The sequence below is a fragment of the Blautia caccae genome (assembly GCF_040095955.1).
Taxonomy (GTDB): domain Bacteria; phylum Bacillota; class Clostridia; order Lachnospirales; family Lachnospiraceae; genus Blautia; species Blautia celeris.
Map to the genome: position 1 here is coordinate 1 of NZ_JBBMFP010000020.1, position 57671 is coordinate 57671.

The 57671-nt window shown below is 46.0% G+C and carries 44 protein-coding genes and 3 pseudogenes (1 of these 47 running past the window's edge); 45 read left to right on the forward strand and 2 right to left on the reverse strand.

Annotated features, from left to right (window positions below):
• Positions 1-108 precede the first annotated feature (108 nt).
• Positions 109-744, reverse strand: coding sequence for a lactate utilization protein (locus WMO65_RS18995; RefSeq protein ID WP_148393694.1), 636 nt, complete (start codon positions 742-744; stop codon positions 109-111).
• A gap of 155 nt (positions 745-899) precedes the next feature.
• On the opposite strand from WMO65_RS18995, the gene WMO65_RS19000 reads away from it, so the two are divergent.
• The 42 genes and pseudogenes from WMO65_RS19000 to WMO65_RS19205 all read left to right on the forward strand — a co-directional run bounded on the left by WMO65_RS19000 (position 900) and on the right by WMO65_RS19205 (position 49152).
• Positions 900-1775, forward strand: coding sequence for a DegV family protein (locus WMO65_RS19000; RefSeq protein ID WP_033139704.1), 876 nt, complete (start codon positions 900-902; stop codon positions 1773-1775).
• Positions 1776-1784: 9 nt separating this feature from the next.
• Positions 1785-3551, forward strand: a complete 1767-nt coding sequence (argS, locus tag WMO65_RS19005) for an arginine--tRNA ligase (RefSeq protein ID WP_054353742.1) — start codon at positions 1785-1787, stop codon at positions 3549-3551.
• A gap of 130 nt (positions 3552-3681) precedes the next feature.
• Entirely contained in the window at positions 3682-5259 is a 1578-nt protein-coding gene (locus tag WMO65_RS19010; protein WP_187370688.1) for a protein kinase domain-containing protein, read from the forward strand.
• Positions 5256-6584, forward strand: a complete 1329-nt coding sequence (locus tag WMO65_RS19015) for a hypothetical protein (RefSeq protein WP_148393692.1) — start codon at positions 5256-5258, stop codon at positions 6582-6584. Before WMO65_RS19010 ends, WMO65_RS19015 begins: the two co-directional genes overlap by 4 nt.
• Positions 6585-6608: 24 nt before the next feature.
• Positions 6609-8561 (forward strand): fructose-bisphosphatase class III, encoded by a 1953-nt coding sequence (locus WMO65_RS19020; protein WP_033139701.1) that lies wholly within the window; start codon positions 6609-6611, stop codon positions 8559-8561.
• Between the two features lie 15 nt (positions 8562-8576).
• A complete protein-coding gene (locus WMO65_RS19025) occupies positions 8577-9404 on the forward strand; it encodes an alpha/beta hydrolase (protein ID WP_033139700.1) in 828 nt (275 codons plus the stop codon).
• A 196-nt stretch (positions 9405-9600) separates the two neighbouring features.
• The gene (gene rpsB / locus WMO65_RS19030; RefSeq protein WP_033139699.1) at positions 9601-10341 is read left to right on the forward strand and encodes a 30S ribosomal protein S2; all 741 of its coding nucleotides are present in this window, start codon (positions 9601-9603) and stop codon (positions 10339-10341) included.
• Between the two features lie 73 nt (positions 10342-10414).
• Positions 10415-11347 (forward strand): translation elongation factor Ts, encoded by a 933-nt coding sequence (gene tsf / locus WMO65_RS19035; RefSeq protein ID WP_033139698.1) that lies wholly within the window; start codon positions 10415-10417, stop codon positions 11345-11347.
• 298 nt (positions 11348-11645) lie between these two features.
• Positions 11646-12116: a DUF6075 family protein gene (locus tag WMO65_RS19040; protein ID WP_303003598.1), complete on the forward strand. Its 471-nt coding sequence runs from the start codon at positions 11646-11648 to the stop codon at positions 12114-12116.
• A gap of 167 nt (positions 12117-12283) precedes the next feature.
• Positions 12284-13060 (forward strand): ParA family protein, encoded by a 777-nt coding sequence (locus tag WMO65_RS19045; protein ID WP_303003641.1) that lies wholly within the window; start codon positions 12284-12286, stop codon positions 13058-13060.
• Entirely contained in the window at positions 13053-13931 is an 879-nt protein-coding gene (locus tag WMO65_RS19050) for a ParB/RepB/Spo0J family partition protein (protein WP_303003601.1), read from the forward strand. Before WMO65_RS19045 ends, WMO65_RS19050 begins: the two co-directional genes overlap by 8 nt.
• Before the next feature lie 22 nt (positions 13932-13953).
• Positions 13954-15036, forward strand: a complete 1083-nt coding sequence (locus WMO65_RS19055) for a DUF6017 domain-containing protein (protein WP_303003603.1) — start codon at positions 13954-13956, stop codon at positions 15034-15036.
• Positions 15033-15368, forward strand: a complete 336-nt coding sequence (locus WMO65_RS19060; RefSeq protein WP_303003604.1) for a DUF6050 family protein — start codon at positions 15033-15035, stop codon at positions 15366-15368. The genes WMO65_RS19055 and WMO65_RS19060 overlap by 4 nt, the downstream gene beginning before the upstream one ends.
• A gap of 29 nt (positions 15369-15397) precedes the next feature.
• The gene (locus tag WMO65_RS19065) at positions 15398-15688 is read left to right on the forward strand and encodes a DUF6809 family protein (RefSeq protein WP_303003605.1); all 291 of its coding nucleotides are present in this window, start codon (positions 15398-15400) and stop codon (positions 15686-15688) included.
• A 68-nt stretch (positions 15689-15756) separates the two neighbouring features.
• A complete protein-coding gene (locus WMO65_RS19070) occupies positions 15757-15951 on the forward strand; it encodes a hypothetical protein (protein WP_349064594.1) in 195 nt (64 codons plus the stop codon).
• A gap of 2 nt (positions 15952-15953) precedes the next feature.
• Entirely contained in the window at positions 15954-16250 is a 297-nt protein-coding gene (locus tag WMO65_RS19075) for a helix-turn-helix domain-containing protein (RefSeq protein WP_303003607.1), read from the forward strand.
• On the forward strand, positions 16247-17050 hold the full coding sequence (locus WMO65_RS19080; RefSeq protein WP_349064595.1) for a hypothetical protein: 804 nt from the start codon (positions 16247-16249) through the stop codon (positions 17048-17050). The genes WMO65_RS19075 and WMO65_RS19080 overlap by 4 nt, the downstream gene beginning before the upstream one ends.
• A gap of 30 nt (positions 17051-17080) precedes the next feature.
• A complete protein-coding gene (locus WMO65_RS19085; RefSeq protein ID WP_435380254.1) occupies positions 17081-17479 on the forward strand; it encodes a hypothetical protein in 399 nt (132 codons plus the stop codon).
• On the forward strand, positions 17476-17802 hold the full coding sequence (locus WMO65_RS19090) for a hypothetical protein (RefSeq protein ID WP_303003612.1): 327 nt from the start codon (positions 17476-17478) through the stop codon (positions 17800-17802). Before WMO65_RS19085 ends, WMO65_RS19090 begins: the two co-directional genes overlap by 4 nt.
• Complete coding sequence (locus WMO65_RS19095; protein WP_349064596.1) at positions 17768-18202, forward strand: pyridoxamine 5'-phosphate oxidase family protein; 435 nt, start codon at positions 17768-17770, stop codon at positions 18200-18202. The genes WMO65_RS19090 and WMO65_RS19095 overlap by 35 nt, the downstream gene beginning before the upstream one ends.
• A gap of 202 nt (positions 18203-18404) precedes the next feature.
• Positions 18405-18890 carry a PcfB family protein gene (locus tag WMO65_RS19100; RefSeq protein WP_303003614.1) on the forward strand — a complete coding sequence of 162 codons (486 nt, stop codon included), beginning with the start codon at positions 18405-18407 and terminating at the stop codon, positions 18888-18890.
• Between the two features lie 116 nt (positions 18891-19006).
• Positions 19007-19861, forward strand: a pseudogene (locus tag WMO65_RS19105) (type IV secretory system conjugative DNA transfer family protein); the annotation flags it as partial.
• 705 nt (positions 19862-20566) lie between these two features.
• Positions 20567-22474 (forward strand): group II intron reverse transcriptase/maturase, encoded by a 1908-nt coding sequence (ltrA, locus tag WMO65_RS19110; RefSeq protein WP_033139269.1) that lies wholly within the window; start codon positions 20567-20569, stop codon positions 22472-22474.
• Positions 22475-22583: 109 nt separating this feature from the next.
• Entirely contained in the window at positions 22584-23633 is a 1050-nt protein-coding gene (locus WMO65_RS19115; protein ID WP_330697970.1) for a VirD4-like conjugal transfer protein, CD1115 family, read from the forward strand.
• 229 nt (positions 23634-23862) lie between these two features.
• The gene (locus WMO65_RS19120) at positions 23863-24078 is read left to right on the forward strand and encodes a Maff2 family mobile element protein (RefSeq protein ID WP_303003636.1); all 216 of its coding nucleotides are present in this window, start codon (positions 23863-23865) and stop codon (positions 24076-24078) included.
• A gap of 3 nt (positions 24079-24081) precedes the next feature.
• Positions 24082-24756, forward strand: a complete 675-nt coding sequence (locus WMO65_RS19125; protein ID WP_494337601.1) for a VirB6/TrbL-like conjugal transfer protein, CD1112 family — start codon at positions 24082-24084, stop codon at positions 24754-24756.
• A gap of 575 nt (positions 24757-25331) precedes the next feature.
• Complete coding sequence (locus WMO65_RS19130) at positions 25332-27164, forward strand: reverse transcriptase domain-containing protein (RefSeq protein WP_349064597.1); 1833 nt, start codon at positions 25332-25334, stop codon at positions 27162-27164.
• Between the two features lie 102 nt (positions 27165-27266).
• Positions 27267-27542 (forward strand): annotated as a pseudogene (locus WMO65_RS19135) (VirB6/TrbL-like conjugal transfer protein, CD1112 family); the annotation flags it as partial.
• Positions 27543-27577: 35 nt separating this feature from the next.
• A complete protein-coding gene (locus tag WMO65_RS19140) occupies positions 27578-28006 on the forward strand; it encodes a PrgI family protein (protein ID WP_349064598.1) in 429 nt (142 codons plus the stop codon).
• Positions 27966-30851: pseudogene (locus WMO65_RS19145) on the forward strand (VirB4-like conjugal transfer ATPase, CD1110 family); the annotation flags it as partial. The gene WMO65_RS19140 and the pseudogene WMO65_RS19145, both read left to right, overlap by 41 nt.
• 50 nt (positions 30852-30901) lie before the next feature.
• Positions 30902-31693 (forward strand): DNA-methyltransferase, encoded by a 792-nt coding sequence (locus tag WMO65_RS19150; RefSeq protein WP_349064599.1) that lies wholly within the window; start codon positions 30902-30904, stop codon positions 31691-31693.
• Between the two features lies 1 nt (position 31694).
• Complete coding sequence (locus WMO65_RS19155) at positions 31695-34499, forward strand: C40 family peptidase (RefSeq protein ID WP_349064600.1); 2805 nt, start codon at positions 31695-31697, stop codon at positions 34497-34499.
• Positions 34500-34561: 62 nt separating this feature from the next.
• On the forward strand, positions 34562-35314 hold the full coding sequence (locus WMO65_RS19160; protein ID WP_349064601.1) for a DNA adenine methylase: 753 nt from the start codon (positions 34562-34564) through the stop codon (positions 35312-35314).
• A 41-nt stretch (positions 35315-35355) separates the two neighbouring features.
• On the forward strand, positions 35356-35601 hold the full coding sequence (locus WMO65_RS19165) for a DUF4315 family protein (protein WP_349064602.1): 246 nt from the start codon (positions 35356-35358) through the stop codon (positions 35599-35601).
• On the forward strand, positions 35585-37036 hold the full coding sequence (locus WMO65_RS19170) for a CD1107 family mobile element protein (RefSeq protein WP_349064603.1): 1452 nt from the start codon (positions 35585-35587) through the stop codon (positions 37034-37036). Before WMO65_RS19165 ends, WMO65_RS19170 begins: the two co-directional genes overlap by 17 nt.
• 98 nt (positions 37037-37134) lie before the next feature.
• Complete coding sequence (locus WMO65_RS19175; protein WP_349064604.1) at positions 37135-39231, forward strand: DNA topoisomerase 3; 2097 nt, start codon at positions 37135-37137, stop codon at positions 39229-39231.
• A gap of 13 nt (positions 39232-39244) precedes the next feature.
• Complete coding sequence (locus WMO65_RS19180) at positions 39245-45637, forward strand: SpaA isopeptide-forming pilin-related protein (protein WP_349064605.1); 6393 nt, start codon at positions 39245-39247, stop codon at positions 45635-45637.
• Positions 45638-45704: 67 nt separating this feature from the next.
• On the forward strand, positions 45705-45836 hold the full coding sequence (locus WMO65_RS19185) for a hypothetical protein (RefSeq protein ID WP_349064606.1): 132 nt from the start codon (positions 45705-45707) through the stop codon (positions 45834-45836).
• Positions 45817-46920, forward strand: a complete 1104-nt coding sequence (locus WMO65_RS19190) for a DUF5688 family protein (protein ID WP_349064607.1) — start codon at positions 45817-45819, stop codon at positions 46918-46920. Before WMO65_RS19185 ends, WMO65_RS19190 begins: the two co-directional genes overlap by 20 nt.
• A 77-nt stretch (positions 46921-46997) precedes the next feature.
• On the forward strand, positions 46998-47996 hold the full coding sequence (locus WMO65_RS19195) for a radical SAM protein (RefSeq protein WP_349064608.1): 999 nt from the start codon (positions 46998-47000) through the stop codon (positions 47994-47996).
• Entirely contained in the window at positions 47993-48496 is a 504-nt protein-coding gene (locus WMO65_RS19200) for a helix-turn-helix domain-containing protein (protein WP_349064609.1), read from the forward strand. Before WMO65_RS19195 ends, WMO65_RS19200 begins: the two co-directional genes overlap by 4 nt.
• A gap of 77 nt (positions 48497-48573) precedes the next feature.
• Positions 48574-49152 carry a YdeI/OmpD-associated family protein gene (locus tag WMO65_RS19205; protein ID WP_349064610.1) on the forward strand — a complete coding sequence of 193 codons (579 nt, stop codon included), beginning with the start codon at positions 48574-48576 and terminating at the stop codon, positions 49150-49152.
• 72 nt (positions 49153-49224) lie between these two features.
• Here WMO65_RS19205 and WMO65_RS19210 read toward each other — a convergent pair whose 3' ends face one another.
• Positions 49225-49551: a helix-turn-helix domain-containing protein gene (locus WMO65_RS19210; RefSeq protein ID WP_349064611.1), complete on the reverse strand. Its 327-nt coding sequence runs from the start codon at positions 49549-49551 to the stop codon at positions 49225-49227.
• 125 nt (positions 49552-49676) lie between these two features.
• Between WMO65_RS19210 and WMO65_RS19215 the strand changes: the two genes are divergently transcribed.
• The 3 genes from WMO65_RS19215 to WMO65_RS26665 form a co-directional block, all read left to right on the forward strand.
• Complete coding sequence (locus tag WMO65_RS19215) at positions 49677-50501, forward strand: hypothetical protein (RefSeq protein WP_349064612.1); 825 nt, start codon at positions 49677-49679, stop codon at positions 50499-50501.
• A gap of 181 nt (positions 50502-50682) precedes the next feature.
• Positions 50683-50784 (forward strand): putative holin-like toxin, encoded by a 102-nt coding sequence (locus WMO65_RS19220; protein WP_349064613.1) that lies wholly within the window; start codon positions 50683-50685, stop codon positions 50782-50784.
• 205 nt (positions 50785-50989) lie between these two features.
• Positions 50990-57671, forward strand: partial view of a helicase-like domain-containing protein gene (locus WMO65_RS26665; protein ID WP_435380255.1) — the 5' portion only. It continues 1232 nt past the right edge of the window; 6682 of the gene's 7914 nt are visible here — the first part of the coding sequence; its start codon is at positions 50990-50992; its stop codon lies off the right edge, out of view.

The following is a 57671-nucleotide window of genomic DNA, read 5'->3' on the forward strand; positions in this document are numbered from 1 at the left end:
CACACAAATCTGTGTGATCGTTCATCTGCATTTCATTTTAGATATTTAACCTGTCTACTTGACAGGGGGCATATCATTTCCTGTATCCAGGGAGCTGCCGTTTTTTTCTCAGAAACCGTAAGATTCACCGATTAGGATCACTGTGATCCTGTCTTTTACACGTGAGCGTCTTGTGATCACCGTCTGACAGCAGATGCAATCAGGACTCTGGCAGTCTTGGCAGACGCCTGTTTTGGAGCAGGGGGTATTGGCCCCGACGCGGATACTGTTGGGGGGAGCTGCTATGTTGCGGACCCTGCGGATACCGTCCTCCTCTGTGACAGACACTTTGTTCATGCCGGCCACCACCAGTACATGCTGCGGACCTGTGATCAGACAGGCAACACGGTTTCCCATGCCGTCCACATTGATCAGTTCCCCGTCCAGGGTAATGGCATTGGTGCCGGTGAGAAAATAATCTGCAGTGACGATCCTGCCATAGAGGGCCCTGGATTCCTCAGGTGTTTTGGCTTCCTTTCGGTCAAGCAGTATGTAGTCACCCTGCTTTAAGGTGTCCATAATTCCTGTCTCCACCAGTGTTTCCGAGCCACCCCAGGTCACTGTGGCATGGGCAGGGATCAGGCTTTGAATGAGCTTTCTTGCTTCTTCGGCATTTTCACAGTAATATCCCTTCATGTTCCTTTTTTCCAGATTTGACAGGATAGTTTTGGCTGTGTTTGCATAAGATTCTGTTTGAAATGACATGATTTTCCTCCTTATCAGTATTTTTTCTGAAATCTATTATAGCATGCAGTGATTTTTTCGTCAAAATTTTCCCGGGGGAGACATTGTATTTAACTCCGGTCTATGATATTATTAAAAATAGTAACCCAAAATGGGGAAAAGGAGTCAAAGAAGCAATGGAAAAAAAGAAGATTGCAGTTGTGACGGACAGTAACAGCGGCATTACCCAGCAGTGTGCCGGGGAGCTGGGGATTACGGTTCTTCCAATGCCTTTTTATATTAATGAACAGCTTTTCCTGGAGGGAATCACACTCACCCAGGAGGATTTTTATGAACGCCTGGCCCAGGATGCGGATATTTCCACATCTCAGCCATCCCCTGCCGATGTGCTGGAGACCTGGGAGCGGTTGCTTGCAGACCACGATGAGATTGTGCATATTCCCATGTCAAGCGGTCTCAGCAACTCCTGTCAGACAGCATTTGTACTGGCCAGAGAATATAAGGGGCGTGTACAGGTGGTGGACAACCAGAGAATTTCCGTCACGCAGAGACAATCTGTACTGGATGCAGTTGAGCTGGCAAAAGCCGGTAAAAACGCGGTGGAGATCAAAGAAATCCTGGAAGCCGAAAAAGGGGAATCCAGTATCTATATCACTCTGGAGACACTGAAATATCTGAAAAAAGGCGGCAGGATCACACCTGCGGCGGCTGCACTCGGCACTGTGCTGAATCTGAAACCGGTCCTGCAGATTCAGGGAGAGAAGCTGGATGCCTTTTCAAAAGCCAGAGGAAAGAAACAGGCAAAGCGTGTGATGGTCAAAGCCATGGAGGAGGACCTGAAGAACCGTTTTAAAGATAACAGGAAAAAGGGCCTCATGTGCCTGGAGGCGGCTTACACCGGCAATGAGGAGGAGGCACTGGAGTGGAAGGCAGAGCTTGAGAAGCATTTCGATATGGAAGTGCATATGGACCCTCTGTCCCTGAGTGTTGCCTGTCACATTGGACAGGGTGCCCTTGCGGTGGCAGTTTCTAAAAAAGTAGAAGTGGAGTAGTGAACAGTTATGAAGAAAATCATCGAATGCATGGAAGCAGTCATCAAAGACGCATTCACAGCTTCCGGATATGACGAAAAATTTGCCCGGGTGAATGTATCCAACCGCCCGGATCTGTGCGAGTATCAGTGCAACGGAGCGATGGCGGCAGCCAAGACATACAAAAAAGCACCTATCATGATTGCAAACGATGTGGTTGAAAAAATAAAAGAGAGTGATATGTTCAGCCAGGCAGACGCTGTGAATCCGGGATTTATCAATCTGAAGCTGAATCCTGAATTTCTGGCATCCTATCTGAACGATATGCAGGCAGATGCTGATCTCTCCGTTGAGAAAGCAGAGTCACCAAAGACGATCATCATCGACTACGGCGGACCAAATGTGGCAAAACCGCTTCATGTGGGACATCTCCGTTCCGCCATTATCGGTGAGAGCTTAAAACGAATGGGACGTTTCCTTGGGCACAAAGTAATAGGCGATGTGCATCTGGGCGACTGGGGCCTGCAGATGGGTCTGATCATCACAGAGCTAAAAAAACGTTCTCCGGAACTGGTATATTTTGATGCATCCTATGAAGGGGAGTATCCGGCGGAAGCGCCGTTTACCGTCAGCGAGCTGGAGGAGATATACCCCACAGCCAGCGGAAAATCAAAGGAAGATGAGGACTACAGAAATGAAGCTCTGGAGGCTACTCTGGAACTTCAGCAGGGCAGAAGAGGATACCGCGCACTCTGGAGACACATCATGGAAGTGTCTGTAGCGGACCTGAAAAAGAACTATGAGAAGCTGCATGTGGATTTTGACCTCTGGAAGGGTGAAGCGGATGCAGATCCCTATATTCCGGATATGGTGGCATATTTGAAGGACAATGGGTATGCATATCTGGACCAGGGCGCTCTTGTTGTGGATGTAAAAGAGGAAAGTGATGCAAAGGAGATTCCTCCCTGTATGATCCTCAAATCCGACGGAGCTTCCCTTTACAATACCACAGACCTGGCTACCATTGTACAGCGTATGGAGGATTACCATCCGGATGAGATGATCTATGTGGTGGACAAGCGCCAGGAACTGCATTTTATCCAGGTGTTCCGCTGTGCCAAGAAGGCAAAACTCACGGAGGAGAACACCGGACTTGCATTTGTCGGCTTCGGAACCATGAACGGTAAGGACGGTAAGCCCTTTAAGACAAGAGAGGGCGGCGTTATGCGTCTGGAACGCCTCATCAATGAGATCAATGAGGAAATGTACAAGAAAATCGTTGAGAACCGCAGTGTAAAAGGCGATGATGCGAAAAAGACCGCTGAGATGGTGGGACTTTCCGCAATCAAATACGGGGATCTGTCCAATCAGGCTTCCAAAGATTACGTGTTTGACGTAGAGCGTTTCACATCCTTTGAGGGCAATACAGGGCCTTATATCCTGTATACAATTGTGCGTATCAAATCCATTCTGGAGCGCTACCGCGAAGAGGGCGGTAATCCGGAAAAGGGCACAATACTGCAGGCGGCAAATGCCAGCGAGAAGGCATTGATGCTGGAACTCTCCAGATTCAATTCCGTGATTGCCCCTGCCTTTGAGGAAAAAGCTCCGCATAAGATCTGTTCTTATATCTATGATCTGGCAAATGCGTTCAACAGTTTTTATCATGAAACTAAGATTCTCAGTGAGGAGAACGAAGCACAGAAGACTTCCTGGATTCGTCTGCTGGTTCTGGCAAGAGATGTACTGGAGACATGCATCGATCTGCTGGGATTTGAAGCACCTGAGAGAATGTGATCTAATATAAAAAGACGGGCTGCCGTATGCGGCAGTCCGTCTGAAAATATCTGAAATTTCGGCATTTCTGCCTGACATTCCATTTTCATTTTACAATATATAAGAATTACATAAAGAGGTGATGCTGTTCGTGTATGGAGAAAAGCGTCTTCTTGGAGAACGCTACCGTCTGGATAAAATTCTGGGAAAAGGCGGACAGGGGAAGGTGTATCTGGCCTTTGACATAAAGCTGGAAAAATACTGGGCTGTCAAAAGGATTCCCGCTGGCAGCAGCAGAGAAGCTGAGATCATGCGGTACCTGGAACATCCGGCGCTGCCCAGAATCGTTGATACACTAAGGACAGATGGATACTGTTATCTTGTCATGGACTATCTGGAAGGATTCACTTTGGAGGAGATAAAGAAAAGCGGAAAAAAGATACCCTGGAGCAAACGGATCCGATGGGCCATACAGCTCTGCAGTCTGCTGGAATACCTCCATGGTCCGGCAAAAGGGATTATCTACCAGGATATGAAACCTTCCAATCTGCTGGTACACATTTCAGGGGATATACGGATTCTTGATTTCGGCATTGCGTCCCTGGCCAATAAGAGCGGCAGCGGGTACGGAACACCCGGTTTTGCCGCACCGGAACAGTTTTCCGGTAGTGCAGAGGAACGAACGGACATCTATGGATTGGGAGCTGTCCTGCGTTACATGGAACAGAAGGATGAACACAGATCCAAGATATATAAAAAGTGGAGACACATTGCAGACAAATGTATGGAAACCTCTCCGGGAAAACGCTACAGGAACATCCGTGCGGTCAAGAGAGAACTGCAGAATCTGGAAGAGTGGATGCACACCAGGCAGCGTGTTTACGCAGGTTCCGTTTTTCTGGCAGTGGGTTTTCTGCTCCTTTTAGGCGCGCAGGTCAGGCGGCAGGAGCTGCTGCTTGATGCGGGAAGGCTGCTGGGCTTTCGCAAAGACATCGGTCTTGCGGATACAGCGGATTACAGGGAGGCACGCCGGTATTTCCTGAAAGAACAGGAAGGGACAGAAAAAGGAGAGCTGTACCGAAAAATCCTGGATGCCATAGAAGAGGCGCCGTCAAAAAGAAACTGGGTAGAAGCCGGAGCTGCCATAGAAACATTGGAAAAAAGCGCAGGCACCTCCTGGGAGAAGGCGGGCGAACAGATATTTCTGGCAAATATTGTACAGGCATATGAAAGCGAGCTGGGATTCTCCAATCAGGAAAGCGCGGAAAAGGCACAGGGTCTTCTTTTGCAGGCGGAAAAGAATGTAAAGGAAAACAGCCGGGAGACATATGCACCGGTATACCGTGTAGAAATTTACTATCAGCTCGCCGTGATTTACGGAAAACTGGATAATCCGGTAAAAAGCATCCGGTATTATGAACTGCTTCTGGAAGAAAAAATCCCTGTAAACCTGGAACAGGAAGCACGTCTGTCAATTGCAGCCATGTACCGACAGATGCAGGAGTATATGGAAGCGGAAAAATTCTATGAACGTTATCTGAGCGATTTTCCCCAGGATGCAGAAGCCTACTGCGCCTATGCCCTTATGGAAGCAGCAGAACGGGAAAACCAGAAAAAGGCAGAGAGTCTGCTTTCTCTCATGGAAAAAAGAGGAGCAAAAAAGGATGGGTTTAACAGCGAAAAAATCAAAAATAAAATCAAGGCTTTGGAAACGGAGGAAACAGAATGAATCGTAAAAGGATGTTCTTTATAGTGACAGTGATATTTTTATGTTTAGGCAGTGCGGTTCCGGTATTTGCTTCAGCCGAGGAAGATTTTGGAAATACGGACAAGACTCTGCCGGAAATGACACAGATCATAGAACTGCAGAAGGGAGAAGCGCTTTTTTTGCCCGGCAATGGCATGGTACAGATAGCAGATGAGCGCATTGCCTGCGCGGGAAGAAACGGAAATATAGAGGCCCTTGAAGAAGGGGAAACAGAAGTGGTGGTTCGGTATAAGATCAGGGTGAAAAAGACTGATTCAAAAGAAAATACAGACGAAATGAAATCTGATAAAAACGGAAAGGATACTGCGGATTTAGAGAAAACACAGACAGGTGATACATACACAGATAAAGATGCAGAAGAAATTCAAGGAGGTACAGCAGATGAGAAGCAGAACACAGAAGACGGTATAAAAGATATGGAGGAAACCGAAAATAGTAACGGACATGAGGAGGCAGGGAGAATTGAAACCGCCCGGCAGCCTTCAGAGGAGGCAGAAAAAAACGAATCTGCCCGACAGCCTTCAAAAGAGAAAGAGGACGATACTCCTACGGCTATGACAGAAATCGAAATCCCCGACCGCGTGTATCCTGTTATCGCCCTTGTGAATCTGAAAAATCTTTCATCCAGCAACACGCAGGTATCGCCATGTATCACAGTACAGGATGAGAATCTGGACAAGGACAGTGTAAAAATCCGTCTTACCGGGAAACGTACAGGTGAGAGAACGATTTCCTTCCGGAAAGAGGAGAACCGGAATTGTCTGACCCTGACCCTGGACCCGGTGACAGAGGATGATGAGTATGTGCTTATCTGCGAGGCATGTGACCTGTACGGCAACCGGACAGAACAGCACTTTCTCTTTTCCGTCAATCAATCAGGTACAAGCTTTGTATACGACAGGGAGGAGATTGCCCACAACGGCGGCTTTACACCGGAAATAACCCTGGACAATGTGGACGCCGTCCGGATTGTTTCCTGTTCGGTGAACGGGGAACCGGTTCTCTATGAGTGGAAGGAAGGAAAACTAAGAATCCCAAGTAAATACCTGAAAAACGGTAAAAACAGAATAACCCTGTCTGTTAAGGATACAGCAGGAAACATAAGTGATATGGAACCATGGGATTTTACCATGCCTGCCAATGAAAATGCCGAAACGGACACAGAGCCCGTACCGGAGGCTGTAAAAATGCAGAAAGAAAATCCGGCCGGAATTATTTTTTTACTGATTGGCAGTGTTCTTGTTTTCTGGGAGAGGAAAATGTGTTACAATGGCAACATAAATTAATCTATAAATATTGGGGGAGACCAAATGGAAAAACTGGAACAAAAGTATCTGGAACGCCTTTCCGAACTATATCCGACGATCGCCAAGGCGTCCACGGAGATCATCAACCTGCAGTCGATTCTCAACCTTCCCAAGGGAACAGAACATTTCCTGACAGATATCCACGGGGAATATGAGGCATTTTCCCATGTGCTGAAAAATGGTTCCGGTTCTGTGAGACGAAAGATCAACGAAGTATTCGGCCATACACTCAATGAGCAGGACAAGCGTTTTCTGGCAACACTGATCTATTATCCGAAGGAAAAGATGGAGCTGATCAAAAAGACGGAGGAAAACATGGAGGACTGGTACAAGATCACCTTATACCGTCTGATCGAGGTGTGTAAACGTGTTGCATCCAAATACACCCGATCCAAAGTTCGTAAAGCCCTGCCGCCTGATTTTGCATATGTTATCGAGGAGCTTATCACCGAGAAACCGGAGCTCAATGACAAAGAGGCTTACTATGAGCAGATTATTGAGACCATTATAGCCATAGGCAGGGCGGAAGTGTTTATCATCGCTCTTTCGGAGCTGATCCAGCGTCTGGTTGTGGACCATCTGCATATTCTGGGAGATATTTATGACAGGGGGCCGGGGCCGCACCATATCATGGAGAAGCTGGAGGAATACCACTCTCTGGATATCCAGTGGGGCAACCATGACATTGTCTGGATGGGTGCGGCAGCAGGCCAGCGTTCCTGTATTGCCAATGTGATCCGTATCTGTGCCCGCTATGCGAATCTGGACCTTCTGGAAGACGGATATGGCATTAATCTGCTGCCATTGGCTACCTTTGCCCTGACGTATTATCAGGATGACCCCTGTGAGTGCTTTAAAATAAAAGGGGGAAATACCCTCAATCCGGCAGAGACTGTGCTGAACATGAAGATGCACAAGGCCATTTCCGTTATCCAGTTCAAACTGGAAGGGCAGCTTTTGATCAGGAGAAAAGAATTTCATATGGCAGACCGGGCGCTTCTGGATGATATTAATTATGAGGAGGGGACCATCCGTTTATACGGAAAAGAATACAACCTTCTGGATCATGTCTTCCCGACCGTGGACCCGGAAAATCCCTATGAGCTTTCAAAAGAGGAGGAGGAGGTTATGGAACGCCTCGTCTCCGCCTTTGCCAACTGTGAGAAGCTCCAGCGCCATATGCAGCTTCTTTTGAAGAAGGGAAGTTTGTACAAGGTATATAACAACAACCTGCTTTATCACGGCTGTGTCCCTCTGAATGAGGACGGCAGCTTTAAAGAGGTTGAAGTGTACGGTAGGACTTATAAAGGAAGAGAGCTCTATGACGTGCTGGAAGCCTATGTGCGGAAAGCTTTCTTTGCTCTGGACAAGGAGGAAAAACAGCGCGGCAGGGATATTCTGTGGTTTATCTGGAGCAGTCCCTCGTCTCCGCTGTTCGGCAAGGATAAGATGGCTACCTTTGAGCGGTATTTCCTTGCCGAGAAGGAAACCCATGTGGAGAATAAGAATCCTTACTACAGACTTTTGGAGGATGAAAGCGTAGTGGATAATATTTTCCGGGAGTTCGGAATCGAAGGGGACTGCTGCCATATTATAAACGGTCATGTCCCGGTACACCATACCTCAGGGGAAAGTCCCATCAAATGCGGCGGCAAAGTGCTGGTCATTGACGGTGGATTTTCAAAAGCATATCAGAAGGAGACCGGGATTGCGGGATATACGTTGATTTATAATTCCTGGGGAATGATCCTGGCAGCCCATGAACCATTTACCTCTGCAGAGGATGCCATCACAAGGGAGAGCGATATTCTCTCTGACAGTATTTTAGTAAAACGCACCTCTCTTAGGAAAACAGTGGGGGATACGGATAACGGACATCACCTGCAGGAGAGCATTGATGAGCTGAGACAACTTCTGAAGGCCTACAGAAACGGCCAGATTATTGAGAAGGAATAAAAGGAGAGCAGAAACATGATACATGAAAATATTCCGATTCAAATGTCAGGGTCTTCCAAAGAGACACATTTGACAACTTATATTTTGGATGCGTATGAGGAGCTGCCGGAAGATTTAACGCGGCCTCTGATACTGATCTGTCCCGGAGGCGCATACCGTTTTACGGCTGACAGAGAGGCGGAGATGGTGGCTCTGCAGTTTAACAGCATGGGATATCACGCGGCAGTTCTGCGCTATTCCTGTGCTCCCAGTGTATTTCCCGCAGCCCTGACCGAGGTGGCCCGCTCTGTGCAGATGATACATGAGAAGGCGGAGGCGTGGCATGTGGATACGGAAAATATCTTTGTTATGGGATTTTCAGCGGGAGGCCATCTGGCAGCCAGCTACGGTGTTTTCTGGAACAGGGATTTTCTTTCTGAGGCTGTGGGATGCAGCAGGGAGATTTTAAAAGTAAAAGGTCTGATTCTCTGCTATCCGGTGATCACATCCAGGGAGGATTACGGGCATCTGGAAAGCATCCATAATCTGCTGGGCAGTGATTATGAAGAGAAAAAAGCGGAGATGGCACTGGAAACCCAGGTAGATGTCCATGTGCCCCAGGCTTTTCTCTGGCATACCTTTGAGGACCAGAGCGTGCCGTTTCAGAACTCCCTGTTATTTGTGGAGGCAATGGGAAAAGCGGGCGTTCCGGCTGAATACCATCTCTATCCCAAGGGCAGTCATGGCCTCTCCCTGGCAAATGAGACACTGATGCGTGCAGACGGCACCGGTGTACAGAAAGAGTGCCAGAGTTGGATGCCGCTGCTTAACATTTGGCTTAAGAATGCCTGCAAAAGAAAATAAGTAGTATAAACCTTGTAAAAACAGGAAAAAATCTTAAAAACAGCTTGCAACATACACCTCAGCTATGCTATAATACCAACGTTGCAAAATAACCACGTCTATGAATACCAAAGGACGGTGCCTGCGGACAAGCGTCCGACAGTGTCCCTGCGGAGAGGAAATAGACGGAAGAAAACAACCAAAAAGGAGAAAAAACATGAGCGTTATTTCAATGAAACAGTTACTGGAAGCAGGTGTTCATTTCGGACATCAGACCAGAAGATGGAACCCTAAAATGGCTCCCTACATCTACACAGAGAGAAACGGCATCTACATCATCGACCTGCAGAAATCTGTAGGAATGGTTGACGATGCTTACAAAGCAGTTGCAGACATCGCAGCTGACGGCGGCACAATCCTGTTCGTAGGAACTAAAAAACAGGCTCAGGATGCTATCAAAGTGGAAGCAGAGCGCTGCGGAATGTTCTATGTAAACGAAAGATGGTTAGGCGGAATGCTGACAAACTTCAAGACCATCCAGAGCAGAATCGCAAGACTGAAAGAAATCGAAGCTATGGAAGCTGACGGAACTTTCGACGTACTGCCGAAAAAAGAAGTTATCGAGCTGAAAAAAGAGCAGGCCAAATTAGAGAAGAACCTGGGCGGTATCAAAGAAATGAAGAAACTCCCGGATGCCATCTTCATTGTAGATCCGAAAAAAGAAAGAATCTGCGTTCAGGAAGCACATACATTAGGTATTCCGTTAATCGGTATCTGTGATACAAACTGTGATCCGGAAGAACTGGATTATGTTATCCCGGGCAATGATGATGCCATCAGAGCCGTAAAATTAATCGTTTCCAAAATGGCAGATGCTGTCATTGAAGCTAACCAGGGTGTTGCTGAAGACAGCGAAATCTTCGAGGAAGCAGCAGAAGAGGAAGCAACAGAGGAATAATTCAAAGCGCCTTGGCTGTACTGCCAAGGCGGTTCTTTAGAAAAAACCAATAGAATTCAGGAGGAATATCACGATGGCTATTACAGCAGGAATGGTAAAAGAATTAAGAGAGATGACCGGCGCCGGCATGATGGACTGTAAGAAAGCTCTTGCAGCAACAGAAGGCGATATGGATAAAGCAGTTGAATTCCTGAGAGAAAAAGGACTTGCTACTGCACAGAAAAAAGCAAGCCGTGTTGCAGCAGAAGGTCTGTGCAAAACTCTGGTATCTGCTGACGAGAAGAAAGCAGTTGTTGTAGAGGTTAACGCAGAGACAGACTTCGTTGCTAAAAACGAAAAATTCCAGGGCTATGTTGCACAGGTTGCAGAGCAGGCTATGGATACAGAAGCAGCCGATGTGGAAGCTTTCTTAGCTGAAGCATGGAAATTCGATACAACAAAAACCGTTCAGGAAGCTCTGGCAGGCCAGATTGCTGTTATCGGTGAGAACATGAACATCAGAAGATTTACAAAGGTATCCGAAGAAAACGGATTTGTTGCATCCTACACACACATGGGCGGCAAAATCGGTGTTCTGGTTGATGTTGAGACAGATGTCATCAACGATGCTGTAAAAGAAATGGCTAAAAACATTGCCATGCAGGCAGCAGCTCTGAAACCTGTATACACAAACAGAAGTGAAGTGTCTCAGGAATACATTGAGCATGAGAAAGAAATCCTGACAGCAGCAGCTAAGAACGAGAAACCGGACGCTAACGACAAGATCATCAGCGGTATGGTTATGGGCCGTATCAACAAAGAGCTGAAAGAAATCTGTCTGTTAGACCAGGTTTATGTAAAAGCAGAAGACGGAAAACAGACCGTTGCCAAATACGTTGAGGAAGTTGCAAAAGCTAACAACGCTAAGATTACAGTAAAAGGCTTCGTTCGTTTCGAGACCGGAGAAGGTATTGAGAAGAAAGAAGAGAATTTTGCTGAGGAAGTTGCTAAGCAGATGGGCAACTAAGCGAATTTTTCAATTAAATTAAGGTTAAAATTATAGAGGCTTCGAAAGCCTTATAAACACAAGCATTTTCCAGTGGTTATAAGGTTTTCGGGGCCTTTTTCTTATGAAAAAGAAAAAGCGGAAATACCGTCAGGCACCGCTGAAAATCGTCTAAAATCACTTCAAATTGAGTATTACTCAAAGAGTATGTTGAGTAAAATGAGTATTCACAATCTTCGGCGAAGTTTACTCAAATTATCCAGGATTCTTAAAATTACCCAACTTCAAATCAATAATAAATTTATAGGAGGTCATGATTATGACGAATACAGCGTTAGGTGCAAAAAAAGAAAAGGTTACTCACACAATTACTTTTAAAAACAAGGAACACGAAAAATTCTACTTTGAGTATCTGTCTAAGTGCAGATACCAGGATGCATATCACAAGGCATTGGTTTATTGCTTGGGAATTGACAGAGACACGAGAAACAATGTGGACAGAATTTACGATTTTAAAACGGGCCTGGTGAAAACAGAGTGCCTGTGTGAAGGATGGCAGACAAGCGGCAGCGTCAGAATTGTAAGGATGGCGTTTAATCTGTATTGCAATGGGACTCCAAGCGTGGGGGACTACAAGGATGCCGCTGACCAGTTATCTGAGTGTAGAGAATACACGGTGGAAGAGTTGTTTTGCTGCGGATATGCAAGATATTTTTGGGAAGCAGTAAAAATCCGGTATCCGGAATACTGTTTCTATCAGGATTGGGAGGATTTGTATGCTGAAAATTAGGCTTCAAGGAACAACAAATGATATTAAATGGTTCAGAAAAATCCTGGAAAGGGATAAACGAATCAAAGTATTACAGTTTTCCGAGCCTTTTGCCAATAAAGGAACAAAAAAATATTTTCGTGTATATGCAGAAGTAGAAAAGAACAGACAGTAGGAGGATAAAAGTGATGTGTAGAGTAATCGCAGTGGCAAACCAAAAAGGAGGCTGTGGAAAAACGGCCACGAGTATCAATTTAGGCGTTGGTCTGGTAAAGCTGGGCCAGCGGGTGTTAGCAATAGACCTAGATCCCCAGGGGCATTTGACCCTGGGTTTGGGATTCCCTAAAAATCTCCGTGTGACTCTAAAGAACATGATGGAAAATATTATCATGGGGATTGAGTTCGATCCCAGGGAGGCAGTTCTCCACCATGCGGAGGGACTTGACGTGGTTCCTTCCAATAAGCTGCTGACAGGGATGGATATGTCACTAATCTCCGTGGAAGAGAGGGAAATGGTGTTAAAAGAATACCTGGATTTACTGCGGGATGAGTATGATTATATTTTGATTGACTGTATGCCGTCTTTAGGAATGCTCACCATCAATGCCATGACTGCGGCGGACAGTGTTCTGATTCCCATGCAGCCCCAGTTTTATGCGGCAGACGGACTGACAGAGCTTTTAAAGGTCATTAAAGGGATCAAACAGCGGTTTAATCCAGAGCTTGCCATAGAGGGGATTTTGTTTACCATGGATGCCAGCCGGTATAATAACGCAAAGCGGAATAAACAGGCGGTCAGAAGTGCATATGGGGAGCAGATGCACATTTTTGAGAACAGTATCCCACGTTCGGAGGCAATCGCCGAGATTGCTTCTGAGGGTGTCAGTATCTTTGCTTACGATAAACGGGGTAAAGGGGCAGCTAGTTATGGGAAACTGGCGGAGGAGGTGCTGCATCGTGCGTAAACCAATGAAAGAGATTCAGCTCACTTCTTATGATGAATTACTGGGGATTGACGAAACCGTTGATTCCCGGATGGACAAGGTGATAGAAGTACCGCTGACAGATTTATATTCATTCCAGAACCACCCCTTTAAAGTGCTGGATGATGAAAAGATGGAAGAAACAGCAGAGAGTATCCGCAATTATGGTGTTTTAAATCCTGGTCTGGTAAGACCCAGGGTTGAGGGCGGATATGAACTGGTGGCAGGACATCGGAGGAAACGGGGCTGTGAATTAGCAGGGAAAAACACCATGCCGGTCCTGGTGCGCAATTATACGGACGATGAAGCCGTGGTCATTATGGTCGATTCCAACATTCAGAGGGAACATATTCTGCCCAGTGAAAAAGCGTTTGCCTATAAGATGAAAATGGAGGCATTAAAGCATCAGGGTAAAAGCACAGACGGTACGGATACGGCGGAACTGGTGGGAAAAGAGGCAGGAGACAGCGGAAGAAAGGTACAGAGATATATCCGCCTGACTAAACTTTTGCCGGAACTGCTGGAGCTGGTGGATGCTGGAAAAATAAAGATCTTGCCGGCGGTCAGCCTTTCCTATCTGCCGGATGAAGAACAGCTTTGGGTACTAAACTGTATCACAGAAAAAAGTGTAACAGTCAGTGGAACGATGGCAGATGCATTAAAAAAGCACAGTGCGGAAGGAAAACTGACAGAACTGGCGGTGGAGCTGATCCTGCATGAGGATAAAAAAGACATGGAAAAGGTCACGCTGCCAAGAACAAAAATCAACCAGTATTTTCCGAAAGAGTACAGCCGGCAACAGATCGAGCAGGTCATCTTTGAACTGCTGGAAGGCTGGAAGAAACGTCATTAAGAAGGGAAGGAGGTAAAGCAAAATGGCAAAGAAACAACTAGAATTTGATTATTTTCACGACTATGAATCGGAGCAGTTTGCTTTTTACCGTATCCCGAAAGTGCTGTTCACGGATGATTATTTCCGAAATCTGTCCAGTGACGCAAAGGTGCTTTATGGGCTGATGTTAGACCGGATGGCGTTGTCCATCCGGAACCGCTGGGTAGACGATGAAGGGAAAGTGTATATTATCTTCACTGTGGAGCAGGTCATACAGTATATGAACTGCGGCAGGGATAAAGGCATGAAAATAATGGCGGAACTGGACTGCAAAAAGGGGATCGGTTTAATTGAACGGGTAAAGCAGGGCTTTGGAAAGCCGGATCTTATTTATGTAAAGAGCTTTATGATAAAAAGAGAATCGGAGCCGGAAAAAGAAGTCGCAGAACCGCAGGAAAATATACCGGAATCCCAGGGGGATTTTGTGGAAAACATAGAGGTCGGAGATACCGACTTCACGTGGTCGGAAAAACCGACTTCATGGGGGCGGGAAAGCCGACTTCACGTGGTCGGAAAAACCGACTTATCGGAGTCGGAAAAGCCGACTTATCGAGGTCGGGAAAACCGAAGTCCAGAGGTCGGAAAAACCGACCCTAATAATACTGATATTAATAATACTGATTTTAGTGATACCAATCTTATCAATCTATCCGGGGGAGAGCCTCAGGGGAAAACAGATAAGATAGATGGACTGACGGTCATACAGGCATATACAGAGATTGTGAAAAGCAATATCGACTACGAGATTTTGTGCCGGGATTACTGTCCAAGGGATAAAGACTATATCGACGAGATCGTGGAACTGCTTGTGGAAACCATCAGTGTGAAACGGGAGTCTCTGGTGATCAACGGTGCAGAATATCCTTATGAGTTTGTGAAAAGTAAGCTGCTGAAAATTGATTCGGCCCATGTACAGTATGTCCTGGAACGTATGCATGAAACAACCACAAAGATCCACAATGTCAGGGCTTATTTGTTGGTCTGCCTGTTTAACGCCCCGTCTACCATCAACAGCTATTACCGGGCGGAAGTCAACCACGATCTGTATGGAGGTGGCAATCTATGAGGAAAAGGGAATTTTTAACAAAGGCGGTTCTGCCTGTTGGGACGATACTCCTGCTTGCGGTTATCTTCCGGCCTTTCTGCATGGTACAGGGAAAACTGGACTGGCGGCTTCTTATACTTCTCATGGGGATACCATTTGGGGTACATAAAATGTGCTTGTGGCTGGTTCCCAGTGGAATGGGAATCAGCGGAACCGTCGGCATGGTGGCATTTAATCTGCTGATCGGAGGTGTTATTGGAAGTATGGTTATGGTCTGGCATCTTTTAGTGGCGGCATTCACTTTGGCAAGAGGAATCGTGTCAGGAGCCTTGTGGCTGCTGGGCGCACGCTAAGAGAGAAGCAAAAGGAGTGGAGGAGGAGCATGGCAAAAAAGGTATTGGAACATTTTTATCATGAAGGGCTGATGCCCAGGGAAATGTGCTGCCCCAGGCGGCAGGAATATAGGGATGCCTTAGAATTATGTGAAACGGCGGAGAGGGAGTTGAAAGAACACCTCACCCCAGAATTTGCAGGACTTTTGGAAGATTATAAAGCAAATCTGATAAGGATATCCGCTTTAGAAAATGAAACACACTTTGTCCAGGGGATGGCGCTGGGAATCCGGATGACCTCGGAGGCATTTATCCTGGAGGAAGAAAAAACAGAAGAATGATTTTGGGAAGAGCAGCCGAAGAACCGGTTGCTTTTTCTATTTGTTTCCATACGGGAGGGATAAAACAGATGGAACTTTTGATGTTGGGGCTGCTTATTATTATCGGCCTTGTGATGCTGCTCCTTTTATCTGGCAGCTTGCTGGCAGTGAAATATCTGGATGAAGAAATGAACGGTTCCAGACATGGCGGGAACTTCCCGACAACTTGTCGGGAGGCTGGCAGGAGAAAACTCAAACAAAGATTAGGAAAGGATGGAAGATAGAAATGGAATTGGCAGAACAGCTCAGGTATTTTCGGAGCCGGAGTGGATGCACCCAGGAAGAGCTTGCAGAGCGTACCGGAATCCATGCGAACACGCTGCGCAAATATGAGGCAGGGCAGAGAAAACCAAAGATCGGGCAGCTAAAACGGATAGCGGATGGCCTGGGGATCAGTGTGATCGAGTTTCTTGACATAGAGATAGAAAATGAGGCAGATCTGGTTGCGGTGCTGAAAAAGGTAAGCCCATTTTTTAAGTGGGATGCAATGGCCGGAGTGCTTGAGGGAAAGGAGCGGCAATGATCCTGATTTCAATTTTTATATTACAGGTGGTGTGTCTGCTGTTTTTTTATCCCCTTTTGGTAGTGGGCAAGCAGGCAGATGAGGAGATGCGGCTGCTATTTGAACAGAAAATGCAGGCAGAACAGAAAAACGAGGAGGGACCCGGTATGGAATCACAAAGAGATGTACGAAGAATGATCGAGAAAGAAATTGAAAAGGGGAGTGTGCCAGTACGGTTTGCAGGCATGGGATTTACGGATGACACTTACCATCTGGTGGAAAGCCAGGCAAAAATGAATCAGCTTCTGGATTATTTTTTTCGTAACGGAGAGTTTTCAGCCCTGGCGGATAAACAGGTGAAAAGTAATGTGTATATGGATGGAGCAGGGAGAAAGCCAGAGTTCCGTCCGGCAAAATCGGATAGGGACAGAAAGCTCCTGGAAGAGGCTGCAAAGCGGTGGATCAAGAAAAAACATCCAAGGTTTGACGGGGATGTATACGTGGAAAATGTACGCTGTTTTTTAGAATTTCCAGAGGAAGAAAAAGAAAAGCGGAAATGTGTGGTAAGCGGAGAAGAAACGACGGCACTGATCTTCCGGAAAAAGCACTTGATGGGACTGTATCTGCAGTGCCTAATGCACCGGAAAGAGGTCATGCAGGAGGTTCCCCGGTTGGATGGATTTTCTGAAGTATGTAACCGGATTTACCAACTGCAGGATGTGGAGGTATTGTTTCAGTGTCTGTTGTTTGACCAGATGGAATGGGAAGGCGGGAAACTGTATGGCCATTTTAGCACGGTGTATCTGCTGAAAGAATCCTGACTGAGAGCAAAAATAAGGGTGACATCGTATTTGGAAAGAGGTAAAATAAAGTATCAGAAGTTGGAGGAAGTGGAGGTGAATCAAAAGGAACTGGCTGGTTTGGTGCATGATTCCATGTACCAGCAGTGGGAGAAACGTGGATATGCAGCGCCTGTAGATACACTGATGGACTGTAATGTTTTATCTCAAAAAGACTATGAGGACTGGCGGTTTGGAAAGATACCGTATCTGGAGAAATGCTGCACTGCTAATTTGGGGAAACTTTCCTTTATCCTGCATGAAATGCGGGTATATGCAAAGAAGTGTGGTTGGAAACCATCCTTTTGTTACTATAAGCAGTGGGGTGTGAAGAAGAAAAGCGGGCAGGGGCATAAGCAGACAGTACCGCTGCGGTTTAGCAAAACCGGGAAGGAAGAGATTGAAAAATGATATGCGACGCATTTCGTGGATGGAGAAAAGATACAAGAACTGAAAATTTGAATTTGAAAGTGAGGGATATTTATATGTTTAGATGCTCAAAATGCAAAAAATGGTTAAAAGGTATTACAACAGAAACAGATGTGGTTTGTAATGGTATAACATATCACGCAACTAATGTTCCAGCAAAAATATGTCCTGAATGTGGAGAAATAACTATACACGAAATAATACAAGAAAGAATAGTTCAATATGCTACTCAAAGAAATAAAATAAGTATTGATTATGCAGAATGTGAAAATGAAGAGTCTGTTGCTTCTCAATCTATTCTATAAATTCCAGTCTGAATTTATGGAGGAAAAAGCAGTGAGCAGGGAATATGAATTTATAAAAGAATGCGGCAGCTTTTTTGTTGTAACGTTGAATGGTGATTTTCCGGCCTGCAGACCTTTTGGTGCAATTATGGAAGCTGGGGATAAGCTATATATATCAACTCATGACGGAAACGATGCCCATAAGCAATTAAGAGGCAATGGAAATATGCAAATTGTAGCGAAAAAGGAAGGCACAAGAGAATGGCTCCGTATTACTGGAATTGCGAAGGAGTGCCAGGATATTTCTCTGAAACAAAGGTTTATGGATGAATGCCCGGTTTTAGTATCCCATTATAGTTCTGCGGATTCGGAACATTTTTTGATGTTTCAAATTACGATAACTAAGACAGAGTTCAAATAAAAAACAACAATACATACCGTTTAAAGCAGCCGATTGGTTCAAATGTTAAAAACTTGAATCAGTCGGTTTTTTTATTTTTAGAAAGAACTTCCCGACAAGCTGTTGGGAAGTGGGAGGGAACAGCCTATGAAGAAAAGATATGTGTATCATCTGCTGATACCGCCGTAAATATCATCAGCAGACAGAAAGGAGGTTATGCACATTGGAAGAAGAAGTAACCCAAAAAACGATTGCTTTATCTGTGAAAGCAACTAAAGTCACGGCAGATGTTCTGCGCGGAATGCTGCGGAAATATCTGGCGCAGCAGAAGCATACAGGCAGGAACCCGTACAAAAGAGGAAAGCAGACGTACAGCCAGTTAAAAAAGCAGGGTGTAGGGTTAAGCCACATTGATATTACGGACGACAATATCAAATCTTTTGAACGGGTGGCAAAGAAGTACAAGATTGACTTTGCCATGGAAAAGGAGAATGCCAGGAAATCACCGCCCACATATTATGTGTTCTTCAAAGCACCGGATGAGGACACCATGAATCTGGCCTTTAAAAAATATGTTGGAAAGCAGATGAAGAAAAAAGATAAGCCCTCCATTATGGAGAAGTTGAAACATTTCAAAGATGTGGTGGCAAAGGGCATGAACCGGGAGCGCTCCAGAGAACATCAAAAGGATCGGGGGCAGAGCTTATGATGAGAAAAGGAGCAGAGCAGGCAAAAAGAAAAACAGTAAAGAAGAAAGCCCACCCAATGAGGGCATCCCCGGTGAAAAAGGCGGGCTTGCAAAAGACGTTTCTGCCGCCAGACAGTATTCCTGGAAAGATAGCGGCGGACGTAAAGCAGTTCTTCCAGGATAAACTTTCCGCTCTGCAGCGCACAGACAAGAAAAAGCTGCTTCTCCTGAACTTCCCATATGTCTTATTTGCCTATTTTTTCAATAAGATATGCTGGCTATATCGGGTAAGCGTGGGGGAAAGCGCCTGGGACAAGTTTATGGCAACTCTGAATTACTTTGAGCGGGCCTTTGAAAGTCCCCTGCCCAGTTTCCATTACCGGGATTTGTGCTATGGCATTTTGGGAGGGCTTGCAGTCAGGCTGATTGTTTATTACCGGGTAAAAAATGCAAAGAAATACCGGCAGGGTGTGGAGTATGGTTCCGCCAGATGGGGAACAGAAAAAGATATACAGCCTTACGTTGATCCGGTGTTTGAAAACAACATTCTGCTGACAGAAACGGAACGGCTTATGATGTCCGGCAGACCAAAGGAGCCAAAGTATGCCAGAAATAAAAATATTCTGGTGATTGGTGGTTCCGGTTCCGGCAAGACCCGGTTTTTTGTAAAACCGAATATTATGCAGATGCATTCCAGCTATGTGGTCACTGATCCGAAAGGTACGGTACTCATTGAGGTTGGGAAACTGTTGGCAAAAGGGCCGCCGGTCACAGATGAGTACGGAAAATTAGTGCGGGATAAAGAGGGAAAGGTGGTTCATGAACCTTATAAAATCAAGGTATTAAACACCATCAATTTCAAAAAGTCCATGCACTATAACCCCTTTGTGTATATCCGCAGCGAGAAAGATATTCTCAAGCTGGTGACAACGATCATCGCAAATACCAAAGGGGAAGGCCAGCAATCCGGTGAAGATTTCTGGGTGAGTGCGACTTGTTCGTAGGCGGTAAAAAGCCTGCGCATAGGTTTGATTTAATTTAATTTAATAATCAGTCTATGAACTGATAATTCGATAGGTAGAATGATGGGGTAACGCCCTGAAATGCCTACCCTTGGCGGACTAGCGTTAACTGTAAAGGTTAGGGTTAGAAGCTCCGTGACAAAGGCTGAGAGCAACCGTAGAAGTTGGTAAAACTTCCGAAAGCGCCCCAGAGGTGGGGTGTGTTGCCTATAAGCCGAGGGTCTATAAAATATCTATGGTTAGAATGCTTGTCATGGCGGACAGGCTGACGAATCTGCGAATGTACGGTTCTAAAAGAAGACCATGCAGAAATGCATGGGTGCGTTAAAGCGCAGCCAGTGTGGTTAAGTAGAAATTGACCCTACGAACAACCATGTTGTGTTACAGGCACATCCAAGCTGGCAGGACTATAGCAAGAAGCCTAAGGATATATATGTACAGATAGAATTATCGGAACAAGGAAAGGTATCGGGTCCCAACTGAGGGATTTTCTGACGAAGAATAATAAGCAGATTAACTGATGCTGAAAGGTTGAGGTCGAACCGTTGATAACTCTTGTAATGAGAGTAGGAGGAATGGTCTCTAGTCGGTTGTAAAACACAGGCATTATTCAGTCCTTAGATAAGGATTTCGAGTAAGACCAAAAGGGTCACTTTCGATAGGAGGTGATGCCTTATGCCAAAGAAAAGTAAAACATTATGTGTAGACGACCTGCGACATGCTGAATATTACGGAATGCAGGAAATTTTTGATGAATTATATCAAAAGAGTCAAAATGGCGAGGTATTTAATAATCTCTTGGATTTGATACTGAGCAAAGACAACATTCTGCTTGCATATCGAAATATTAAAGCAAACAAAGGAAGTTACACGGCAGGAACAGACAACAAAAACATTACAGACATCGGAGGTAGGACTCCCGATGAGGTGATTCAAAAAGTAAGATTTATTGTCACAGGAAGTGAACACGGATACAGACCCAAACCTGTAAGACGTAAAGACATTCCAAAACCAAACGGAAAAACACGTCCGTTAGGAATTCCCTGCATATGGGACAGGCTGATTCAGCAATGTATCAAACAGATATTAGAGCCTATATGTGAAGCAAAGTTCAGTAACAATAGCTATGGCTTTCGCCCTAACCGTTCGGTAGAACATGCCATGAACAGAACGTACACCATGCTGCAAATGATGAATCTTCATTATGTAATAGAGTTTGACATCAAAGGCTTCTTTGATAATGTCAATCACAGTAAACTCATACGGCAGATATGGGCTTTGGGAATACACGATAAGTCGCTGATTTATATAATTAAAAGAATTCTGACAGCACCGATAAGAATGCCAGACAATTCAACAGTCATACCTGATAAAGGTACTCCTCAGGGCGGAATTATTTCTCCGCTATTAGCTAATATCGTACTAAATGAGTTGGACTGGTGGGTGTCAAGCCAATGGGAAGAAAATCCTATTGCCGTAAGCAGAGGGCGAGAAAGAATTATCGGTAAAACAAAAGTATTTGACAAAAGCCACGGATACAGGCTGATGAAAAATACAGATATGAAAGAAATGCATATCATCAGGTATGCGGATGATTTTAGAATCTTTTGCCGAACTAAAGAGGACGCTGTTAGAACAAAAGAAGCGGTAGCAAAATGGATTGAAGACAGGTTGAGACTTGAAGTGTCTCCCGAAAAAACACGGATTGTCAACACTCGAAAGAGATGGTCTGAGTTTCTGGGATTCAAGATAAGGGTTAGATTAAAACATCATAAATATGTGGTGCAATCAGCTATCTGTGACAAAAAGGTTGAGATTGAAAGAGAAAAATTGGTAGAGCAGGCAAAGAATATCGCCAAACCAAGAGAGAAAAGGAGCTGTCTGGCTGAAATCCAGTTGTTCAACTCTATGGTACTTGGAATACAGAATTATTATCAGCTTGCAACTTGCATCAGTTTAGATTGCAGGGATTTCCACAGAAGAATCATGACAGTCTTAACCAACAGGCTTAATACAGAAACAGGATGTATGCTTCTGCGTGAAGGTGGGACAGCTACCGAAGCAGAAAAAGAAAGGTTTGGGAATTCCAAGATGATACGATATGTAGCTGGAATTGACCAAATGATTTATCCGATAGCATACATTAAAAACAAAATACCAATGGCGAAAAGGTCGGCGGTATGTAGCTACACTGCTGACGGAAGAGCAATAATTCACTCCAATCTGCAACTGAACCCATTTGTTCTGAAAGGATTGAGAGAAGACACGTCCAATCGTCATAGTACAGAATACCATGACTGCAAACTTTCATTGTTTTCTGCGCAAAAAGGGAAATGTGCTATCAGTGGGGACGAGTTCACAAATGCGACAGATATAGTTGCATGGTTGAAAACTCCTAAGTATATGGGAGGATTTGAAAGATATAAGAATATGACTCTAATCCATAAGAGATACCTGATTCTATTAGAAAAACTGCCACAGGCAGAATTAAAAGCCTATTTGAAATCACTTAATGTTACCAAAAAGATGCTTGGAAAAATAAACAGCTTGCGAGAGCGGGCTGGTCTGTTAGCAATAATATAAAATCACTTTTATTTGGAGACTGTTTAAATGTCTGAATAAAAACAATCGATGGGGCGCCGGATGCGGTGAAATATCGCATGTCCGGTGCTAGTCGGGGGAAAAGCCGGAGATAACTTTAAAGGCTTACCTATCGAAACAAGCTGAAAAGCTGTATTATTGTGCGCTGATTGGCTACATCTGGTATGAAGGAAGAGAGGAAGAAAAGAACTTTAACACGCTTCTGGCACTGATCAACGCATCGGAGGCCAGAGAAGATGATGAAAATTTTAAGAATCCGGTAGACTTGATGTTTGAGGAATTGGAAGAAAAGAATCCGGAGCATTTTGCAGTCAGACAGTACAAAAAATATAAACTGGCTGCCGGAAAGACAGCAAAATCAATCCTGATTAGCTGTGGTGCCAGGTTAGCACCATTTGATATTGCGGAACTGCGGGAGCTTATGAGTTATGACGAATTGGAGCTGGATTTACTGGGAGACCGCAAGACGGCTTTGTTTGTCATTATCTCCGATACGGATGATACGTTCAACTTTATCGTATCTATTATGTACACCCAGCTATTTAACTTGCTGTGTGACCGTGCGGATGATGTGTATGACGGAAGGCTGCCGATTCATGTACGCTGCTTACTCGATGAGTTTGCGAATATCGGACAGATTCCCAAATTTGAAAAACTCATCGCCACTATCCGGAGCAGGGAGATCTCTGCCTCGATCATTCTGCAGTCTAAGAGTCAGTTAAAGGCCATTTATAAAGATAACGCCGACACTATTGAGGGGAACTGTGATTCCACTCTTTTTTTAGGTGGAAAAGAAAAGACCACCTTAAAAGAAATGGCGGAAATTTTAGGAAAGGAGACCATAGACCTTTACAATACCTCAGATACCAGAGGTTCCCAGCGTTCTTACGGATTGAACTACCAGAAAACAGGAAAGGAGCTGATGAGCCAGGATGAGATTGCGGTCATGGATGGCGGGAAGTGCATCATGCAGCTTCGTGGTGTCAGACCATTCTTTTCGGATAAGTTTGATATCTGCAAGCACAAGAATTATAAGTACCTGTCAGACTATGACAAAAGGAACCGCTTTGATATTGAAGAATATCTGAATACGGAGCTTGTATTAAAACCGGACGATCCGGTGGAAGTTTATGAAGTGTAACTGATAAACGGACAACTTCCCGACAAGTTGTCGCAAAGTAAAGGGAGAGAATCATGGATGAATTGGAAAGAAAGGCAGCCGATACCCCATCGTCGAAAATGAAAGTATCAGCTGCGTCTGTCGGATTTTCCAAAAGAAAAATCCTGCTTTTATCCTAACACAAAAGGCGGGATTTTCACAGCGTTTTTCTTCCCTTTCTCTGAAAAAGAAAGGATAAGGGTATACACAAATGAGTTTTTTTACAACAGCGATTACAACATTAAAAACATTGGTCTGCGCTATTGGAGCCGGACTTGCGGCCTGGGGTGTGATTAACCTTTTAGAAGGATATGGGAATGATAACCCTGGCGCAAAATCACAAGGGATCAAGCAACTTATGGCCGGCGGCGGTATCGTGCTGATTGGAATGAATCTCATTCCGCAGCTTTCCACGCTGTTCTCATAAGCCATGGGCAGTATCATTGATAAAATCACAGAGTTCATAAAGGAATTGCTGACCGGGTGGATTACTTCTAACCTGGACACCATGTTTACAGACGTAAATGAAAAAGTAGGTACCATTGCCACAGAAGTAAGCAGGACACCCCAAAGTTGGAACAGTGGCATTTTTTCGATGATTAAGGAATTATCTGATAATGTCATTGTCCCCATAGCGGGGATGATCATCACGTTTGTATTGTGTTATGAGTTGATTTCCATGATCATGGAAAAAAACAACATGCACGACACAGACACGTTCATGTTCTTCAAATATATCTTTAAGATGTGGGTGGCCGTGTATCTGGTCACCCATACCTTTGATATTGCCATGGCGGTGTTTGATGTGGCAAACCATGTGGTCACGGGAGCTGGAGGTATTATCAGCGGTTCGGCTTCGATAGATGTGGCAGATGCGCTAAAGACCATTCTGGAAAACGGAGTGGGGGATATGGGTATCGGGGAACTTTTAGGGCTTGGTCTGGAGACGATGATCGTCAGCCTGTGCATGAAAATCATATCTGTCCTCATTACCGTCATTTTATATGGACGTATGATTGAAATTTACCGCGCGTCCAGAAGCGCCGCTTTTCATCCAAAGGCGGTGTGCGGGCATTTTGGGAACCCGGCTTTAGCAAGCCGGTAAAGAAAAGTATCAAAGACGTGAAAAGCGTCACTTTAGCGTCATCCGATTTACCCCGGAGGGAAACCACAAGGGGGACAATAGCGTATCGGAAAAATCGCAAGTTGGGAAAACCATCTACCCACGACTGAGCGGCAAGACGCAACATTGTGAATGAGGAGCAAGGCTAAACTGCTTTAAGGGCAGTCCGAGGCGGGATACTCGACCCGGCGGCGCAGGATGGTTGTATTCGCCGTATGTCATAGCGGAATGTGACAGGTAAACACAGACCGCACGATACTTATGACAGCCAGCCGCAGTAAGCGGAAAAGGACGAAAACCCACTACCGACATCACAATACGCTTTTCCCAAAGTGTCTAACTGGAGATTGCCTAAACCGGAACGCCGGAACTATCCGGCTATGCGTAATGCCGCAAGGCGATAAATTTCAAGGGGTAAAAACCCAAGAAAGATGACGCTGAATATCCGGCATGGCAACGGAGCCTCCGTAGTAGTCCGAGGGCGGGAAAGCCGTCTACATGGCGAAGGGAGGCAGGATGTCAACCAATTCATAAAAAGGAAAGGTGCGTGAGGCATTATGAGAAGTCCTGAAAATGTGTTGGAAAGCCTAAAATCCAAGGCGTGTAACAAGAGCTACAAGTACGAGCGGTTATACCGCAACCTGTACAATCCACAATTCTATCTGCTGGCATATCAGCGGATACAGGCGAAACCAGGCAACATGACAGCCGGAACAGACGGCAAAACCATTGACGGAATGGGAATGGCAAGGATAAACGCCCTCATTGAAAAGATGCGGGATTTTAGTTATCAGCCTAACCCGGCAAGGAGAACGTATATCCCGAAATCCAATGGGAAAATGCGTCCTCTGGGGATACCGTCATTCGACGATAAACTGATACAGGAGGTGGTGCGGCTCATCTTAGAGAGTATTTATGAGCCAACCTTTAGCGACTATTCCCACGGTTTCCGTATGAACAGAAGCTGTCATACGGCACTCAAATATGTGCAGAAATATTTTACGGGGACAAAGTGGTTCGTTGAGGGAGATATAAAGGGCTGTTTTGACAACGTAGACCATCATGTGTTGATTGCTATTTTGCGAAAGCGGATTGCAGATGAACATTTCATCGGTCTGCTCTGGAAGTTCTTGAAAGCTGGATATATGGAGGATTGGAATTATCACAATACTTATTCCGGCACTCCGCAAGGCTCCATCATCAGCCCTATCCTTGCAAACATCTACATGAACGAACTGGATAGCTATATGGCAGAGTATGCAGAGAAATTCAACTGCGGAAACCGCCGTAAAATCAATCCTGCGTTCAAGAAGAAGCTGGATGTCTGCCGGGGGAAAGAACAAAGGCTTAAAAGAAATCTCTCTAAAATGAGCGAGGAAGAAAAAGAGGGCTTAATTGCAGAAATCCGGGAACTGCGGCGTAGTCTGAAATCTATGCCGTATAGCGACCAGATGGACGATAGCTATAAACGGATTTGCTATATCCGATATGCCGATGATTTTTTAATTGGAGTTATCGGCAGCAAAGAGGACGCAGAACAGATTAAACAAGATGTAGGCTGCTTTATCCGGGACAAACTCCATCTGGAAATGTCCGAGGAAAAGACATTGATTACTCATGGACACGACGCTGCGAAGTTCTTGGGATATGAGGTCACAATCGCCAAAGGCGAACACAACAAAAAGACCAAAACCGGGGCTACCAGACGGGTAAACAATGGAAAAGTCTTACTTTATGTTCCCCATGATAAGTGGGTAAAACGACTGTTCTCCTACAATGCCCTCAAGATTAAATACGACAAACAAAATGGAAACAAAGAGGTTTGGGAACCTGTCCGGCGCACTCGCCTGTTGCACTTGGACGATTTGGAAATCTTAAACCAGTACAACGCAGAAATTCGTGGATTGTATAACTACTACCGACTTGCAAACAACGTGTCTGTACTCAATAACTTCTACTATGTAATGAGATACAGTACGCTCAAAACCTTTGCTGGAAAATATCGGACACGAATCAGCAGAATTATCCGCAAGTACCGTCAAGGGAAAGATTTTGTTGTGGAGTATCCGAAGAAAAACGGCAAGGTGGGAAAAGTGCTGTTCTACAATGACGGTTTCCGCCGGAATACCAAAGTAGAAAGCGGAAATCCCGATATAGTAGCACGAGCCGTTGAGAATTATGGACGCAACAGCCTGATTAAAAGACTGCAAGCGAACCAATGCGAGTGGTGCGGCGCAGAAAATGTGCCGCTTGAAATACACCATGTACGAAAACTCAAAGATTTAAGTGGCAGAAAACAATGGGAAATCGCCATGATTGGGCGTAAGCGCAAGACAATGGCACTCTGCGTCTACTGTCACGATAAGTTACACGCTGGGAAATTAGACTGACATCTGGAGAGCCGGATACGCTGAGAGGTGTAAGTCCGGTTCGGAGGGGAGTTCTCGGAAACCTACCATAGCAATATGGCAAGGCGCCGAGTTCTTACCCTACTTTATGTCTCTGTGTCACCGATTCCGTTTGCTACCTTTACCAATCGGGAATGGGGCAGTATCGGAAATAACTACGTGAAAGCGCTGCTGGCATTAGGCTTCCAGGGATTCTTCATGATGGTCTGCGTGGCAATCTATGCGGTACTGGTCAATACCATTACTGTAGCGGAGAACATTCACACAGCCATCTGGTCTGTGGCGGCTTATACGGTAATTTTATGCTTTAGCTTGTTCAAGACAGGTTCATTATCAAAATCTATCTTCAATGCACATTAGGAGGCGGATATGGAGCCGACGGAAAGGAGGCAGTAATGGCATATGTACCAGTGCCGAAAGATTTGTCGAAGATCAAGACAAAGGTGGCACTTAATTTAACAAAAAGACAGTTGATCTGTTTTTCCCTTGCGGGAATCTGCGGAATACCGATTTATTTTTTTACAAAGACAGGTCTGGGAACGGATGTGGCGGCAACACTGATGGTCATCGTGATGCTGCCCTTTTTCTTTTTAGCCATGTATGAAAAAGACGGGTTTCCCGCAGAAAAACTTCTGTATCACATCATCCGGCAGAGATTTTTACGGCCAGGTATCCGGGTATACCGTTCCACAGATCTGTATGAACGGGTGATGGAGCAGGACAGACTTGAGAAAGAAGGTGCAAAACTTGAAAAAAAGGCAAAAAAAGCCAGAGAAAAGAGGAATCCGTTCCGGTTCTTTAAAAAACCAGCCCGTAAAAAATAAAATCAGGCGGGAAGTGGGGGCAGGTCTCACCAGAGAAGAACGGAAGCGGTTAAAGGAACTGCAGTCGTTAAAGGCGCAGCAGAAGAAAAAGAAAAAAGTGGATACGGCCCAGGACACGATCCCCTATAAGGAAATGTACCGGGATGGGATCTGCCGGATGGAGGATAACCACTATTCTAAGACCATCCAGTTTTATGATATCAACTATCAGCTTGCCCAAAATGAAGACAAGACAGCAATTTTTGAGAATTATTGTGAGTTCTTAAACTACTTTGACAGTTCGGTGCAATTTCAGATTTCCTTTTTGAATCAGCAGGTAAACTTTGAGGAGTATGCAAAGACTATTGATATTCCACCTCGGAATGACAGTTTCGATGACATCCGCAAAGAGTATGGGGATATGCTGAAAATGCAGCTTGCAAAGGGAAACAATGGACTGGTGAAAACAAAATATATTACGTTTACCATAAAGGCGGAGAACTTAAAAGCGGCAAAGGCAAGGCTTGAAAGGATCGAGGCTGGAATCTTAAATAACTTCAAAGTCCTTGGAGCTATGGCGAGACCCTTAAACGGTGTGCAGCGCTTAAAAATCTTCCATGACATTTTCAACATGGATACGAAGGAACCGTTCCGTTTCCGCTATGACATGGTGGCAAAGACCGGGCTTGGGACGAAAGATTTCATTGCGCCTACGGGATTTGATTTCCGCAGTGACAACGCATTCCGGATGGGACAGACTTATGGCTGTGTATCCTATCTGCAGATTACATCACCGGAGCTTACGGATAAGATGCTGGCGGATTTTTTAGATATGGACGAAAATCTGATCGTCAACATCCATGTGCAGCCTATGGAACCAAAAGAGGCGATCAAGAGCCTGAAAAATATTCTCTCCAACATTCAGAAAATGAAGATAGAGGAGCAGAAAAAGGCGGTAAGAAGCGGGTATGATATGGACATAATCCCTACGGACATCAGTACCTATGGGGAGGAGGCGCAGAACCTTTTGACGGAGCTGCAGTCCAGAAATGAAAAGATGTTCAAGATTACGTTTTTGATCCTGAATACGGCAGAATCGAAACGGAAACTGGATAACGTGGTCTATCAGACGGCGGGTATCGCACAGAAATATAACTGCAATATCCGCCGCCTGCAGTACCTGCAGGAGCAGGGCATGGCGGCATCCCTTCCTCTGGGCTTAAACCAGACAGGAATCCACCGTCTGCTTACCACCACGTCCACAGCTATCTTTGTCCCGTTTACCACACAGGAATTATTTCAGGATGGGGAGGCACTTTATTACGGCCTGAATGCCTTGTCCAATAACATGATCATGGTGGACCGGAAGCGTCTGAAAAATCCAAACGGGCTGATTCTCGGCACACCGGGGTGCTTTACGGGAGACACCAAAGTGCGGATTTCTGACGGGCAGGCCATGACCTTTGAAGCACTGGCGGCAATAAAGGGCGGTGCGCCCGTTGTCAGTTATGATATGGGACAAAAATGTCTGACACCGGCAATCGGCTATGACATCCGCATCACAAAATATGTAGACGAACTGGCAGTGGTGACGCTTGAAAACGGGGAATGTATCCGGTGTACCATGGACCATTTGTTTTTGTGCGGGGATGGGCAGTACCGGGAGGCGTGGAGCTTACAGAAAGGGACCAGGCTTATGCCGGAGCATGAAGTGGCTTATGTGGAATGGAAAACGCTGCCGGCGCCGGTTCCCGTTTATGATATGACGGTGGAGCCTTATGGGAACTTTCAGCTAGACTGTGGGATTGTGGTACATAACAGTGGAAAAAGTTTCTCTGCAAAGAGAGAGATTTTAAACGTGTTCCTGATCACCAATGATGACATTATCGTATGCGATCCAGAGGGAGAGTATTATCCGCTGGTGCAGGCACTCCATGGTCAGGTGGTGAAAATCAGTGCAAAAAGTACGGATTATATCAATCCCATGGATGTGAACCTGGACGTAATCTACCATCCGGAAAAATACCGGATCAACGGGGATGTGGAGGATGTGGATACCATGATTGCGGATAAGTCCGAGTTTATCGCTTCATTTTGTGAACTGATTATGAAAAAACCCCAGAACGCAGAGCTGGACGGAGATGAAGTATCCATCATTGACCATTGTATCAAGGATATTTATGAGGAATATCTGTTTAACGATCCGAAACCGGAAAACATGCCGATCCTGGAAGATTTCCTGAACCGCCTGAATTACTATGCAGACCAGAATGAGGCGGCACGGAGGATTGCCAACTGTCTGCAGCTTTACGTCACCGGTTCCCAGAACGTATTTAACCACCGGACGAATGTGGATATGAATAACCGGGTGGTCTGCTTTGATGTAAAAGACCTGGGAACCACACTCCGGAAAGCCGGGATGCTGATTGTACAGAACATGGTCTGGACCAGGGTGTCCACCAACCGGGCATTGAAAAAGTCTACCCGTTATTATGTGGATGAGTTCCATCTCCTCTTAAAGCAGCCACAGACTGCCAATTATTCAGTGGAAATTTGGAAAAGGTTCCGGAAATGGGGCGGCATCCCGACGGGGCTTACGCAGAATGTCAGCGACTTCTTAGGTTCTCTGGCAGTGGAGAACATTGTGGGAAACAGCGACTTTATCTATATGCTCAATCAGCACAGTGGGGACCAGAAGATCCTGGCAGAAAAACTGAATATTTCTCCTCATCAGCTCTCTTTCGTGAACAACAGTAATGCCGGGGAAGGGCTGATTTTTTATGGGAATGTGATTATCCCATTCTCGGATAAGTACCCGACAGATACAAAAACCTATGCCATCATGAGTTCAAAACCGGACGAGATGCCGACCAAGTAAGGAGGCCTTTTTGTAGGAAAAAGGAAGAGACAGAGTCGATGGAAATGCAAAAAAATCAGATTTTTAATATGGATTGTGTGAAGTTGATGAAGCAGCTCCCGGATGGCGCAGTGTCAATGATATTAACAGATCCCCCTTATGGTATTTCTTATCAGAACAGCTATACCCATAGAAAACACCAGAGACTGAAAGGGGATGAGGGGATTGATTACCTGAATTTTGCAAAGGAAAGCTATCGTATTTTAGAAAACAATGCACATGCTTATTTTTTTACCCGTTATGATTGCTATCCGTATCACTATGATTGCTTGACAAAAGCGGGATTTCAGATCAAGAACTGTATGATTGTAGAAAAAGGTAATATCGGAGGGATTGGAGATTTAAAAGGGAGTTATGCCAATAATGCAGAATGGCTCATTTTCTGCCAGAAAGGGAGACGAAGGTTTAATGAAACGAAGCTTATGGAAAATAAGCAAAGAGGGGAATTGCAAAACAAAGTACATGCAAAGCCAGCCAAAAGGTTTAAGACACGCTTTAATGCCTGCTGGTTTGGTGCGGAGTACCCGAAAGCAACTTACAATTCGACATGGCAGAAGAAACATCATATCTATCATCCTACAATCAAGAACGTGGAACTGTTGGTGTGGCTGATACAGATTTCCAGTCATCCTGGGGAGTTAGTTTTTGACGGATTCATAGGAACTGGAAGCACTGCATTGGCGGCAATAAAAACGGGCAGAGACTATTTGGGAGCTGATATTGAACAGAAATATGTTCAGATTGCCAGAAGGCGGATTTTAGAACAGATTAAACAGCAGGAAGCGGAGTGAGATGTTGGAACAAAAATGGAAAGCAAAGGAAAAGAAAGTCCATCGCATGACCAGGGACGGACTTTCAGAGGAAAACCTTGCCACCGGGGAAAGCCGGAAAGTGGGGAAAGAGGAATCCGAGGTTCTTCTGAAACGGTCTAATCCGGAACAGTCTTTTTTAATAGAAAAGGATAAGGCGGGGAAGAAGCCCAAAAGGCATCCGCAGCCAGGGATAGAAAAAACGGAAGAAGGCAGTCCGCCAGAGGAGCAGGAGGCGGCAAATAGCCCGCCGAAAGAGCAGAACCGGCACGGGGAATACCGCCATGGGTCCAGGAGCAGTGCATTTTCCCATGACCATGAAACGGCTATGGAAGTGTGGGAGCGTAAGGCAAGGCATCGGAAACAATACCAGAACCAACGGCGGGTGAAACCCGGAAAATTACAGTTTGACCGGATGGAAGCAGATGGGAGCTTAAAGAAGGAGAATCCGGGGGAATCATCCAAAACGCCCCAGGATGAAGGAAAGAGGCTACAGCACAGCCGGAAAAAAGCAGAGAAGTCCATAGAAAAACTGGAACACGCAAAAAAGCGGCAGGTACAGAAAAGATCCATACAGATGCGGCAGGTGAAAACGGAGGAACCTCAGACAGCAAAGCATAAGCTGTACTTTGAGGAATCCCCTGCGGCAGCAAAACCGGATGGCGTGATAAACCGGACGGGTATCCGCCTGGGAAACCGTGCAGCCGATGTGTTTCATGGAAAAATCCAGGAAGAGGAGCAGGAAAACAGTGCGTTGGAGGCAGCACATCAGGGGGAACGCTCGGCAGAGTTTTTTCTCAGAGTACATAGTAACCGCAGTTACTGGAAACAGAGAAAGCAACAGCGGGCAGTAAACCGTATGGAGCGTCAGGTATACCGCACGACTACCCGATACCAATACCAGGAGTATGTGGAGGAACACCCGGAGATCCGGCATAAATTGCTGCAGAAAGCGCTCCAGAAGCAGCGGATCAAACGGGAATACCAGAAAGCATACCGGGCGGGAAAGGCAGCAAAGGAGATTAAAAACCAGTCTGTGCGGACTGCAGATGTGGCAGCCAAAGTGGCACGGAAGATCCAGGAGATCTTTCGGAAAAATGCCAGTTTATTTTTAGGGGCAGGGCTGTTGATGGCGCTGCTTTTATTTATTATGGCAGGGGTGTCCTCTTGTTCTGCCATGTTTGCTAATACCACCTCTACGGTGATTGCGGCCAGTTATCTGGCGGAGCCGGAGGCACTTGAGGAGGCGGAACTTTATTACACCCAGATGGAAGCGGAGCTTCAGCAGGAAATCAACCGGATGGAAGCAGAGTATCCAGGTATGGATGAATACCGCTATAACATCGGGGCTATCGGCCACGATCCCCATACACTGATGAGTTATCTGACCGCAAAATACGGAGATTTTACGTTTGAAGAAGTGAAAGGGGAGCTGAAAACACTGTTTTCTCTCCAGTATGGGATTCAGGTGGAAGAAAAGACAGAAAACAGAACGGAGACCACTACCATTCAAGTGGGACAATCTTTGGGAAATGTGGTGACCAGCGGATACTGCAACTGCTCGATCTGCTGCGGCGTATGGAGCGGCGGGCCGACGGCCAGTGGAGCTATGCCCCAGGCAAACCATACCATTGCGGTGGATGCGGCGAATCCGTTTTTGCCTATGGGAACCAAGGTTGTGATGAACGGAGTGGAGTATACTGTGGAAGATACCGGGAACTTTGCCCAGTATGGTGTCCAGTTTGACGTATATTATGACAGCCACAGTGCAGCATCGGCGCACGGGCATCAGACATGGGAGTGCTATCTGGCAGAGGGCAACCAAAATTCAGTGGACGTTACCCGGACAGTGACCGTGGACGTACTGAATGTATCGGTGCAGGCAAGGCCATTATTCAGCGTTATTTCCTCAAGGATGGATGAAGAAGAAAAGGAGATCCAGAAATTGGTGTATTCCTGCAAAGGAAACCTGCAGTCTTACGATACCCCCATTGAATTGAACTGGTATGCCTATATCAGCACCTATTACGGATATGCCGTAAACAGTGCCACCGGACAGACACAGTTAAACCGTGGAGTGAGCATTAACGTAAGAGAAGGAACAGAAGTACAGTCCGCTATGGATGGTGTTGTGGCGGCTGCCGGTTACAGCAGTACCTTTGGAAATTATGTGGTAACGCAGGATGAAAAAGGTGTGCAGATTAAGTATGCCCATCTGCAGAACATCGCCGTTTCCCAGGGTATGGCAGTAACAAAGGATACAGTCATCGGAACAACGGGAAGTACGGGCAGTGTGACTGGGAGCCAGCTTTATCTGGAACTGGTTTTAGACGGCGAGTATTACAATCCGGTATTTTATATTTCCACCGGGGAGGGCGGTATTTACGGCGGCGGTGCTTCTTACGATGATGAAACGGTACAGAGATTATTTGAGGAGGCGGAGAAATATCTGGGAATGCCTTATGTTTGGGGCGGTTCCAGTCCGGCAACATCCTTTGACTGTTCCGGTTTTGTCAGTTATGTATTTACCAATTCCGGGGTGTGCAATATGGGCAGACTGACCGCTCAGGGAATTTATAATATCTGTACGCCGGTAGCGCCAGAAGAGGCAAGACCGGGGGATATTATCTTCTTTACAGGAACCTATAATGCCGGGGAGCCGGTCACCCATGTGGGTATTTATGCCGGTGCTGGACAGATGATCCACTGTGGTGATCCCATTCAGTACACTTCCATTACCTCTGCATACTGGCAGTCCCATTTTTATGGATTTGGCAGGCCGAACTAAGAGGAGGTGTTGAGAGATAATCAAATTTAACTGTATTTATTAAGAAAGGGCAATATTGTGACATGAACAGTTTTATTAAATGGGTTGGAGGAAAGCGGTTATTGCGGAAAAGAATATTAAATGAATTTCCACAGGAACTGACGTGTTATGTGGAAATATTTGGAGGAGCTGCATGGGTACTTTTTGCAAAAGAGAAGCATACGGAAGTAGAGGTCTATAATGACATAAACCATAATCTAGTAAATCTATTTCGGTGTGTGAAGTACCATGCGGATGCTTTATATGAAGAATTAGAATGGATTTTGGTATCAAGAGAGCAGTTTGAAGAAGCAAAAGAAAATGTAAACAACCCAAATCTGACAGATATACAGCGTGCAGCATGTTTCTTTCTTTTAGTCAAATGCAGTTTTGGTGCAAAAATGCAGGATTTCAGTGGTAAACGTGTATCGGTAAGCAGTACCGTGGAAAATCTGGACATTTTTAAGAAACGACTGAAATCAACTATTATCGAACAGTTGGATTTTGAAAAACTGATAGCGTTATATGACAGAAAAGGAACATTATTCTACGCCGATCCACCGTACTATAAGGCAGAAGGGTACTATGCAGAATCTTTTTCAGTTTCAGACCATATCAGGTTAAAAGAATGCCTGGATAAGGTGCGGGGGAAATTTATAGTGACGTATAATGACTGCTCGTTTGTACGTGAATTGTATCAAGATTACCGCATTATTCCAATCGAGCGGCAGAGCAATATTACAGCATCGACGGTTTCCCAAAACTATAAGGAGATTATCATAAAAAATTTTGATTAAGGTAAATCAACATTGATTATGAAAGAACGGGAGGTGTCGGATTGAATGTAGATAGAATGAAAGAAGATTTGGAGCGTATTTATGCTAAAATCGAGCGGCTCAACAGTAAGGCGAAAGACATGGAGGCGCGGATACAAGAGGCAGAAAACATGGAATACTTAAAGATTATCCGCAAACATGGAATATCTGCTGAGGAGCTGCAGCTGATGATCGACATCAGCAAGGAAGAACAGAAACAGATCTTAGAAAACAGAGAGGAGCAGGCAGAACATGAAACAGATACATAAAAGAGTGGCCACTTTGCTGTTTGCCGCCGCATTGACCGGGCTCTTGGCCAGTGCGTCCCTTTTAAGCCCACCGGGAAGCCAGGTGGTATGGGCAAAAGGAGGAGAGGCGGAAACAGAGACAGTGCCTAACGAGCAGGAAACAGGACCGGTACAGACGGAATCAGATACTGTGGAAGAACAGCCGGAAGTAAAGATTACCATTGAAGTGCCGGAAGGATGGCAGTCGGATAAAGCAAGGGCAGGCATTCGGGTGGAAGATGCAAAAAATACCGGTGTTTTTTCTCCGGCAAAAGTAGAAGCCAGGGTTTCGGAAAACGGGCAGTGGCAGGATGTGACACAAAGCATGGCGGTGGAGATTCAGACAAATACCAGCGTCTATGTGCGGGTAACGGACCAGAATGGGCAGACCTATGAACAGAACCGCTATGTGGAATGTTTTGATAAGACAAAACCCACGTTAAGCGCAGCGGCAAAAGACGGGGTACTGTACATTCAGGGAAAAGATGAAGAATCCGGGATTGCTGCCATTATCGTCAACGGGAATGAATTTACAGAGCTGCAAGACGGAGCGCTGCAGGTACGCCTGCAGAAAGCCGACAGTACCTACCCTCAATTTACCCTGCAGGCCAGGGACCAGGCAGGGAATCTTTCGGAAAATTATAAAGTAGCGAACCCGTACTATGAAAACCCAAAAACACAGCAAGAAACTTCCCAGGCATCCGGGGAGGCGCAGGGGAACAATTCCCTGCCCTCTGATGCAACCGCATCCCCACCAACCAGTGCCGCCGGAACGGTGACGGAGCATCAGAGTACGGGAGGAAGTTCTGCACCTACAGAACCGGAAAATGTAGGATCGGATGCAGATGCCGGCAGGGTGCAGGGCAGTTCTTCCCAGATGACAGATGAGGGCGGCAAAGAGTTTTATACCATAACCACGAAAGGGGATAAGGTGTTTTATCTGGTGATCGACAAGGATAAGACGGATGAAAATGTATATCTGTTGACGGAAGTGGGAGAAAATGACCTTTTAAATTTTACAGATGGAAATACGGTTACCCTGCCCCAGAATCAGGCGGTGGTGGAAAATGCCCTGCCGATTGATAAGGTAGAGATGACTGAGGAAGGAAAAGAAATCGAAAAAGAGGAGACCAAAGAAAAAGAACCGGAGAAAAAGCCGGAAAAACAAAACAGTAATACCGGCACATATCTGTTGATGGGACTTGTCCTTGTGGCTGTGGGCGGCGGTTATTATTACATGAAGTTTGTGAGAGGAAAGAATCATTCCTTTGATGCCGATTATGATGAGGACGAAGATGAGGAAGAACCGGAACCAGGTATGGAAGAATATGAAGAAACATCCGGAGAGGATGAGCCGGACGGGGAAGCCTATGAGGAAGAAGAAGACGAGCCTTACGACGAGGAAGATTATAGTTAAGAATGGGGAAGCGGTGGGGAAATCACCGCTTCTTCTTCAAAATATAAACAGCGAAAACAGAGAAAAAGTTTTCATTCCAGTAAAGGAGAGGAGAAACTATGCAGTTAGTGATTACAGAGAAACCCAGTGTGGCAAGGGCAATTGCTCAAGTGCTTCATGCGGGAGAACAAAAGGACGGATACCTGGAGGGGAACGGTTACCGGGTGTCCTGGTGTATCGGGCATCTGGTGGAACTGGCCAGTGCAGATACCTACCGGGAGGAATGGAAGAAGTGGTCTTATGAAACCCTGCCCATTATTCCGGAGAAATGGCAGTATCAGGTGAAAGAGCAGACAAAGAAGCAGTATCAGGTATTAAAAAAGCTGTTCCATGATCCGGAGGTTTCAGACGTCATCTGTGCAACCGATGCCGGGAGGGAAGGAGAACTGATTTTCCGGCTGGTCTATGAGCAGGCAGGCTGTACAAAACCATTTAAACGGTTATGGATTTCCTCTATGGAGGAGAGAGCAATCTCAGACGGTTTTGCAAATCTGAAAGACGGCAGAGAATATGATCATCTGTATGAATCTGCGGTTTGCAGGAGTGTGGCGGACTGGCTGGTAGGCATCAATGCTACCCGTTTGTTTACGGTACTATACCGCCATAAGCTGACTGTGGGGCGGGTACAGACGCCTACCCTTGCCATGCTGGTGGAACGAGAACAAAGAATAGCAGAGTTTAAAAAGGAACCGTATTTCCTGGTACATCTTTTATGTGGTGGACTGGATGCGGTGACAGAACGGATCAGGGAAAAAGAGAATGCAGAGGAGATTATGAGAGCTTGCCAGAACCGGCAGGCTTTTGTTGTATCCGTGATAAAAGAAGAAAAAGCAGTACATCCTCCCAAACTTTATGATCTGACTACGTTACAGCGTGAGGCAAACCGTCTGTTTGGATTTACGGCACAGCAGACGCTTGATTACACCCAGGCATTGTATGAGAAAAAGCTGGTGACGTATCCAAGAACCGACAGCCAGTTTTTAACGGAAGATATGGAGCAGACCGCCAGGGAATTGAGCCAGGTGGTTCTGCAGAAGATCCCGTGCATGGAGGAGATCACTTATGAACCAGAGATTGGGCGGGTGCTGAATAGTAAGAAGGTATCCGACCACCATGCAATCCTGCCTACGATGGAATTGTCAAAAGCAGAGCTTTCCAAAGTGCCGGGCGGGGAGCTGCAGATCTTAACGATGATTGCAGTCCGCTTGGTATGTGCTACCGGGGAGAGCCACCGTTATGAAGCGGTACGGGCAGAACTGACCTGTGAGGGGAATACTTTTACTGCTGTAGGCAGATCTATCCTTACTGGTGGTTGGAAAGGATATGAGGAACGGTTTAAAAAATATTCTAAGGCAGACCGGGATAAGGAAGAAAAAGAAGAATTACCACTTCCTTCCCTTTCGGAAGGGATGTGTTTTGACCAGGTGGAAACGAAAGTCAGCCAGCATTTCACTGTACCACCCAAGCATTTCTCAGAAGATACGCTTTTAGCAGCTATGGAACATGCCGGAAGTGAGGAGATTACAGAAGAGGTGGAACGGAAAGGTTTGGGAACACCTGCAACACGGGCGGCAATCATCGAAAAGCTGGTAGAGAAAGGTTTTGTGGAACGGAAGAAAAAGCAGATGCTTCCTACCGAAGATGGGCAAAAACTGATTTCAGTGCTGCCGGAGGTGGTGAAATCCCCGAAGCTGACGGCAGAATGGGAAAATGATCTGTCTCTGATTGCCAGAGGGGAAAAGCCAGCCGATGTGTTTCTCTCAGGTATTGAGGAACTGGTTTCGGATCTGGTACATACCTATCATGAGGTAGGAGAGAAGGGAAAAGAACTGTTTTCCAGTGACCGGGAAGTCATTGGTATCTGCCCTAAGTGTGGCGGAAACGTGTATGAGAGTAAAATAAACTTTTATTGTGAGAACCGGGATTGCAGCTTTGCTTTATTTAAGAACAATAAATATTTTGCCTCCATGCGCAAAGAACTGACCAGATCTATTGTCCAGTCTTTTTTGAAAAATGGTATGGCAAAAGTGTCCGGTCTATATTCCCAGAAAAAAGACAGTACCTTTTCTGCGGTCATCCACATGGACGCATCGGGAAAATATCCCCAGTTTTCCATGACATTTGAAACAGAGAAAAAGAAATCCAAAGGAAAATAGAGAGGTAGAGAACATGAAAAAGAGAACAACTTTCAAGCGGATGTTATCCGGGATCATGGCGGCGATGACGCTGTTTACTACAGTTTTATCACCCATCAGTGCAGCGGCGGCGGAGCCGGAACCAAAAGAAAAGGAACCTCCGGCCTATGAGCAGGTAAAGGAACAGCTTTCAGCAGACGAAGTAGTAACCGCAAAAGATTATGAACTTCTGGCAGGAACTGCTTTTGATGTGGAAACAGATCTTACCGGGCTGGAGATTGTGGACGAAACAAAAGTAAAGGTGAAGCTTTATGAGGCAAAAAATGAATCGGGTGAAGATTTTTCCACCAGTCATGCGGATACCTATAAGGCCGTTTATTATGTGGAGCCCCTAAGCGGCCATCCTGTGTATCAGATTCAGAGGAATCTGATTGTAAAAGAACCGGAAAGCCAGACGGTATCAGAAAACACTGCCGGGACACAGGAGAGTGCAGGCCAGACACCGACTGTGGAAGAATCCGAAGAAGAGGAACCGGAGCCTGAGCGTGTGGATGTGCCAGATGTGACAGAAGAACCGGAACTACAGGAAGAAACCGAACAGACGGAGAAGACTGGAACAGGGCTGGAAGAAACACCGGAAACCAATATTCCAGAAACAATGGTTCCGGAAACAGAAATCCGTTCGGAGGATGAATTAAATGCTGCCTTAGAGAAGGCAAAAGAGCAGGATACGGTGGATGAGGAAACCGGGCTTACCCTTGGGGAAGTCTGGAATCAGATGATTGAAGGGGATGTAGATATTTTCTCCATGGAAGAAGGGGAAACCATTACTTTTACTGCTTACAGTCAGAAAAAAGCCAGATCTACGGACGTGGAAGTGACCAACGGAGAGTGGTATTATTACGCCGACTATGGTCTTGGAACTTATGTGACGCAGCCTTTTACCGTAAAGTTTGGTTCGGTCACAGCAACCGCTTATTGTATCGAACCGTCGAAACCAGGACCGGGAAGCGGCGTGTATGAGATTACTAAACTGGGAGGTGGGAAAGAGCTTGCGAAAGTCTGCTATTACGGCACGGGTGCAAGCGGTTCCTATAATTTTTATGAAAAAAAGCATCCAGATTTCTCAGAGGGGAAACGCTTCATTGTCACCCATTTGGCGGCTTCCTATGCAAATGGCAGTTCCGATGCTTTCTATGGAGCCAATGATACCGGCATTGCGCTGGCAAAGGAATTATATGATTACGCTGTGGGACAGGAAAACATCCCGGATGTGGACATGAAATTTTCGGATGCGGACGTGACTGCCTATGTAGACGGAAATCGTCAGCGCACCAAAGAGATTACCTTTAAAGCAGATGTACACCAGACAATTATCATGAAACTTCCGGATGGGGTGAAATTTCATAATGTTACCACCGGAAAAACCAGTGCTGCGGGAGCGGATGTAAAAGTGTCCGGGGGAACTGTTTTTTATCTGAGCGCACCCCTTACCCAGACCGCAGATGTGTCCGGTTCCTGGTCTGCGAAGATGCAGGGGAGTATCACAAAGGATTATTCTGCTTATAAGATTACTACGGGGGGTGACACACAAAGTCTGGCCCTTGTTTTTGGTGAAGGTGTGGAGGATAAAAAATATGTGAATTTCTCTGTAAAGTGGATCGAGCAGGCAATGGTAGAGATCGTAAAACAGGATGCAGATACGAAAGAGAACCTTTCCGGGGCTGTTTATGGAATTTACAGTGATGCCGCCTGTAAGAAGCTGATTACTCAAATGCCGGCAACGGATAAAGACGGCAAATCAAAGGTGACTATCCTGAAAACCCAGGATACGGTGTACTTAAAAGAGATCACGGCACCAACGGGGTACTGTTATAATGCCACGGCAAGTAATGTAACACTGGTGGCAAATAAAACGTCTACTGTGCATGTAACAGATAAAGAGCAGCTTGGAAACCTGACCGTTTATAAAGTGGGAGAGGTTTTTACCGGTGCAGTGTCCAATGCAGAGGGAACCACGTTCCAGTATGAGAGCCGCAAACAGAAAGGCGCTGTTTACAATGTATATGCCAAAGAAGATATAAAAACACCAACGGGCAAAATCGTGTACAAAGCCGGGGAACTGGTAAAAGAACATCTGGTAACGGGGGACAATGGGGAGGCGGTCTTAAAGGATCTCCATTTTGGAACCTACCAGATCACGGAAGTGCAGGCACCCCAGAACTTTGTCAACCAGAGAGAATCCAAAATGGTTACCCTCACTTATGCAGGACAGACGGCAGAGGCCGTTTTTGCAGAAACAACTTTCCAGAATGAACGTCAGAAAACAGAGGTCCATGTGGTGAAACTGGATAAGGATACAGAAAATCCGTTATCCGGTGCAGTGTTTGGTCTGTATGCCGGTGAGGATATGAAAAATGCAGACGGAACGGTGGTAGTAAAGAAAGATACGCTGCTTGGTAAGGCAGAAAGCAACGGAGAAGGAGAAGCGGATTTCTATGCAGATATTCCTATCGGATATGGTTATTATGTGAAGGAGCTGCAGGCCCCGGAAAATTATCTGCGTAACAGTGAGGAGGTGTATTCCTTCCGGTTTACCTACACCAATGATGAAGAGCCGAAGGTGACTTTTACCCATACCTTTGCCAATGAAAGGGTAAGTGCCACCATTAAGCTGCAGAAAACAGACCTGGAAACCAATACAAACAAGCCCCAGGGAGATGCCAGCCTGGAACATGCGGTGTATGGTCTGTACGCCAGAAAGGATATCGTACATCCGGATAAAAAGAGCGGAACCCTTTATAAAGCTGGGGAACAGGTGGGAACCCTGACTACCGATGCAGAGGGGAAAGCCTCGATTGAAAATCTGTATCTGGGAGAATATTTTGTAAAAGAGATCACACCGCCGGTTGGGTATCTGGCAGATGAAAGGGAATATGACTTGATCTGTAACTATGAGGGCGATTTAACAGCGGTAGTAGAGCGAAGCTGCACGTCCCCGGAGCAGGTGAAGAAACAGCCGTTCCAGATCATCAAAGCAGCCAATAACGGGAACACCGATGCAGAGCTTCTTGCCGGGGCGGGATTCACCGCTTATCTCAAATCTTCTTTAAAAGTCAAGGAAGATGGAACCTATGATTTTGCATCGGCAGAGCCGGTGGTGATCGGGGAGAACGGGGCAACGGAAATCTTTACAGATGAAAAGGGTTATGCCGTGTCCATCCCACTTCCCTATGGAACTTATGTGGTGCGGGAAACCACGACACCGCACAATTATAAGCCGGTGGATGATTTTATCGTGAGGATTACGGAACACAAGCCCACAGAACCCCAGGTATGGCGGGTGCTTCTGGATGCGGAGTTCAGTGCAAAGTTAAAGATCATCAAGCAGGATGATGAAACAAAGAAACCGGTACTGGCGGCAGATACGGAATTTAAGGTTTACGATCTGGATCATAAGAAATATGTAGAGCAGGTGACTACTTATCCAACGACAGTTACCCATAAATCCTATTTTACGGATGCGGACGGGTACCTGATCCTGCCACAGAATTTAAAGATCGGTCATTACCGGATCGAGGAAGTGACAGCCCCGGACGGTTATGTCATTAATAAAAACTATGTGGAAGTAAAGGTAGATACCGATACGCTGTACCAGATCGACCCGGTTTCCGGGGATGCCATTATTGAAGTGGTATATGAAAACCATCCGGTCAAAGGGGAACTGGTAGTGGTGAAAAAAGGTGACGTATTAGACGGCTACGGAAAAGATTTTATCTATGAGGAACAGAATCTTGCCGGAGCCGTTTTTGCTGTCTATGCAGCGGAAGATATTTATACCGCAGATTTCCAGAAAGACGGAAATGGGAACCGGATTTTAGAGTATGCCAAAGATACCCTTGTGGCGGAGCTGACCACAAATGAAAGCGGCAAGGCAGTCTTAAAGGATCTGCCTCTGGGAGCCTATCAAGTGGTGGAAAAGACAGCGCCGGAGGGATTTGTCCTGAACCCGGAGGAACAGAAAGTGACCTTTGCGTATGTGGATCAGGATACTCCGGTGGTAGTGGAGGCAGTGGAATGGATCAATGCCCGCCAGAAAGTAGAGATTGCGGTCATCAAGCAGGATGCAGAAAATGAGCAGGTCCTTGCCGGAGCAGAATTGGGTCTGTACGCAAAAGAGGATATCAAAGCCGGAGAGAAAGTGCTTGTGGAAGCAGACACCTTGTTGTCCAAAGCGGTGACCGGGAAGGATGGAAAAGCAGTATTTGAAGCAGATGTGCCATTTGGACGTTATTACATTAAGGAACTGCAGGCACCGGCTGGCTTTGTTTCTTCGGATGCGGTGATCGAGGTGACCGCCTCTTACCAGGGGCAGGAGGTGGAAGTGGTACGTTTGACAGAAGCCTTTAAAAACCAGCCGACTACCACAAAATTTACAAAAACAGACCTGACCACGGGAGTGGAACTTTCAGGAGCAACTTTGACAGTATTGGATAAAAAAGGCAATCAGATTGATACCTGGACTTCCGTAAAAGGGAAATCCCATATCATCAAACGCCTGCAGGCTGGAGAAACGTATATCCTTCGGGAGACCTTTGCACCATACGGATATCTGAAGGCAGAAGAGGTGGAATTTACCATTTCTGACACCGAAAAGGTACAGAAAGTGGAAATGAAAGATGAAGTGCCGGTAGGCCGTATCCTGATCAGTAAAAAGGGTGAGTTCTTAAACGAAGTGACCTGGAATGACATGGTGGCAGGAGCCATGGAATCTGTATGGGATTACCTGAATGGCTCCTTAAAGGACGTTACCTTTGAGGTCTACGCTGCAGAGGATATCAAAGCGGCAGACGGGGAAAGCGCTGATCATTTCAAAAAAGATGAACTGGTGGAAACCATCACCACGGATGCCCTGGGCTTTGCAAGGGCGGACGATCTTCCACTTGGAAAATATTATGTCAAAGAAAAAGAAACGGCAGATGGTTTTATACTGGACGACCAGGCCAGAGAGATCGACCTTACTTACCGTGACCAGGATACCCCGGTAGTCACTTATGACAGTGAATGGCAGAATAACCGCCAAAAGGCGAAAGTGACTGTCCTGAAAAAAGAAAAGGATTCTGACCGTGTATTAGAGGGCGGCGTCTTTGCCCTCTGTGTAAAGGAAGATATTAAAAACGCAGACGGAAAAGTGCTGGTAAAGGCGGATACGGTTGTGGAACAGAAAGCAACGGATGCAGAGGGCAAGATCCTCTTTACTGCGGATCTGCCTGTAGGCGGCAGTTTTTATGTGAAAGAAGTACAAGCTCCGGCAGGTTTCGTCACGACAGAGGAACGAAAAGAGTTTACCTTTGATTATGCGGGGGCAGAAACGCCGGAGGTTGTCTTTGAGTTTCTGTATGAGAATGAGGCAACTACCTTTGAAATCACAAAATCGGACCTGACTACGGGAGAGGAACTGCCGGGGGCGAAGCTTCAGATGACAGACCCGGATGGAAATGTCGTGGATTCCTGGGTGTCCGGGAAAGAGCCGCATATCATCAAGGAACTGGAAGTAGGAAAAGAGTATGTGCTGACGGAAATCCTTCCGGCAGAGGGATATGTGACCGCAGAGAGCATTACTTTTACAGTAGAAAACACTGCAGATGTTCAGAAGGTGGAAATGAAAGATGATGTGACGAAAGTAGAAATCAGCAAAGTGGACATGACAGACGGCAGCACGGAAATGGAAGGTGCAAAGCTGTATATCCTGAATGAAAACAACGAAGTCATGGAAAGCTGGACTTCCGGGAAGAAACCGCATTATGTGGAGAAACTGCCGGTTGGGAAATATACGCTTTTGGAAGAGAGCGCACCAAAAGGATATATCGTTTCACAGAAAGTCCCATTTGAAGTGAAGGACACCGGAGAGATCCAGTCTGTGAAAATGGAAGATGCCCAGGCAATGGGAAAAGTGATCTTAAATAAAACGGATAAAGACACCCAGAAGCCGCTGAAAGGCGTGGAATTTACCCTGTATGACAGGAAAGGAAAAGCACTGGAAACACTGGTGACAGACAGTGCAGGCCATGCGGAATCCAAAGAATATCCGATTGCCATCTTTAAAGATGGAACGTATGAAAAAGCCCTTGTTTACATTTTAAAAGAAACAAAGACACTGGAAGGGTATCAGCTGGATGAAACCGAGCATGAGATTACATTTGGGTATGCAGATGACCGGACACCAGTGGTGGAATACCAGATGGAACTGACTAATGAAAAACTTCCGGAAGAGAAAGCACAGAATCCGGGAACACCGGGACAACCCTCCACTTCCGTCCATGCACCCAAGACAGGGGATGAAACGAACATCTGGCTGTTTGTGGCAGTTATGGCGGCATCGGCAGGCGGCGTGGGATTCCTTACCTGGAAGAAAAAGAGAAAATAGGAACAAGCAGATCAGGGGCTGTGCAGGTGCATGGCCCTGAGTTTTGGAAGAAAGCAGGTGTATTTTGATGAAGAAAATCCAGACAGAAGTAACAACGCGAAAAGACAACAGACAGGTGCTGCGGCTTGCCCGGTATGGGGTAAAAATGCAGAAAACGAAGAAAGAAAAGGAGAAACAGCATGAAGTATCAGAAATTTAAGAGCTATGTTGAGGAACATATTAAAGATTATCTGCCGGAAACGTATCAGGATGCAGTTGTTTCGGTGCAGACTGTGAAGAAGAATAACAGCCAGGAGCTTGACGGGCTGAATATCCAACTTGCAGAAGAAAATACCACCCCCATAATTTATCTGAACCATTATTATGAGGACTATCAGAATGGACGGGTGATAGGGGATATTTTAGAGGAGATTGCCCAGTGCCGGGAGACTTATCGTGTGAAAGAACATTTTCCCATCGAGAATCTGTTTGATTTTGAAAAGAATCGGGAGCGGATCATTTTTCAGGCGGTGGGGAGAGAGGCGAATCAGGAACTGCTTTCCAATGCTCCGCACCATGTGGAACAGGATATGGCGCTGATCTATAAGATTCTGCTGGACAAAGAAAAGGGGGGAATGGCCAGCATTACCATTGACCATGCATTGCTGGAACGCATGGGAGTGGATGAAGAGACTCTTTACCAGACGGCGATGGAGAATACAGTCCGGGAATTTCCAATGACCTTTTTTGCTATGGATGATGTCGTAAGGGAAATGTTGGAGCAGGACCTTTTTGGCTTTTCCCTTGCTACATTGGAGGATGCAGAGATGAAAGACTTTCTGCAGGAGATTTTCCAGGAACAGACAGGATTTCCAAAAGAGCAGTCTCCGTTTTACATACTGACGAATGAGCAGAAAATGGAGGGTGCGGGTGTGTTATTTTATCCGGGAGTGCAAGAACTGGTGGCAGAGAAAATGAACGGTGATTATTTTGTACTGCCGTCATCAGTCCATGAAGTGTTGATCGTACCAGACGATGGCAATATGAACTTTGAAGAACTCCGTACCATGGTAAATGAGGTGAATCAGACAGAGGTGCATCCAGCGGAAGTGCTGACCGGTCAGGTGTACAGCTATGACAGTGCGCGTGGCTGTCTGATGCTGGCAGAAGAACGCTCCGCACAAAAACAGCGGGAGAGGCAGGGTGAGAAGAAAGGTATTCTGGAGAAGTTAAATGAGAAAAAGAATGCCGTACAAAAGAGTGAGCCGGGAATGCAGAAGTTAAGTCCGGAACCGGCACTATAACAATGGAAGATTCAGCAAGAGGCTGCATGGGGAAAACCTATGCGGCCTCTTTGGAAAAAAGGAAGGAGAACATAAGATTGAAAGTAGGACTGGTGGACTGTGACAGCCACAATTTTCCCAACCTGCCCTTGATGAAACTTTCGGCATACCACAAACAGAAAGGAGATCAGGTATCCTTTGCAGAGTGTGGGAAATTTTATGACCGGTTATATATCAGCAAAATTTTTACAGGATCACGGGAGCCGATGCTGCCTGCAAGCGGCGAAATCATCCGTGGAGGGAGTGGTTACGATCTAGTGAATCATCTGCCGGATGAGGTTGAGCATATCTATCCGGATTATGGGCTGTATCCTGGGCTTACGAAGGATACCGCTTATGGATTTCTCACAAGAGGGTGTCCGAGACAAAATCATGGATTTTGTATTACACCCCAAAAGGATGGCTGCATTAGTCAAAAGACTGCAGATTTAAGCGAGTTTTGGAACGGACAGAAAAAGATCCTTTTGTTAGACCAGAACCTGTTAGCCTGCCGGGAGCGGATGGAATTGTTGAACCAACTGGTAGATTCCGGAGCATGGATAGATTTTCAGGGAGGGTTGGATGTACGGTTTTTAAATGGTGAAATCCTTTCCCTGTTTAAACGGATGAAAGTGAGCAGTTATCATTTTGCATGGGATGATCCAAGAGAAAATTTACAGGAACAGTTCCGGCTTTTTTTCAGAGCGGGATTTATAAAGAATAGAAGCTGCGGTGTGTACGTACTGACAAATTACTGGAGCAGTCTGGAGGAAGATCTATTCCGTATTTACACGCTGCGGGATATGGGTTTTTTGCCATTTGTTATGATTTATGATAAGCAGAAGTATGTAGATGAGAAGGGAAGGTGGCATCCGGATGTGGCTTACCAGTATAGCGAAGAACAGCTTCGTAAATTTAAAGTTTGCCAGCATTTACAGCGGTGGTGTGCAAGAGTATGGATACTGAAAAAATGCCCGAAGTTTGAAGCATATGAACCATACCGCAGGTGGCTGGAGAGAGGGCAGCCAGTACCCACAGAGAGGAGCGGGAAAAGATGACACTGGGAAGAAAGATAAAGAAAATCCGAACTTACCGGGGAATGACACAGAAAGAATTGGGAATCCGGTTAGGATATAAGGAGAATGGGGCTGACGTGAGGATTGCTCAATATGAATCAGATCAGCGCAGGCCAAAGGAAGGTACGTTGTATCAGATAGCGGAGATCCTGGAAGTCAGTCCGTTTCATTTTATCCGATTGGAAGAGGGCAGCCCGGAAGAAGTGGTGCGGTCACTTTTATGGCTGGAGGAAGAAAAAATAGATCTGCTACAATGCTTTTCGATACAAGATAGAGAAGATGTGCTTCATGCAGAGAAATTTCTCAGAGGTGGAGATAATCGCACCTGTTTTTCTCTGAGAATTATGATACATGATATAAAACTGGGAGCAGCTGTCTGGGAGTGGCTTTCAAAGAAAGAGGCAGTGCGAACCGGGATAATGACAGAGGAAGAATATCAGGAATGGAAATGGAATCAGATGGCAATGGATGTTTCTCTTTAGATACAATTTTATGGTAAGGGCTGTGGGGATGTGATATGATTGTAAGTAATTAAATTGGAAGCTGTGAGGATAAACAAATGGATTTTGAGAATTTATTACCAGCTAAAAATCGTGATGAGTTACGACAATGGCTGTTAGAAAATCATGATAAAGAAAAAGAATGTTGGGTGGTTGTTAAGAGAGGGCGCCCTGTAGATGACGGGACTTTCTGGTATATAGATGCCGTTGAAGAAGCTATGTGCTTTGGCTGGATTGACAGCACTACAAAGAAAATGGAAAATGGAATAACTGCGCAAAGATTAGCACCCAGACGCAAAGGAAGTTTGTGGTCAGAATTAAATAAAGAGCGTTGCCGCAGAATGGAGAAGTTAGGGCGGATGACAGATGCGGGCAGAGCTGTTTTGCCAGATATGTCAGAAAAAGGGTTTGTGATTGATGAAGATATATTAAAGGCACTTCAATTAGACAATGAAGCTTGGAATAACTTCCAACAGTTTCCGCATCTTTATCAACGAGTGCGAATTGATACAATTCAAATTAAGAAAAAGCAGCCCGAACTATTTCAGAGTCGATTGCAAAAATTATTAGAAAACAGCAAAAAAGGCATTATGTATGGCGACTGGAATGATAATGGTCGATTACTCGATTATGAGTAAATAATCAAATTTCAGGTTGTCGAGATTATCCAGAATGCAGAATAAACAGCCAGCCGCAAACGGCTGGCTGTCTTACTGTGCCTCGTGTTGTAATACTGCTTTTATCATTGCGCCGGCAAGTGCTTGTTTACTGGGAGAGACACCTTTCCACAATTCTTCCAGTTCTTTGATTTCACTGATCTCATTGGATGAGAGTTCGTCCTGAAGAAGATAATCAGGAGAAATGTTCAGTGAATTGCAGATCGCTATGAATACCGGCAGACTGGGGATCTTTGTGCCGCCTTCAATCTGACGCAGATAAGTTGCGTTGATATTACATGATTCTGAAACCCGTTCGGCAGTGAAGCCCCGGTCTTTTCTGACTTGATTTATACGTTTGCCTAATCCATTCTTTTCCATAATTCCACCTGTTTATTAGCTGATAGTTATTATTGTGTACACTAAAAGACTATAATATGATTGCAGATAATAATAGATTCTGATAGACTATACAATATTAGCTTATAGATATAAGGAGGATGAAAATGCGGAAAATGTGGAGAAAGATACGAGAGAAATGGCTTTCTTTCTGGGATGATGATACATATGATCCGGGGAAGAACCATTTAAGCCAGACTGATAAACGTTCTTTATTGTATGGCGGTTTTATGATTGCTGCGGCTACGATGACAGTAACTATTTTCGTGATCGGTATCAATGATATAAAAGCAAACAGGCAGAACACAGAAGATATGGCGGATATTGTAAAGATGGTTTCAACTTACATGGCAACGGCAACAGATTCTGAATATGAAAAGATTGCGGAAACAATCCGTCGTGACCTGGTGTTCAGCGAGTATGGTGGAGATGTGGAAAACCTGATAAAGTATATCCCCAATACTGCAGAAATCTGTAGTGTGGAACGGGGAAATTGTCCTTTCCGGACATGCCTGGTATTTCCAAACACAGGGGAACTTTATGGCCTGGATATTTATGAAGAAACAGGTGAACCGGACAGCACAGAAGAACAGAATTGTCTGCAGTATTCCTTTGGGTATGATGAAGTCAGTGAAGCACATGTCAGTATAGCCACTTGTCCCGGCGAAGGGAAGAGCAGTGTATCTATCCAGCGGGGACGTGGCATTGTCAGCGGCCATAGGATGAAGAACTTATTCTGTGATACTTGTATCGGGAAGATGCTGCACACTATGGAACACCAGATCGTGGAGGAAGTCATTATCTGCGATCTGGTGGAAAAGAAATTTTATCCGGTGGAAGAAGGAACCCTGCAGATCGGCAGCTATGAGTTTGAAATACTATATGACGACGGAGACTATACCATCGAAATTAGGGATGTGGAAGGAACATAAAAGGAAAGAGGTGAGAGGTAAAGAAAAAGTATTTTGAATCACTGTAACTGATAAATACATTGCTTTACGGGAAGATTGCTGTTAAAATATGTAAAGGAGTAACCGTGTACAGGGTTGGTTATCAGCCTTCCGGATTTTGTATCCCCTTGTTTGGGAGAACAGATGAAGGGAGGTGGGGCAGATGGATACATATGAAGTCTTGACACTTTTGTTTCTTGGCGGAACGTTTCTCATCGCTTTGCTTGCCTATCTGGATGATAGGAACAACAAGCCAAAAAAATAAATGCCTACCCTGTCTGCCAACAGAGTAGGCGGCTCTTATTAAGAGCTGATTAACCTATATCCGGAAGCATCCACCTTGTGGGCGGTTGCTCTTTCTATATATCAACTATAGCATTTTCCCTTAAAGATGTAAAGCAGATTTTCACACAGCCAGACCGATAAAAAAGGTGCGGCTGTTTTTTTATGCCAGAAAAGGAGGGACCGCTATGGCGAGAAAATACGATACCATATCGGCGCTGGCCGAGAGGACAGCGAAAGAGGTCGTAAAAAATGAAGAAACCTGGAAAACGTATCTGAATACTGCCGCCAGGATTTATAAATATCCGTTTCAGGAACAGATGTTGATCTATGCACAGCGTCCGGATGCCACCGCATGTGCAAGCATTGAGATCTGGAACGGAAAAATGAATTGTTGGGTAAATAAAGGTGCAAAAGGGATTGCCCTGATCGATGAGGATGCCCCGGTACCAAGGCTGAAATATGTTTTTGACGTGAAAGACGTTCATAAAGCCAGAAGAATCGGACGTGATCCGTATTTGTGGGAGTTTAAGCCGGAGCAGGAAGAAGCGGTGCTAAACCGTTTGGAGCGCATTTACGGGGAAACGGATCAGGAAAAAATGTTTGCGGGACGTCTGCTGGAGATTGCAGAACGGATAAGCGAGGACTGTTATCAGGAAATTGCTTCTGACCTTTCTTATCTGACCGAGGGGAGTTTTCTGGAAGGCCTGGATGAATATTCTATGGAGGTGCATCTGCGGGAAACATTAAAAGCCAGTATTTCTTATACGCTGCTTACCCGGTGCGGGGTGGATGTGGAGACCTATGGGGATTCCCTGAATTTTGAGTTTATCCATGAATTTAATACAGTTCCGGTACTGGCGCAGCTTGGGAACAGTGTCACGGAGCTGTCTAAACCCATCCTTATGGAGATTGGGAAAGCAGTCCGTGCATATGAGCGGACAATTTCCGAAAAAGCAGTTGACAATTCACAAGACTTACGCTACAATGCTTTAAAGCGTGAAAGCGAAATGAAGGAACAAGAAACAGGAAAAGAGATAAACTCAGAAGAGAAAGAAGAAAGGGGCAGTGAAGATGGAATTGACATATCAGAAGAGCGGAGATTATTACATCCCGAATATCAGGATGGACGAACAGCCGGAGGGAACCCTGACGAAGTACGGGCTTCTGCGGAAGAAATACCTGAAGGAGAACAAGGGAGGCCTTTACTCCGGACTGCTTTTGAGGGGCAGGCTGACGGAACACCTGCTGGAGATCCAGGAAACAGCAGAGCAGAGAATGGAGCTTCTGACCAGGCAGATGGCAGAGGAGCAGGGCGTGGACGAGAGCCTGAAAGAGCAGAACCCCATGGCCTGGGTACAGCAGATGAACAGCATCCGGCAGACAGCCGAGGAGATCATCCTGACGGAACTGATCTATCGTTAGGACAGCCACAAATTCATACAGAACCAGAAAAATCGGACAGTGACGAGCTGCCCGATTTTTTGTCTTCTGTGGAGGAAAATACCTATTCCATGCCGGAGGAAGCCGAAGTGCAGGGCGAACCGGTCTATGAGCAGATGAACCTTTTTCCCACCATGGCGGAACAGGCAGGAAACATTGCCATAGACCATGCAGATGACTGGCTGATGCCGCCTGCAGAAAATCCCATTACAAAAGAAATGATAGAATATGCCCTGCTTACCGGCGGCGGGCAAAAGGACAGCCGTCCCCGTATCTTTGCGAAATACCAAAAGGGCCTGGACGATAAAACCATGGAGGAATTTCTAAAGAAGGAATACGGCATGGGCGGAAAAGGCTTTACGTTCCAGGGGCAGCCTTTTTGTATCTGGTATGACAAATCCGGGATGAATTTTGCAAAAGGGAACGCCGCCCGTTTTCAGCCGGCCCTGAAACTGGATTGGGCAGAAGTAGAAGAAACAACGCACCAGCTGATCTGTTCCGGCAGATATATGGAAGAGGCAGAAATCTGGCATGTGCCAACGCTGGAGAGGATGGAGCTGGCTTCTAAAATTTATTTTTTCTTCCGTGATGAATATGGAACAATGCCGGAAGAACTAAAGTTCCACAGGGGCAGTGTCCCGGAGTGTGAGGAGGCACTGGCAGAAATGCTTTCTACCACCGAGGGGATTGATAAGATCCTGGGCCATATGGACCAGGCAATCGACAAATTGGACCGGGGCGAGGCCAGACCAAGGATCCGGCTGATCTACCGTCCAAAGGATATACGGACATCGGTGGAAGAACTAAAGCGGATACAGGTTAAATTTCCGCCTGCAGAAAAACTGGACATCCCAAAGGAGACGTTTATCACCCAGGATGAGATAGACCATCGGCTTGGCAGGGGAAGCGGAGTTTCCGAAGGACTGTTCCGCATTTATGAATTTTTTCAGCAGAATGCGGATAAAAAGGAACAGATAAAATTTCTGAAAAGCGAGTATGGAATGGGCGGCTCTTCACCGGGGCTTGTAGGGGCATGGCACAGTTATGAAGATCATGATGGCAAGGGAATCCACCTGCGGAAAGGGAATATTCTGGAACCGACAGCGGAGATCCTGATTTCCTGGCCGAAGGTGGCAGAGCGTATCCGGAAACTGATGGAGACAGACCGCTATCTGACAGAAGAAACAAAGGCGGCTTATCAGGACTGGGTAAAAGAAAAAGAACAGAAACTGCTGGAAAAGGCGCAAAGAGAACTGCAGAAAACAAAACTTCCAGTAGTCGCATTGGAGAATACAGAGGATCATTCCGATTACAGCATAGGCTTTTTCACTTACCATTACCAGGATGGAAGGGAGGGCGTCCGCTACCGCCTTGTGACCATTGGGGAAAACGGAAAGCTGGAACCCTATCTGGAAAACGGGAGCTTCTTTATCAATGAGAGTGCAGCCAGGGAATATATAAACGCCCACAAAAATGAATTTCAGCTCGTTCCTTATGAGGAACTGGTAGTTGGGGCGGCACAGCAGATGCAGGACCAGGAGCAGCCCCCAGAGCCGGAGATGAGAGGACCAAAAGCGAAAATATCCGAAGAAACAGGGATTTCCCAAGAGGCAGTAGAAGCAGAGCAAGCAGAACCGGAAGGACCACGGGAAAGGGAGCCGCTGTTGCCGGATATGGAACCAGAACCTGAGCTGGATGCCACCCGGAAGGAAGAACAGCCTAAGGCGGAGATCCTACGGGGAGTAAACTTCCATATCACAGACGATGCGCTTGGAAAGGGAAGTGCAAGGGAGAAATATGAGCAGAATGTAGCAGCAATCCAAACCCTGCAGAAGATTGAAAGTGAAGACCGCACCGCCACCAAAGAAGAACAGGAAATTTTAGCCCGGTACGTGGGCTGGGGTGGGCTTCCGGAAGCTTTTGACGAACAGAACAGTGCATGGCATGACCGATACGTGCAGCTAAAGGGATTACTAACTGCAGAGGAGTATGCCTCCGCCAGGGAATCTACCCTAAATGCCCACTATACTTCCCCGGAGATTATCCGCACCATGTATGAGACACTTCATCGGATGGGATATGAAAAAGGGAATCTCTTAGAGCCCTCCATGGGAACCGGAAACTTCTTCGGGATGCTGCCGCCAAAGATGCAGGCGAGCCGTCTGTACGGAGTGGAATTAGACAGCCTGACAGGAAGGATCGCAAAACAGCTTTATCCCCAGGCAAAGATCCAGGTGACCGGTTTTGAGAAAACCAGTTATCCCAATGATTTTTTTGACGTGGTGGTGGGGAATGTTCCCTTTGGCCAATACAAAGTGTCCGATAAGCCTTATGATAAGCACAATTTTATGATCCATGATTACTTCCTGGCGAAGTCACTGGACAAGCTCCGGGCAGGCGGCATCCTTGCCGTTGTGACCTCTAAGGGAACCATGGATAAAAAGAATCCCGGAGTACGGAAATACCTGGCACAGCGGGCGGAACTTTTGGGGGCAGTACGCCTCCCCAATACGGCATTTAAGGAAAATGCGGGAACGGAAGTGACGTCAGATATTTTGTTCTTTAAAAAGCGTGACCGTGTCATGGATATCGAGCCGGACTGGGTACATCTGGGGGAAAATGCAGACGGCATTACCATGAACCAGTATTTTATCGACCACCCGGAAATGATAGCCGGAAAGATGGAACTGGTATCCGGTCCCTATGGAATGGAGGCTACCTGCAGCCTGGTGGAGGGAAAGCCGTTCTTTGAACAGTTACGTGAAGCTATGGGGAAGATTGACGGAAGGATCGAAGCCTCTGGTTTGGATGAACTGGAAGATGATACAGACCTAAAGGCCATCCCGGCTGATCCGGAAGTGAAAAATTACAGCTATACGGTGGTGGAAGGGGAAGTCTATTACCGGGAAGATTCTGTGATGAAGCCCGTGGAACTTTCAGAAAAAATGAAAGACCGCATCCGGGGAATGGTAGCTTTGAGGGAACTTACCAATGAACTGATTGCCTATCAGTTGGAAGAATATACAGAGACGGAAATTAAAGAAAAACAGGAGGAACTTTCCAGAAGTTATGATGCTTTTACAAAAGAGTTTGGGCTGATCAATTCCCAGACCAACCGGAGGGTGTTTAACCAGGACTCCAGTTACTGCCTGCTCTGTTCCCTGGAAATCTTAAATGAGGATGGAACCCTTAAGAAAAAAGCGGATATGTTTACAAAACGTACCATCAAAAAGCAGGAGCCGGTGACTTCTGTGGATACGCCGTCAGAGGCCCTGACGGTATCGTTAAGCGAAAAGGCTGCGGTAGATCTGCATTTTATGGAGGAGCTGCTTGGAGGAGAGGAACCTCATGAACGGATCATTCGGGAATTATCCGGTGTTATCTTTAAGAACCCTTTAAGTGACCTGGAGGACGCATATGCAGGGTGGGAAACCAACGATGCTTATCTGTCCGGGAATATCCGGGAAAAGTTAAAGATCGCCCGCCTTTGTGCAAAGGAACACCCGGAGTATGCCATCAATGTGGCGGCACTTGAGCGGGTGCAGCCTAAAGAACTGGATGCTTCGGAAATAGAGGTACGACTGGGAGCCACCTGGATCGAGCCAATGTACATCAATGATTTTATGCGGGAGGTTTTTGAAACCCCGGAATGGAAAGTAAATGGAAAATATATTGATGTGCAGTATTCCCCTATCACCGGGCAATGGTATGTAAAAGGAAAGAGTGCGGATAGCGGGAACCCGCTCATTGAGATGACCTATGGGACCGGACGGGCTAATGCCTATAAAATACTGGAAGATTCCCTGAACCTGCGGGACAGCCGGGTGTTTGACACGGTGATGGAAGATGGTGTGGAAAAACGCATCTTAAATAAAAAAGAAACCACCCTGGTAAGCCAGAAACAGGAGGCCATCCGGGAGGCCTTTAAGGACTGGATATTCCGGGATGGAGAGCGCAGGGAGGTCCTCTGCAAAAAGTATAATGAGCTGTTTAACTCTAACCGTCCACGGGAGTATGACGGTGCCCACCTGACGTTCCCGGGTATGACACCGGATATTGACCTGCGTCCGCACCAGAAGAATGCAGTTGCCCACCAGCTTTACGGGAATAATACTTTGCTCGCTCACTGCGTGGGGGCGGGAAAGACCTTTGAAATGATAGCGGCGGCCATGGAGAGCAAGCGCCTTGGACTGGCACAGAAATCGCTCTTTGTAGTTCCGAACCACTTGACGGAGCAGTGGGCGTCAGACTTTTTGCGGCTGTATCCGGGGGCGAATATTTTGGCTGCTACCAAAAAGGATTTTGAACCGGCGAACCGGAAAAAGTTTTGCTCCAGAATAGCCACCGGAGAGTATGATGCGGTAATCATCGGCCATACCCAGTTTGAAAAAATCCCACTTTCCAAAGAAAGGCAGGAGCAGACCATCCAACGCCAGCTCTCGGAAATTGAAATGGCCATTGAGGTCGCAAAAGCGGAAAAAGGGGAGCGCTATACCATCAAGCAGATGGAAAAGACCAAAAAATCTTTGCTTGCGAGGATGGAAAAGTTAAACGATTCCACCCGGAAGGATGATGTGGTGACCTTTGAGCAGTTGGGGGTTGACCGGCTGTTTGTGGATGAGAGCCATGGTTTTAAAAATCTGTTCCTGTATACGAAAATGCGGAATGTGGCGGGGATCGCCCAGACAGAGGCACAGAAGTCCTCGGATATGTTTGCGAAATGCCAGTACATGGATGAACTGACCGGGGGAAAGGGCATCACCTTTGCCACGGGAACCCCCATCAGTAATTCCATGACGGAGTTATATACCAACATGCGTTATCTACAGTATGGGATGCTGCAGCGCATGGGTCTGGGACATTTTGACAGCTGGGCTTCCGCATTTGGAGAAACCATCACCGCCATTGAACTTGCCCCGGAAGGCACCGGTTACCGGGCGAAAACACGATTTGCCAAGTTCTTCAATCTGCCGGAGCTGATCTCTATTTTTAAGGAAACGGCAGACATCCAGACACCGGATATGTTAAAGCTGCCGGTGCCGGAGGCAGTATATGAGGATGTGGTTATAAAACCCAGTGAATATCAGAAAGAAATGGTGGAAAGCCTGGCACAGAGGGCGGAGGCTGTCCGTAACCGTATGGTGGAACCTTACGAAGATAACATGCTGAAAATCACCAACGACGGAAGAAAACTTGCACTGGATCAGCGGCTTGTGGATCCCATGCTGCCGGATGAAGAATCTTCAAAAGTCAATGCATGTGTGGGGAAGGCCTTAAAAATCTGGGAAGAAACGGCACAGGACAGAGCGGCCCAGTTGATTTTCTGCGACTTGTCCACCCCGAAAATAGCAGGAAAAACAAAAGCAGATATAGATGGGGGAAGTAATGAAACGGGAATTTTTGATGATGTGTACCATGAGATCGAGC

Bases quoted from the DNA above. Each gene is read 5' to 3' on its own strand.
- WMO65_RS19040 (WP_303003598.1), top strand. From the start codon at position 11,646: ATGACGAATACAGCGTTAGGTGCAAAAAAAGAAAAGGTTACTCACACA.
- WMO65_RS19190 (WP_349064607.1), top strand. From the start codon at position 45,817: ATGAAGTATCAGAAATTTAAGAGCTATGTTGAGGAACATATTAAAGAT.
- WMO65_RS19000 (WP_033139704.1), top strand. From the start codon at position 900: ATGGAAAAAAAGAAGATTGCAGTTGTGACGGACAGTAACAGCGGCATT.
- WMO65_RS19080 (WP_349064595.1), top strand. From the start codon at position 16,247: ATGATCCTGATTTCAATTTTTATATTACAGGTGGTGTGTCTGCTGTTT.
- WMO65_RS19160 (WP_349064601.1), top strand. From the start codon at position 34,562: ATGAACAGTTTTATTAAATGGGTTGGAGGAAAGCGGTTATTGCGGAAA.
- WMO65_RS19125 (WP_494337601.1), top strand. From the start codon at position 24,082: ATGGGCAGTATCATTGATAAAATCACAGAGTTCATAAAGGAATTGCTG.
- WMO65_RS19180 (WP_349064605.1), top strand. From the start codon at position 39,245: ATGAAAAAGAGAACAACTTTCAAGCGGATGTTATCCGGGATCATGGCG.
- WMO65_RS19200 (WP_349064609.1), top strand. From the start codon at position 47,993: ATGACACTGGGAAGAAAGATAAAGAAAATCCGAACTTACCGGGGAATG.
- rpsB (WP_033139699.1), top strand. From the start codon at position 9,601: ATGAGCGTTATTTCAATGAAACAGTTACTGGAAGCAGGTGTTCATTTC.
- WMO65_RS19215 (WP_349064612.1), top strand. From the start codon at position 49,677: ATGCGGAAAATGTGGAGAAAGATACGAGAGAAATGGCTTTCTTTCTGG.
- argS (WP_054353742.1), top strand. From the start codon at position 1,785: ATGAAGAAAATCATCGAATGCATGGAAGCAGTCATCAAAGACGCATTC.
- WMO65_RS19155 (WP_349064600.1), top strand. From the start codon at position 31,695: ATGTTGGAACAAAAATGGAAAGCAAAGGAAAAGAAAGTCCATCGCATG.
- WMO65_RS19220 (WP_349064613.1), top strand. From the start codon at position 50,683: ATGGATACATATGAAGTCTTGACACTTTTGTTTCTTGGCGGAACGTTT.
- WMO65_RS19090 (WP_303003612.1), top strand. From the start codon at position 17,476: ATGATATGCGACGCATTTCGTGGATGGAGAAAAGATACAAGAACTGAA.
- WMO65_RS19070 (WP_349064594.1), top strand. From the start codon at position 15,757: ATGGAACTTTTGATGTTGGGGCTGCTTATTATTATCGGCCTTGTGATG.
- WMO65_RS19055 (WP_303003603.1), top strand. From the start codon at position 13,954: ATGGCAAAGAAACAACTAGAATTTGATTATTTTCACGACTATGAATCG.
- WMO65_RS19075 (WP_303003607.1), top strand. From the start codon at position 15,954: ATGGAATTGGCAGAACAGCTCAGGTATTTTCGGAGCCGGAGTGGATGC.
- WMO65_RS19210 (WP_349064611.1), bottom strand. From the start codon at position 49,551: ATGGAAAAGAATGGATTAGGCAAACGTATAAATCAAGTCAGAAAAGAC.
- WMO65_RS19095 (WP_349064596.1), top strand. From the start codon at position 17,768: ATGAAGAGTCTGTTGCTTCTCAATCTATTCTATAAATTCCAGTCTGAA.
- WMO65_RS19130 (WP_349064597.1), top strand. From the start codon at position 25,332: ATGAGAAGTCCTGAAAATGTGTTGGAAAGCCTAAAATCCAAGGCGTGT.
- WMO65_RS19120 (WP_303003636.1), top strand. From the start codon at position 23,863: ATGAGTTTTTTTACAACAGCGATTACAACATTAAAAACATTGGTCTGC.
- WMO65_RS19020 (WP_033139701.1), top strand. From the start codon at position 6,609: ATGGAAAAACTGGAACAAAAGTATCTGGAACGCCTTTCCGAACTATAT.
- WMO65_RS19060 (WP_303003604.1), top strand. From the start codon at position 15,033: ATGAGGAAAAGGGAATTTTTAACAAAGGCGGTTCTGCCTGTTGGGACG.
- WMO65_RS19205 (WP_349064610.1), top strand. From the start codon at position 48,574: ATGGATTTTGAGAATTTATTACCAGCTAAAAATCGTGATGAGTTACGA.
- WMO65_RS19140 (WP_349064598.1), top strand. From the start codon at position 27,578: ATGGCATATGTACCAGTGCCGAAAGATTTGTCGAAGATCAAGACAAAG.
- ltrA (WP_033139269.1), top strand. From the start codon at position 20,567: ATGCCAAAGAAAAGTAAAACATTATGTGTAGACGACCTGCGACATGCT.
- WMO65_RS19045 (WP_303003641.1), top strand. From the start codon at position 12,284: ATGTGTAGAGTAATCGCAGTGGCAAACCAAAAAGGAGGCTGTGGAAAA.
- WMO65_RS19175 (WP_349064604.1), top strand. From the start codon at position 37,135: ATGCAGTTAGTGATTACAGAGAAACCCAGTGTGGCAAGGGCAATTGCT.
- WMO65_RS19025 (WP_033139700.1), top strand. From the start codon at position 8,577: ATGATACATGAAAATATTCCGATTCAAATGTCAGGGTCTTCCAAAGAG.
- WMO65_RS19150 (WP_349064599.1), top strand. From the start codon at position 30,902: ATGGAAATGCAAAAAAATCAGATTTTTAATATGGATTGTGTGAAGTTG.
- WMO65_RS19015 (WP_148393692.1), top strand. From the start codon at position 5,256: ATGAATCGTAAAAGGATGTTCTTTATAGTGACAGTGATATTTTTATGT.
- WMO65_RS19065 (WP_303003605.1), top strand. From the start codon at position 15,398: ATGGCAAAAAAGGTATTGGAACATTTTTATCATGAAGGGCTGATGCCC.
- WMO65_RS19185 (WP_349064606.1), top strand. From the start codon at position 45,705: ATGAAGAAAATCCAGACAGAAGTAACAACGCGAAAAGACAACAGACAG.
- tsf (WP_033139698.1), top strand. From the start codon at position 10,415: ATGGCTATTACAGCAGGAATGGTAAAAGAATTAAGAGAGATGACCGGC.
- WMO65_RS19170 (WP_349064603.1), top strand. From the start codon at position 35,585: ATGAAACAGATACATAAAAGAGTGGCCACTTTGCTGTTTGCCGCCGCA.
- WMO65_RS18995 (WP_148393694.1), bottom strand. From the start codon at position 744: ATGTCATTTCAAACAGAATCTTATGCAAACACAGCCAAAACTATCCTG.